This window comes from Yoonia sp. BS5-3 (genome assembly GCF_038069655.2).
Classification (GTDB): domain Bacteria; phylum Pseudomonadota; class Alphaproteobacteria; order Rhodobacterales; family Rhodobacteraceae; genus Yoonia; species Yoonia phaeophyticola.
Map to the genome: position 1 here is coordinate 1,390,001 of NZ_CP150951.2, position 56,892 is coordinate 1,446,892.

Here is a 56,892-nt window from a genome sequence, read left to right on the forward strand (position 1 = left end):
TTTAGGTAGAGCGTCGGACGAATACCCTCGGGGGTAGAGCACTGGATGGGTAATGGGGACTCACCGTCTTACTGATCCTAACCAAACTCCGAATACCGAGGAGTAATATCCGGCAGACACACAGCGGGTGCTAACGTCCGTTGTGGAGAGGGAAACAACCCTGACCTACGACTAAGGCCCCTAATTCATGGCTAAGTGGGAAAGCAGGTGGGACGACCAAAACAACCAGGAGGTTGGCTTAGAAGCAGCCATCCTTTAAAGATAGCGTAACAGCTCACTGGTCTAAATAAGTTGTCCTGCGGCGAAGATGTAACGGGGCTCAAGCCATGAGCCGAAGTCTAGGATGCACATAGTGCATGGTAGCAGAGCGTAGTGTGACATAACTCCATGCGTCCTTAGTGCCCTCGGGCACATTGGACGCGAGGAGTTTTCTGTGAAGCCGGCGTGTGAGCGATCCGGTGGAGAGATCACTAGTGAGAATGATGACATGAGTAGCGACAAAGAGGGTGAGAGACCCTCTCGCCGAAAGTCCAAGGGTTCCTGCTTAAAGCTAATCTGAGCAGGGTAAGCCGACCCCTAAGGCGAGGCCGAAAGGCGTAGTCGATGGGAACCAGGTTAATATTCCTGGGCCATGGAGTGGTGACGGATCTCGAAGGTAGTTCATCCTTATTGGATTGAATGGGCTGCTGAGAGGTTCCTGGAAATAGCCCTCCTATAAGATCGTACCCTAAACCGACACAGGTGGACTGGTAGAGAATACCAAGGCGCTTGAGAGAACCACATTTAAGGAACTCGGCAAAATACCTCCGTAAGTTCGCGAGAAGGAGGCCCGTTCAGTAGGCAACTATTGGGCGGGGGCACAAACCAGGGGGTGGCGACTGTTTACTAAAAACACAGGGCTCTGCGAAGTCGCAAGACGACGTATAGGGTCTGACGCCTGCCCGGTGCCTGAAGGTTAAAAGGAGGAGTGCAAGCTCCGAATTGAAGCCCAGGTAAACGGCGGCCGTAACTATAACGGTCCTAAGGTAGCGAAATTCCTTGTCGGGTAAGTTCCGACCTGCACGAATGGCGTAACGACTTCCCCGCTGTCTCAAATGTGGACTCAGCGAAATTGAATTTCCTGTCAAGATGCAGGATACCCGCGGTTAGACGGAAAGACCCCATGCACCTTTACTATAGCTTCGCATTGGCATCAGGCACAGTATGTGCAGGATAGGTGGTGGGCTTTGAAGCCGGGACGCTAGTCTCGGTGGAGCCTCCCTTGAGATACCACCCTTATTCTGCTTGATGTCTAACCGCGGCCCGTTATCCGGGTCCGGGACCCTGCGTGGTGGGTAGTTTGACTGGGGCGGTCGCCTCCCAAATTGTAACGGAGGCGCGCGAAGGTTGGCTCAGAGCGGTCGGAAATCGCTCGTTGAGTGCAATGGCAGAAGCCAGCCTGACTGCGAGACTGACAAGTCGAGCAGAGTCGAAAGACGGCCATAGTGATCCGGTGGTCCCGAGTGGAAGGGCCATCGCTCAACGGATAAAAGGTACGCTGGGGATAACAGGCTGATGGTGCCCAAGAGTCCATATCGACGGCACCGTTTGGCACCTCGATGTCGGCTCATCTCATCCTGGGGCTGGAGCAGGTCCCAAGGGTACGGCTGTTCGCCGTTTAAAGAGGTACGTGAGCTGGGTTTAGAACGTCGTGAGACAGTTCGGTCCCTATCTTCCGTGGGTGTAGGATACTTGAGAGGAGTTGCCCCTAGTACGAGAGGACCGGGGTGAACGATCCACTGGTGGACCTGTTGTCGTGCCAACGGCAGTGCAGGGTAGCTATGATCGGACAGGATAACCGCTGAAGGCATCTAAGCGGGAAGCCCCCCTCAAAACAAGGTATCCCTGAGAGCCGAGGTAGACCACCTCGTCGATAGGCCAGAGATGTAAGCGTAGTGATACGTTCAGTTGACTGGTACTAATGGCTCGATAGGCTTGATTTGATCCAGTAATAGTAAGACTGGCAGACAAGTGCACACATGTAGATGTGCTGACTTGGAACAGATGTTCTTTTTTTGGTTTGGTGATCATAGCGCGAGCAAAACACCCGATCCCATCCCGAACTCGGCAGTTAAGTGCCGCAGCGCTGATGGTACTGCGTCTTAAGGCGTGGGAGAGTAAGTCATCGCCAAACCTAAAAAGGAACATCTGTGTATCTCTCTTCGATGAACACACATCTCAAAAATTACCAAACATCCCACTTTTGTCGAAGCGGTTTGTCTGCCGTCAGCGCTTACGGATACAATATAGCGATTGACAAACTGGCGGACGACCTTGCCGCCCTAGAAAACAAGCCGTATATGCAGAACGACTTGCCGGTTTCGAAACCGTCGTTGGAGGAACTTCCACTAGTCCTTGTAGTATAGCTTAGACCACGTTTCTCTGCTTCGCGTGCGGTCTGTTCGACAAGGTCAATCGTACTACAGGCAAAGAGAACATTCTCTACGCCTTCATTGATAAGACTCTGGGCTACCATCAACCCCACAACGGACTTACCGGCGCCCGTGTTGAGAATTATCAGATTGTCATTATCCGTTCGCGCCCGATCCCACGCCGCGAGGGCATCCGCTTGCCCCTTCCAAAGATCGTTGGGAGCTCCTCCCGTATTCGGTGTCTTTTTGAATATCTCAATTGGGTCGGTTGGCGCTGACTTCGACTTAGGCCGAGACAGTTTTGAAAAGTCTACCATGATTTAAGTATTCTTTCGGTTGAGTCGTTATGCCCGTGCTGCACTCTAAGGCTGGGTGGAATTCAATCTTTTCCCGATCTTTGTTGCTGACCGTCCGCCCAAAAGGGCGCCCCTCAGTCTGGCGTGAGAAAATCGCGCGAAACAGTGCAAACGATCATTGGGCGCAAGGCACGCCACTTGATCAGAGCCGTCGTTAGCCCCAAAGCGCGGCGAATGTTCGCAATCCGCCCCTCTTGCAGCCGCCATTGATCACGACCACCGCTAAGCGATGGTCGTGATCCCCGCAGCAAAGTGATTTCAGCCCCTTGGTGCGGGGCTGAAATAATGTTCGAGTTAAGTTGGGTTCAGAATGTCAGATCATTCATCGTCATCTTTCTTCTTCTTGAACTTCCAGGGCAAAAGCTCGTCATACCGCGAAAACGGCAGCTTTTTGGCGACCTGTTCATAGAACCATGTGAGATACGCGACGATGTCGATGTTGTTCATCTCGCAAGTCCGGATGATGCTGGCGAAGGCCATCCAGACCTTGGCGCCAAGTTCACTGCCAGCGAACATTGCGTTCTTGCGCAGTAGCGCGATTGAACGCATGGCATTCTCAACGCTGTTGTTGTCGATCTCAAGTTCTCCATCTTCGAGGAAGAGCGTTAGTCCGGGATAGTGTTTGAGAAAATACCGGACAGCCTTTCCTGACATGGATGTCTTCTGCATCTTGACTGACAAATTCTCAGCCCAGGCTTTGAAGTCTTCGAACAATGGCCGGAGCTTTTGCTCGCGCAGTCTGCGCCGTTCTACTGGGGGCAACCCTTCGAACTGCCGTTCAATGCGATAGATCTTTTGGTACCGCTTGAGCGCCTCTTTCATGAAGTCGCATTTGAGGACCTTGTCAGCATCCTTGAACTTTCGCCGTGCGTGCGCATTGCAAAAGACAAGATCGACAGGGCCACCGATGCGATCAGCATCCGTAAGCCTGTTGTAGCCGGGAAAACCATCAACCATCGCCTTACCTGAAAACCCTTGGAGCATTTCTTCAGGGTAAACACCACTTCTTGATGGTGTCGCATCAAACACAATCGCTGCTGGCCCTTCGCTGTCCCAGCGTCGATCGTCGCGCAAGTAAGCCCAAGCCCAATATGTCGCCGTCTGCCCATTGCCAGGAGCGAGAACAGGAACCCGCGTTTCATCGAGGTCAATGGAATTCCCGGACTTAATGAAGTCCAGCATCTTGTCTTGCAGTGCGTACAGTGGTTCAGCATATGCGGTGGCGAGGCGTAACAGAGTGGCACGGTCTATGTCGATCCCGGCGCGGCGCATGCGCCGCGCTTGCCGATAGAACGGGAGGAAGTCGCAAAATTTACTGACGATGACATCAATCGCAAAGCTCTCATCGTACCGCGAGCCAGGGAACAATCGAAGCGGCGTCTTCGCGCTTCGGAAATGACCGCAGCAAAAGCATTTCAGATTGTGATAATGGCTGCGCCGCACGTACCAGGACGCTGGCTTGAAACAAAGAATTTCAGTTGTCCGGGGTTCGCCGATTGCCTTCATCTCGCCATCACACCCTGCCTGATCACATTTACCAGGCTCCGCATGATGATGGGCATTTTCCCGCATCAAGTTAGGCGGCAAGGGCTTTGGCTTTTTCTTGCCGCCTCGTTCCTTCTGTTCTTCCGTTTCGTCTCCCGCTCGGTCATTGTTTTGGTTCTCATCGCCCTCATCGGATTCGGGTTGATCATCCTCGGGCTGCGAGGGTGGATGTGGCTCCGCTGAAGGACCAAATTGCTCTTCGGCCAAACTCCCTGCGCGCTCGCGCGCTTGCTGTTCCTTGGCCTTCCAAAACGCAATCTCAGCCTCCGCTCCGGTCTTAAGATCAGAAACATTACCACCCGAGATATTGGGCGCCATGCTTTGTACTTTATCGAAGAAACTGGATAGCTCAGGCGACATGATCTGCCTCCTGCCCAGTTATTGGAGTAAACCGGCATAATATGATTGTCCGCTCGTCAGAACGGTTCGCGTCGGATAGCCACGCGGTAGTTGATCGGTGCATTGGATTTTCTCATCCCATGTTGGCTGCGGATGCAGCTGTTCTGGTCGCGCCCGACGGATCGGGCGCGTTTTCACTTGATTTTTGTCTGATGTGATGGGATGAGTTGAGGTGAAGTCGCGTACCAAAACGATCTTCCGAGGCTTGCTGGTACGTAATACCAGTAGGCCTCACCCAATCTGATGCCATCAGATTTAAAGCTAATCCAAGTTACTGACCTCGCTAGTTGTGACCGTATCTGGGAATACGTCATGAACCGGGCGGTTTAGCTTTCTAGCTATGGCAGCCTCGATTGTGGGAGATTTATTTCTTCGTTGAGAAACGTATGAGACTGCGGTTGGAGAAACTCCCAGCTCCGCGCTGATGGCTGACAATGACGACCCAGCAATTCTCAGGGCGCACTTCAATTCCTCATGACGTCGCATTTCTGCTCTCATCGCGGGCAAGCCTCTCATCGGTTGTATTTTCAACTACGATGAAAGAAGCATTTTCGAATCGGTCAGTCAAGACGGAGCACTTGCGCTAACTATATGTTTTTAAATGTAAAAATATCACATTTCTCACATTTCACCACCTTTATCCGCTTTGTGGAAAAACGTCCATTTTCTCGAAAATTTACAATAAGTCCCGCGTTGCTGCCGGTCGTACGGGTTCATGCTAGCGGCAGCTCTTAGCGACAGCCGCCATTAGTGCAGACTGCAGCTAATGACCGCAAAGAACCCAAAGTGCTTGATGCTGCACCTTGCATGAATGTCCGGATTGGTGATTTTGCACCCAAATGCGTTCTCGAAATCTGTGTTTCTGACCCCTACAAAGTGGTCCCGTTCGACTAACCGCGTAGCGGCGCACCCAATCGTTCTCGGTATCGCATGGGAGGAACACCCATTGTTTTTCGAAACTCTCTACGAAAAGTCTCTGCGGACCCGAAACCGCAGATTTCCCAAACATCTGTGAGTGGAATTGTCCCATTTTCTAGTAACTCGGCGGCTCGCGATACGCGTTCCATTTTTATCCAATTCAATGGTGTTGTGCCTGTTTCTTCATGAAACCGCCGGGCTAATGTTCGTCCGCTGGTCGCGGCAGCTCTGGCCATACGATCTACCGGCCATTCTTCGTCAATAGACGCGCGAATACGGTCCTGCAAAGCGGCAAGGCTCGACCCAACGCGGGCTTTCGGTTCGGGACGTGGCACGAACTGGCGCTGGCCACCGTCCCTTTGTGCCGGCAGCACCAGACGTCGGGCGACGGATGCAGCGACCTGCGCGCCAAAATCCTGTCGAATGATATGAAGCCCAAGATCGAGGCCGGCTGCTGATCCTGCAGAGGTGAACACGCGGTCCCCTTCGACAAACAAGACATCCGGATCGACGTTTATCTGTGGATACCGCTGCGCAAGTGTATCCGTGTAGCGCCAATGGGTCGTTGCAGTTTGCCCGTCCAAAAGGCCCGCAGCAGCCAGCACAAAAACGCCTGAACAAATGGACGCGACACGCGCGCCGTTGTCATGGGCCGCCCGCAGCGCCGCGCAGAGGTCTTCGGGCACAGGCGTGTCCGCGCCGCGCCAGCCCGGAACAATGATCAAACTGGCGTCTTTGAGCAGATCCAGATCATCTTGCGCATCAACAGTGATCCCACCGACCGCGCGAATGGGCCCTGCTTCGGCTTTGACGGTCGCGAACCTATACCAATTTTCAAATTCCGGTCTCGACAGCGCAAACAATTCAACCGCAATCCCGAATTCGAAGGTGCACAACCCATCATAGGCAAGGGCGCACACAAGGGGGTTCTTTTCAGGCAATGTGGCAAATTTTGTCATCTTGGCGGAATCCGACCGTATGTTGTCAATTTAGCCAGTATCGCGATTTCTGCGCCCATGGCAAGTCTGGGTCATCACATAGAAACGGAGACACACGATGACTTTTCAAACAGACCTTCTGGCGGCAATCGACATCTATTTTGACGCGATCCACGAATGCGATACCGAAAAACTGAACGCGGCCTTTCACCCGCAATCCAGCCTGTTTGATGCAGACAACGGCACCATCTTTGTCGAACCGATCGACAGCTTTAGCCAAGATGTGGCGGGTCGAAAATCCCCCGCCAGTGCCGGTCAGGCGCTGGAGGCTGAGGTCTTGATGATCGATTTTCTCTCCCCTCTCAGCGCGACCGTCAAAATCCGCATTCGGGCGCATCAGGCTGTTTTCCTCGACCATCTTGGGTTTGTGCGCGGCGAAGACGGCTGGAAGATCGTGTCCAAGATTTGGCACCTCGAACAGACCCTCGAAATTTGATTGATAGGCCCGATTTCATGAAAGATGTACTTTGCGCAATCACACTGGGTGTCGTGGCCTCTGCCGGGGCCGCGGAGACGGCGGGTCTTCGGCTTTGGGACGTCGAAATGCCCCATCACGACCGGACGGCTGGCGTGTCGATCTGGTATCCTGACGGGGCCGGGGGAGAGCCGCTTTTGTACGCGGACACCCCGGTTTTCTATGGCGTTGACGCCGCACTGGATGCCCCGGTTCAGGCAGGCACCTATCCGGTCGTTTTGTTCAGCCACGGCATGGGCGGCACCTTGCGTGCGCAGGCGTGGTTAGGGGCTGCGCTGGCCCAGCGGGGCGCGATTGTCGTCTCTGTCACCCACGCGAATTCAACATGGGGGGATTTCGACATGTCCGAAGGGGTCAAACACTGGACACGGGTTGCGGATATGTCCGCTGCACTTGATGCAGTGATCGCTGATCCTGACTTTGCAGACCACGTGGATTTGTCGCGTGTAATGGCCGCAGGGTTTTCATTTGGTGGCTGGACCGCGCTGTCTATGGGTGGGGTGTCTGGCAATCACGCGGGCCTTGTTGAGGCGTGCATGACCCATCCGCAGATGAACGCCTGCGATGTTTTGCTGTCCGACGCTGTACGGCTTCAAAATATTGATCGCGATGTGTGGAATGCGGATTACTCGGACCCGCGCGTGACCCATGTGGCCGCAATCGAACCCGGTCTGATATGGGGGCTTGAGGTCGCAGATGCGGGCGGCCTTGTTCCAGATGTTCTGATGATCGGATTGGGGGATAAGGGCGACCGGATGCAGGCGGCGGACTTTGATGTCAGTGGTTTGGCGGATTTGCTGCCCATTGCGCGGGTCGAACGTTACGCCCCTGCCTTCCACTTCACCGCGATGCCTTTGTGCAAACCGATGGCTGCCCAGATGCTTGCCGAAGAGGGCGACGATGCGATTTGCACCGATCCTGAGGGCACAAACCGTGAAGCCGTCCACGCTGCAATTGTTGATGCGATGGCACGAAGTCTTGGCCTATGAAACTTTCAGCCGTTCGCTACTGGCTAGCGAACGGACGTTCGTATTTTGAGGGTGCTTGACGCATCCATGGCTATTCATGCCAGCTGTCGTAAAAGCTCCCATTCCAGGATCATCTTGGGGAGATAGGGCTTTGGCAGAACTGATCGCGACAGCATCATCCCTTGAACTGAGAAATCTTACATCACCTGAACAACAAGGATTTTGCTGAAGTGCCGATCCATGCGCAAATTGACCAATTTTCGCTTCTTGAAGGGTGAAATCGTTTTGATCTCGACAAAGTCATTACCAAGCCGTCCGTCAGAACCTTGAGCGTTGAACCGATGTAAAGCGATACCATGGGCGACGGCCCCATAAAGCTCGCCAATGTCGCCGTAGATCTGAAGATGACGTTTGGTTTCTACGTTGCATGACGAAGCCGTTTGCAGCAGTCCTTGCAGTCCCGCGATGTAGGTCGGGTTGGCATCAGGGAAGTGGTTCCGGATTTGCACGGCATGCGCCCGATCATTGATGTCACCCCAGCTAAGCCATTGGTTTGAAGTCCAGGCGGGTTGGCTTGTCGGATCTGTCAGTTCTGCTGGCACCAACACATGACGGTTCATGTCAAATATCCATGAGCCATTTATACGACCGCCGGTCGGCGGGTATGCCGCAGGACCACGCGCTGCCAGTCTAGGCCCTCGAAAAGCGCCTCAAACTGGGATCGGTTGATCGTGATGACCCCATCCGTCATCTGTGGCCAGACAAAGCCTGCTCCCTCAATCCGCTTGTACGTCATAACAAGCCCGGTCCCGTCCCAGACAATCAGCTTCAGCCGATCTGCCCGTTTGGAGCGAAAGATGAAGATCGCCCCGCTGAACGGATCGAGATCAAATTCGTTCATGACGATTGCTGCGAGGCCATCCATGCCTTTGCGGAAATCAACCGGCTTTGACGCCATATACAGTTTGAAATTACCCGATGGGGAAATCATGCGCTGCCCTCAACAGCCAGGATAACCTTAATCAGGTCATCGACTGGATACGTATCAGGGAGCGCAACATCGACGCCCTTGGTGTGAATAAGGATCTGTTCGCGATCAGTTTCGGGGCTTGCGGAATGCTCTTGTTCCTCGACGACGATTTCCGAGAAGATGTGTTCTTCACAACGCGCTTTTCCTTTCGTGCCAACGCGTCGAACATCCGACCGCCATTTATAGACGAGCGACTGGGAAACGTTGCAAGTTTTCGACATCGCTGACGGCCAGTTCGCCGCTGTCGAGCCTGTCTTTGACGAACCGTTTGAAGCTGGGTGGCCAGACACGCCGACCGCCTGCGTGCACTTCTATGGTGAAGCCGTAGACTTCGAAAGATTGAGGGAATTTTTCCATATCTGCCGCCTCGTCTGGTTTTGCGGCAGTATGTCATGACCGGCACGACCGTGTCAGAGGCTGATTAGGGGGTCAGATGCAACGCTTACGGACCTTCTTGGCCAATCTGATGCGATACCCGCACGGACTTTTTCCGCGCGTCTAAGTGCAGTTTTCAGTGCCTGTTGCTGAAATTAGGCTTCGTAGATAGGCGTTTCATGTTTGATTTGCTTGGCGATCTCAAGATGAGGTGCGCTGTTTGGCGCTTCAGGGCTCGGTTAAACAAGAGCCGGGACATGCAGTTTGGGCAATCCAGCGAGAAAGTCAAAAACGAAAAGACGAAAGATGATGATGGGGTTGACTCGGTTGGAATACCAACAGACGGGTCCAAGTTGAATTCAGGTGGAGCGAAAGCGCAACCCGAAGCAAACAAACCGAAACCGCGAGGTATGCTTGGTCGTCAGGCTGTTGAAATTCCCGCGCATCTCCCCCGCAACAAGTTTACTATCTCGCCATCAACCGGGTCGGTTTGCGAGTGCGGTTGTGGGATGGCGCTGATCGGCGAACAAACCATTGAACGGCTGACATACAAACCGGCTGAGGTACGTGTCATCGAAGAACGCTACCCCAAATATGTCTGCCGGAATTGCGACCGTCTAGTTCAGGCACCCGTTCCCAATCCGAGGGAGTCTTGTGGGAGACTCTGTGGATAACCCAAAATCTTGTGTGTTCCGTTTCCATTCTGCCTAAGAATATTGCGACAGGAACCTGCTTTGCTGACCGTAAATTGCCGTAAGCCCGCTAAAACATGAGAAAAATCGGGCCTGTCATAAAAAATGCATCTTTTTTAAAAAAAAGGGGTTGCGGGTATCACCCACTAACCGTAGAACCCCCCCTCACCGGCGGCGCTAACGTGCTCCACGGGGCGCCAGACGGGCCAGACAGAAGCGGAAACGCAGACAGACGGTAACGAGGCGGAACGAAAAAATTGAGATACTACAGGCCGGGCGCGCCAAGAAGTTAGGGCGCATCTAGCGTGTTTTTGTCTCTACGCTGTTTGAAATTGATATATCTGAAGAGATATGTGGGCGGTTTGGTTCAGTTCGATGGATCAGACGTCTGTATATCAACGCTCTTAGGTTTCGGCCGATGATGGAGTGTCAGCTTCACTGTTTGGCGGCTTTCGGTTTCTGATGAAACCTAAAGCACAACAAACAGAGAAACGCCACATGATGTCAGTAATGTCATGTGGTGATGTGCAGAGGTTCGAACGTCAAGGATAACCAAGCAATTGGTTTTCAACTTGAGAGTTTGATCCTGGCTCAGAACGAACGCTGGCGGCACGCCTAACACATGCAAGTCGAGCGCACTCTTCGGAGTGAGCGGCGGACGGGTTAGTAACGCGTGGGAACATACCCAACACTACGGAATAGCCTTTGGAAACGAAGAGTAATACCGTATACGCCCTTCGGGGGAAAGATTTATCGGTGATGGATTGGCCCGCGTTAGATTAGATAGTTGGTGGGGTAATGGCCTACCAAGTCTACGATCTATAGCTGGTTTGAGAGGATGATCAGCAACACTGGGACTGAGACACGGCCCAGACTCCTACGGGAGGCAGCAGTGGGGAATCTTAGACAATGGGCGAAAGCCTGATCTAGCGATGCCGCGTGAGTGACGAAGGCCTTAGGGTCGTAAAGCTCTTTCGCCAGGGATGATAATGACAGTACCTGGTAAAGAAACCCCGGCTAACTCCGTGCCAGCAGCCGCGGTAATACGGAGGGGGTTAGCGTTGTTCGGAATTACTGGGCGTAAAGCGCGCGTAGGCGGATTGGAAAGTATGGGGTGAAATCCCGGGGCTCAACCCCGGAACTGCCCTGTAAACTATCAGTCTAGAGTTCGAGAGAGGTGAGTGGAATTCCAAGTGTAGAGGTGAAATTCGTAGATATTTGGAGGAACACCAGTGGCGAAGGCGGCTCACTGGCTCGATACTGACGCTGAGGTGCGAAAGTGTGGGGAGCAAACAGGATTAGATACCCTGGTAGTCCACACCGTAAACGATGAATGCCAGACGTCGGGGGGCTTGCCCTTCGGTGTCACACCTAACGGATTAAGCATTCCGCCTGGGGAGTACGGTCGCAAGATTAAAACTCAAAGGAATTGACGGGGGCCCGCACAAGCGGTGGAGCATGTGGTTTAATTCGAAGCAACGCGCAGAACCTTACCAACCCTTGACATCCTGGGACCGCTAGAGAGATCTAGTTTTCACTTCGGTGACTCAGTGACAGGTGCTGCATGGCTGTCGTCAGCTCGTGTCGTGAGATGTTCGGTTAAGTCCGGCAACGAGCGCAACCCACATCTTTAGTTGCCAGCAGTTCGGCTGGGCACTCTAGAGAAACTGCCCGTGATAAGCGGGAGGAAGGTGTGGATGACGTCAAGTCCTCATGGCCCTTACGGGTTGGGCTACACACGTGCTACAATGGCATCTACAGTGAGTTAATCTCCAAAAGATGTCTCAGTTCGGATTGGGGTCTGCAACTCGACCCCATGAAGTCGGAATCGCTAGTAATCGCGTAACAGCATGACGCGGTGAATACGTTCCCGGGCCTTGTACACACCGCCCGTCACACCATGGGAGTTGGTTCTACCCGACGACGCTGCGCTAACCCTTCGGGGAGGCAGGCGGCCACGGTAGGATCAGCGACTGGGGTGAAGTCGTAACAAGGTAGCCGTAGGGGAACCTGCGGCTGGATCACCTCCTTTCTAAGGATGTTCCTAGTCAAGATTGTTCGCAATCTTCGTGGAACACTTAGCAAGATCGGCATTCAAAGCCGGTCATATTCAGGCACTTCTTCCTTGGAAGTGACCTAGAGCCAGGCCGTCCTCATATCTCTTCAGTTTATGTTCCGCTTTGAGTGGAACGCACCTAAAGGGGCGTTAGCTCAGCTGGGAGAGCACCTGCTTTGCAAGCAGGGGGTCATCGGTTCGATCCCGATACGCTCCACCAGATGGGTCGGTAGCTCAGGTGGTTAGAGCGCACGCCTGATAAGCGTGAGGTCGGAGGTTCAAGTCCTCCTCGACCCACCATCTACGTTCAAGCTATGTTTGAACGCGGCGGCAATTGATTGTGAAGCAATCAATGAGAGCCGTTTACGGTTAGATCGCTAAACAACACTGGTTGTTTAGCCGTCCAACTGGACGCAGGGCCCGCGAGTTTCCTTCGGAAATTCGCTACACCCTGTCGGAGAAGTCTTTGACTTCACCGTAATTGACATCGTTAAGAGAGATACAAACATCAGAATAGATGGTTGTCCAAGTAGGGATAACCAGTTGGTTCGACCAGCAAATCTATTTTGTTCCAAGTCAAGTACACTAACCGGAACAGAAGTAATTCTGTTCGAACAGTGTTTGTTGCGAACCAGCGGCAAGCACTGCAATGTATGCATTTTGATCTTAGAATGGGTTTAATACACAAAAGGGCCCATTCATTGAAAAAGCCTTGCTTTTTCTGGATCAAATCAAGCGCGAAAAGGGCGTTTGGTGGATGCCTTGGCAGTAAGAGGCGATGAAAGACGTGATACTCTGCGATAAGCCATGGGGAGCTGAGAATAAGCTTTGATCCATGGATTTCTGAATGGGGCAACCCACCTGATACTTTGTTATTATTGCCGCTTCGGTGGCAGCTAATAATAAGGTAAAACAGGTATTTATAACCTGAATACATAGGGTTATAAAAGCAAACCCGGGGAACTGAAACATCTAAGTACCCGGAGGAAAGGAAATCAATAGATACTCCCCTAGTAGCGGCGAGCGAACGGGGACCAGCCGAGCTGTGAGTGTGATTAGAATGGTCTGGAATGACCAACCATAGTGGGTGACAGTCCCGTATAGGAAGCATGATCAGACGTATTAAGTAGGGCGGAACACGTGAAATTCTGTCTGAACATCGGAGGACCACCTTCGAAGGCTAAGTACTCCTTACTGACCGATAGCGAACCAGTACCGTGAGGGAAAGGTGAAAAGCACCCCGACGAGGGGAGTGAAACAGTACCTGAAACCGAACGCCTACAATCAGTTGGAGGGCCCTTGAGGCCTGACAGCGTACCTTTTGTATAATGGGTCATCGACTTAGTGTATCTAGCAAGCTTAAGCCGTTAGGTGTAGGCGCAGCGAAAGCGAGTCTTAATAGGGCGACTGAGTTAGATGCATTAGACCCGAAACCGAGTGATCTAGGCATGTCCAGGATGAAGGTTAGGTAACACTAACTGGAGGTCCGAACCCACACCTGTTGAAAAAGGTCGGGATGAGGTGTGCCTAGGGGTGAAAGGCCAATCAAACTCGGAGATAGCTGGTTCTCTGCGAAATCTATTTAGGTAGAGCGTCGGACGAATACCCTCGGGGGTAGAGCACTGGATGGGTAATGGGGACTCACCGTCTTACTGATCCTAACCAAACTCCGAATACCGAGGAGTAATATCCGGCAGACACACAGCGGGTGCTAACGTCCGTTGTGGAGAGGGAAACAACCCTGACCTACGACTAAGGCCCCTAATTCATGGCTAAGTGGGAAAGCAGGTGGGACGACCAAAACAACCAGGAGGTTGGCTTAGAAGCAGCCATCCTTTAAAGATAGCGTAACAGCTCACTGGTCTAAATAAGTTGTCCTGCGGCGAAGATGTAACGGGGCTCAAGCCATGAGCCGAAGTCTAGGATGCACATAGTGCATGGTAGCAGAGCGTAGTGTGACATAACTCCATGCGTCCTTAGTGCCCTCGGGCACATTGGACGCGAGGAGTTTTCTGTGAAGCCGGCGTGTGAGCGATCCGGTGGAGAGATCACTAGTGAGAATGATGACATGAGTAGCGACAAAGAGGGTGAGAGACCCTCTCGCCGAAAGTCCAAGGGTTCCTGCTTAAAGCTAATCTGAGCAGGGTAAGCCGACCCCTAAGGCGAGGCCGAAAGGCGTAGTCGATGGGAACCAGGTTAATATTCCTGGGCCATGGAGTGGTGACGGATCTCGAAGGTAGTTCATCCTTATTGGATTGAATGGGCTGCTGAGAGGTTCCTGGAAATAGCCCTCCTATAAGATCGTACCCTAAACCGACACAGGTGGACTGGTAGAGAATACCAAGGCGCTTGAGAGAACCACATTTAAGGAACTCGGCAAAATACCTCCGTAAGTTCGCGAGAAGGAGGCCCGTTCAGTAGGCAACTATTGGGCGGGGGCACAAACCAGGGGGTGGCGACTGTTTACTAAAAACACAGGGCTCTGCGAAGTCGCAAGACGACGTATAGGGTCTGACGCCTGCCCGGTGCCTGAAGGTTAAAAGGAGGAGTGCAAGCTCCGAATTGAAGCCCAGGTAAACGGCGGCCGTAACTATAACGGTCCTAAGGTAGCGAAATTCCTTGTCGGGTAAGTTCCGACCTGCACGAATGGCGTAACGACTTCCCCGCTGTCTCAAATGTGGACTCAGCGAAATTGAATTTCCTGTCAAGATGCAGGATACCCGCGGTTAGACGGAAAGACCCCATGCACCTTTACTATAGCTTCGCATTGGCATCAGGCACAGTATGTGCAGGATAGGTGGTGGGCTTTGAAGCCGGGACGCTAGTCTCGGTGGAGCCTCCCTTGAGATACCACCCTTATTCTGCTTGATGTCTAACCGCGGCCCGTTATCCGGGTCCGGGACCCTGCGTGGTGGGTAGTTTGACTGGGGCGGTCGCCTCCCAAATTGTAACGGAGGCGCGCGAAGGTTGGCTCAGAGCGGTCGGAAATCGCTCGTTGAGTGCAATGGCAGAAGCCAGCCTGACTGCGAGACTGACAAGTCGAGCAGAGTCGAAAGACGGCCATAGTGATCCGGTGGTCCCGAGTGGAAGGGCCATCGCTCAACGGATAAAAGGTACGCTGGGGATAACAGGCTGATGGTGCCCAAGAGTCCATATCGACGGCACCGTTTGGCACCTCGATGTCGGCTCATCTCATCCTGGGGCTGGAGCAGGTCCCAAGGGTACGGCTGTTCGCCGTTTAAAGAGGTACGTGAGCTGGGTTTAGAACGTCGTGAGACAGTTCGGTCCCTATCTTCCGTGGGTGTAGGATACTTGAGAGGAGTTGCCCCTAGTACGAGAGGACCGGGGTGAACGATCCACTGGTGGACCTGTTGTCGTGCCAACGGCAGTGCAGGGTAGCTATGATCGGACAGGATAACCGCTGAAGGCATCTAAGCGGGAAGCCCCCCTCAAAACAAGGTATCCCTGAGAGCCGAGGTAGACCACCTCGTCGATAGGCCAGAGATGTAAGCGTAGTGATACGTTCAGTTGACTGGTACTAATGGCTCGATAGGCTTGATTTGATCCAGTAATAGTAAGACTGGCAGACAAGTGCACACATGTAGATGTGCTGACTTGGAACAGATGTTCTTTTTTTGGTTTGGTGATCATAGCGCGAGCAAAACACCCGATCCCATCCCGAACTCGGCAGTTAAGTGCCGCAGCGCTGATGGTACTGCGTCTTAAGGCGTGGGAGAGTAAGTCATCGCCAAACCTAAAAAGGAACATCTGTGTATCTCTCTTCGATGAACACACATCTCAAAAATTACCAAACATCCCACTTTTGTCGAAGCGGTTTGTCTGCCGTCAGCGCTTACGGATACAATATAGCGATTGACAAACTGGCGGACGACCTTGCCGTACCACAAGATCGCTTCGATCAGGCTGAAAGTCGATATCAGGATTTTGGCGAATTCCTACACCGCGCTGACTCTAAAGTACGCGACTTCGATCCTGAAGTTTACGTCCAAGGTTCCTTTGCTTTGCCCCGCTGCCGGTGGTGTCTTTGACCGTATCCTGCAGATTCCGACACTTCCCTGGATGCATGGTACGCTGACACTGATCATGTTGGATGCATTCGATGATTTGATTGGTGATGTGCACCAATTTGATGCGCTTGGGCCAATTGATCACACGGTCATGCTGCCTTCGATGAATAACCGTTTGTTAAACGAAGGTGACCTAAAGCGCCACTACTACACTGTGCTTCGCGCATGTGCGGCTTTGGGCATGATCTCGGGGCGTGGCGTTCCTTATCGCGACCGCAATGGACCGATGACGATCAGATAATCTCGTCTTCATAAAACAGCGGATCATCCGAAAGTTGGCTAGCATGTTCGTCCATCTTGCTTTCGGCCTCTTTCAGCGATCCAACGCGGGCCAGGTGGAAAACCGCATCACCTTCATTGACGACAGGCATGACCGCCCGCCCGACGATGATGCCGCCAAAAGGGGCCTTGATGTCGCGTTCTTCTTCACCAAACGGATCAGCCACCGACCCCAGCACGTCGTTTTCCCGCACAAGATCACCGTCTGTTCGAAAGCTGCGAAACAAGCCGCCCATTGGCGCGCGCAACCATTTGCTGGACGGGCAGAATTGCGGCGGGGCTTTCGCAGGGCCAACACCCTTGCCCGGTATCATATCGCGCGATTTCAGCACCCGTAATATGCCAACCAGCCCGGCCCGCACCGATGTTTCGTCAAACCGCAGACCTTCGCCAGCCTCAAACAACAGCACCTTCGTTCCCAGATCATCAGCGGCCTTGCGTAGCGATCCATCCCGCAATGGCGATTTCATGATGATCGGGGCGCCGAACACCTCGGCCAGTTTGCGCATATCGCGATCCCCGGGTGTCACGCGAATTTGCGGATAGTTTGTCCGGTGAATAGCGGCCGAGTGCAGGTCGATACCCAGGTCCGCTTTCGCGACAATCTCGCTTAGGAACAGATGTGCCAGACGCGCCGCAAGCGACCCACCTTCGCTGCCCGGAAAGCAGCGGTTCAGGTCCCGCCTGTCGGGCAGATATCTGGATTTGTTGATAAACCCGAAAGAGTTAACGATAGGCACAACGATCAGTGTGCCCCGCAACCCCCGCAGCTTCGGCGAACCGAGCAGCCTGCGCACGATCTCGATGCCAATCACCTCATCCCCGTGGATGCCTGCACTGACAAAGACGGTCTGACCGGCCTCTTTGCCATGAATGACATGGGCTGACATCGTCACCGGCGTGTGGTCGGACAACACACTGACGGGCATATCGACCGTCAAACGTTTTCCGGCAGGAACAACCGTGTCGCCGATGGTGAAACCTTGTCTTTTTGTCACTAGCCTTTGCCCTTGGTCTTTGTCGCCCCGGGTTTGGCGTTCTTTTCGATGAACTCGATAATCTTGCCCGCGATATCGATGCCCGATGCCTTTTCCACGCCCTCCAGACCGGGTGAGGAATTGACCTCCATCACCACCGCTCCGTGATTGGCGCGCAGCATATCAACCCCGCACACATTCAAGCCCATCGATTTGGCGGCACGCACCGCCGTTGACCGTTCCTCAGGTGACAGTTTGATGATCTTGGCCGACCCGCCCCGATGCAGGTTTGAGCGGAATTCGCCCTCAGCACCGGTGCGCTGCATGGCGGCCACGACCTTGCCACCAACCACAAGCGCGCGGATATCGGTGCCGCCCGCTTCCTTGATGAACTCTTGCACCAGGATGTTGGTTTTGGTGGCGCGAAATGCCTCAATCACCGATTTTGCGGACCGGTCCGTATCGGCCAAAACGACGCCCAAACCCTGTGTTCCTTCAAGCAGCTTGATGACCAAAGGCGCGCCACCGGCCAGTTGCAAAACCTCTTCTGTCTGCTTTGGATCATGCGCGAATGTTGTCACGGGCAAACCGATCCCATCGCGGGCCAAAAGCTGCATCGACCGCAGCTTATCGCGCGACCGGCCAATCGCCACGCTTTCGTTCACAGGATAAACACCCATCATCTCAAACTGGCGCAACACGGCCATACCGTAGAACGTGATCGAGGCGCCGATCCGTGGAATGATCGCATCATAGCCTTCCAGCTTGTCCCCATTATAATAAATCTCGGGGCGTCGTGAGGCGATATTCATGTAACAGCGCAAGGTGTTGATGATGTCGAGCTGATGCCCGCGCGCTTCTGCGGCCTCGACCAATCGCTTGTGGGAATAAAGCTCTGGATTGCGGGCGAGCATACCGATTTTCATGACGTCTCCTTTGACCGCTTGGGTCTGGTGGGGGTCGTTAGGTTTCGTTTGCAGGGATCAACAAGGATCGGATGCCGCCGCAAGGCTGTGCGTCCGACGATCATACGAAACTTCATTTCCGAGCGTTCCGTCAGCGAGAGGTCGATCTTCCAAAGGTGCGTGGCGATGCGAAATTTGGTTCGGATCACAACCCGGGTTTCCGGCACACCGCTTGTGTTCGTAATCTGCCGACGATCATGGATCGGGCATTCGACGTCCGTGTCATGGGCATCATCATCAAAACGGGTATGAAACCGCACCCACTGCGCATCATCCCGTTCAAATTCAACGATATCCGTCGCGTGCAGCGCGGATGTCCGCGCGCCCGTGTCAATCTTGGCTTTCAGATTAGTAAGGCCGAGCAAGGGCAAATCCACCCGTTCCTGCCAACCGATAACGAGCATGTCGCGAATCCCTATGATGCTTTCCAATGATTATGAAACCTTCGGCAGCCAAACACCATCGGCAAGCTGCCCCATGGGCTGAGTGCACGTCATTCCAGTGCCCTGCGCGCGCGTTTAGTGTTTGGATTTGACTTCGTTTTGACCATAGGTTGACCGGATGGACATGCAAACTATCACGCCAATAGCGGCTTTCGATGTAGAAAAAGGCAAGGCGACAGCGATCAGCGGCCCCTTGGATCTGAACACCGGCCAGGGCTACCGTTGGATACACGTGGCCTCGCAAGACGAAGCGCTGCGCCCATGGGCGAAAGACCATCTGCCAGACATCGCCGCGCGTGCGCTTTGGCAAAGCGAAACACGCCCGCGTTGCGAGCGATTGGACAATGGGCTGATCCTGAACTTGCGCGGCGTCAATCTGAACCCGGAATCTGACCCCGAAGACATGGTGTCACTGCGCATGTGGGTCACCGACCGCGCGATTGTCTCGGCGCGCGTCCGTAAGGTTTGGGCTTTAGATGCAATCCGGCAATCCGCCGAAGCCGGGCTGGCCCCCGAAACCGTCGGCAAGTTCCTGGCCGAACTCACATACGGGCTGACAAACCGCATTGAGACCGTTTCGCTTGGACTGGAAGAAGAAACAGATGCGCTGGAAGAAGCGGCTGCAGAGGGCGAGCGTTTGCCTGCTGGCAAGCTCGGCGATATCCGCCAAGCTGTCATCAAGATGCGCCGGTTCATCAATCCACAACGTGAAGCGATATCCATGCTAGCCGCATTGGAAAACTGGATCATTGCACCGGACGAATTGGCGCTCTTGCGTGAGACGGCGAACCGCACCCGGCGCATCGTCGAGGAACTGGACGCCACCCGCGACCGGCTGTCCGCATTGCAGGACCATATCGATGCGGACCGCGCCTACGCTCTCAGCCGCAACAGCTACGTGTTGTCGGTCGTGGCCGCGATCTTTCTGCCGCTTGGGTTTCTGACCGGACTCTTTGGGGTCAATGTGGCCGGGATGCCAGGGACGACGGCCCCATACGCGTTTTGGGCGCTGACCGGGGTGTCGGCCATAAGTGGATTGGCGCTGTTTCTGATATTCAAATTTGCAAAGTGGCTTTGAGGGGTTAGTGTTCATGGCACGCAGCTTACTTCCGCTTTCGGCGCTTCTTCTCGGTTCGGCCTTCTTGCTGTTTGCCGGTGGGGTCAACGGGCTCATCCTGCCGATCAGAGGGGAAGCAGAAGGCTTTACGGCGGCGTCCTTGGGTCTACTCGGTACGGGCTGGGCGATTGGCTATGTCGCCGGATGTATGCGAACGCCCGGCTTGGTCGCCCGCGTCGGACATATTCGTGCATTTGGTGTCATGTGTGCGATCGCGGCAATTGCCGTCTTGCTATCGCTGGTTCTGATCACGCCATGGGTCTGGATCCCCGTGCGCGCCTTGTCTGGGTTTTGTTTTGCCCGGGGCCGCGATGATCGTCGAAAGTTGGTTGAATGAACGCGATGATGCATCTTCACGATGGTCAATCTGGCAGCGACGACTGCAGGACAGATGGTGCTAACGCTGGGAGATTCAAACGGGTATTTCTTCTTCGTGCTTGTCGCGATGGTCTATTGTTTGGCGCTGTTACCGACCGCGATCAGTGCCACCACAACACCGCGTCCACTGACACAGGTTTCCTTGGACCTGCGTGGCCTATGGAAGAATTCACCCATAGCTGTCTTTGCGGTGCTGATGGTCGGCATATCAAATGCCTCATTCGGGACACTCGCGGCTGTCTTCGCGGCCCGGATCCAGATGGATCTGAACGACATCGCGCTTTTTGCCAGTATTCCAATCCTCGCTGGGGCGGCGATGCAGATCCCGGTTGGCATTGCCTCGGAAAAGTTCGACCGTCGCAAGGTTCTGATTGCGATCACTGTCTTTGCCTTGCTCGCGGATGCCATGTTTCTGTTCACTGGCGCAACGCAGCCGCTCGTCGTACTCGCGTTGTCGGCACTCTTCGGGGCGACGGTGTTTTCGATGTATCCCGTGATTGTGGCCCATGCGAATGACCATGCAGCGCCGGGTACGTTCATTCAGGTCAGTGGGGGGCTTCTGCTGGTGTTTGGGATTGGATCGATTGTCGGGCCAACCGTTGCGGGTTTTGCAATGACATCATTCGGCGCAGCCAGCCTGTTTGCCATTACCGGGTTAGCGCATATCTTGCTTTTACTATTTGCCCTGCTGCGCCTGAAAATCGCGCCCGCCGTCACCGCCGAAAACAAGGTCTTGTTTCAGGCCAAGCCACTTGCGCGTGGGTCAACACCCGAAACGGCAGCTCTTGCGGCGGATCAAGCGGAACTGGACGCAGAACAACCATCTGAAAAGCCAACAAGCACGCCTATTGAAGAGAAGGACCCAAAAGAATGAGCGCCACACTCCTTGTCATTCTTGGCCTCACAGGCCTCGTGGTCGGGGGCGAAATGCTGGTGCGTGGCGCTGTCTCCAGCGCAAAATCCTTCGGCATTTCTCCGATGGTGATTGGACTGACATTGGTTGGCTTCGGCACCTCGACGCCAGAGCTTGTCACAAGCTTGCAAGCGGCACTTTCCGGCTCGTCCGGCATCGCGATAGGCAATGTGGTCGGCAGCAACATCAGCAACGTGCTGCTGATCCTCGGGATTGCTACCTGCCTGGCACCAATTGCGGTCGACCCAAGGGCATTCCGCCGCGATGGAACAGTCATGGTCATTGCCACACTCTTGTGCTTGGCCACGGTGCTTTGGGGAGACATCAGTCGTTTGGTCGGTTTTGGGTTCATCGCAACCCTAACCGCTTATTTGACTTTTACACTATGGACCGAGAAGCGGAGTGGCGACACCCCAGCAACCACCGTTTATGAGGGCGAAGCCGAAGCCGTGCCCGGCCCTGACTATGCACTTGGCGCTTCAGTTGGCATTGCTTTGGTCGGACTGGTTGTCACGATCTTCGGGGCGAAGTTCTTGGTGTCAGGTGCAGTCTCAATCGCGCAAGCTGCAGGGCTGTCAGAAGCGGTGATTGGGCTGACTATCGTGGCAATTGGCACCTCAATGCCCGAACTGGTGACCTCGATCATTGCTGTGCGCAAAGGACAAGGCGACGTCGCACTTGGCAATGTGCTGGGCAGCAACATCTTCAACATTCTCGGAATTCTGGGTGTCACGGCCATTGTGCAGCCAATGAGCATACCAGCAGAAATCATCCGGTTAGATATCTGGGTAATGTGCGGCGCGACAGTCCTGCTGCTGCTCTTTGCGAGAACCGGATGGACACTCAGTCGGCGCGAGGGCGGGCTTTTTGCGGTAGCTTACTCGCTTTACCTTGGATTTCTGCTTCTGCTGTAGCTGCATCTCTTTTGCATTGAAGGTTCTCAAACCGGACATTGGTGCAGCCGCAGCGAAAGCTCAGTTTGCCCGCTCTGCCGTCATTTTGTTCGCGGACATCGAACGGCCGATATGCAGTCTCTGTGCTTAGATATGAGTTTGCTCAATTACTACGGTATCATCACACAAAATCGCCGGGTGCGATCGCCTGCAGACGTTTGAGGACGTCCGTCTTCCTCCCATCCTGCAGACACTGCCAGTGGGTGTTGTCGCGTCCATCAGGAAAAATCTCGCAAAGGATGCGGTAGGCGGTAGCACCATTGTCGCCAAGGACTGTGAGCGCTTCGTCCAAACCGTCGATGATCGTGTCATCTGAAACGACCTGCCATCGCGGATACTTGGTTTCGCCGGTTGGGCCTGTGATCCCGAGCATCTTATGTGCCAGCCGCAGTTCATCGACCTGTTGCGCTGAAAGACTGAGCAAAACCGCGATCTTTTCGGCGACCCACATGTCTTCGCGTGACAACAATTCCGCAAATCTTTTCACGCCGCGTGCGCGTGCTGCCGCGAGCGGGTCCTGGGAGCGGTCCATCTTTGCCACGTGTCTGCTGAACGCCACCGTTATCAGGTTCTTGGCGTACTCTTCCACAGACAGCCCGGTTTCTTCGGCGTCTTGGTTTAACGCGACAATGATAGAACCGGGGATCTCCGTGATGACGACATCTGCGTGGTTCGCCTTCCAAGTGGACGCGGTGCATCACTTTCATCTTCTGTCGAAATGCCTGTCAATCAAAGATCTGCGGTTCGCCTGACATCTCTCCCGCGATGGGCGCGTCTTGCATTGAGCCTGCGTCCGACGCCGCGACAGCCTCGCCTATCAGTTGCTGCGCATAGAGTTCGACCGACAGTGCGGCCTCGATGGAAAGCCTGTGTATCGCGGCAAGAACTGAAGCCGGAATGTCGATGATCATTGGATCTTGCACAGCGGGGACTCCATGGTTGTTGTCTCATTCAAGTCAGTTTTGAGCTATCTGCCACACGTCGGGGTCATGGCAGATCTCCATCAACTGACTATACGACCGCTGGCCTGCAGGTGTGCCGCAGCACAACGCGTTGCCAGTCCAAGCCCTCAAACAGAGCTTCGAATTGGGATCGATTGATGGTGATGACCTCATCCGTCATCTGCGGCCAGACAAAGCCAGCGCCCTCGATGCGCTTGTAAGCCATGACGAGCCCGGTCCCGTCCCAGACGATCAACTTCAACCGATCCGCCCACTTTGAGCGGAAGATGAAGATGGCCCCGCTGAACGGATCCAGATCAAACTCGTTCATGACGATGGCGGCCAGCCCATCCATGCCTTTGCGGAAGTCGACCGGCTTTGACGCCAGATAGAGTTTGAAATTGCCGATGGCGAAATCATGCGCGTGCCTCAACCGCCAGAATGATCTTCACCAAATCATCAACCGGATAGGCAGCAGGAAGCGCAAGATCGACATCCCTGAAGTGAACGTAAATCTGATCAGCATCAGTATCGGCTCCGACACCCCCAGGATGTTCTTGGTCCTCTACAACCACTTCTGAGAACACGCGCTCATCTCGTCGTGACGTCCGCCTGGTTCCCGCACGCCGGACATCAGAGCGCCATTTGTAGACGAGGGATTGGGATGCGTTGCGGGTTTGTATGACATAGCTGACCGCCAGTTCGCCGCTGTCGAACTTGTCTTTTACGAACCGTTTGAAGCTGGGTGGCCAGACCCGCCGGCCGCCGGCGTGGACTTCTATCGTGAAGCCGTAGACTTCGAAAGATTGTGGGAATTTCCCCATGACTGCCGCCTCGTCTTGTTTTGCGGCAGTATGTAATGTCGAAGACGACCATGTCAGAGGCTGATTAGGGGGTCAGATGCACCGCTTACGCGTAATCGCGGGTTTCGGTTTCTCCAAACTCTTCCACCGTTTCGAGTCAGATCGGCTTGTAGTACCCATTAGTGCAGACTGCAGCTAATCACCGCAAAGGGTCCAACCCTCCTAATGCTGCAGGACACATGAACGGCCGCTTTTAGTTCGCAAAGTGGGACCGAACGCTCGGAAAATTCTCATTCAATGGCGGCATTGATGAATTCTGAGACGAGCTTCAATCGCGCGCGGTCCTTGGTGGCGATAAGGGACGTGTTCCGGGTTTCTGGCATTTCTTCGATGTCAATTTCGCAAAGATTATCTTTGATGAGGCTGCTGTTTTGCAAAAACAACGCGACGCCAATGCCCTGCAACACCGCTTCGCACATCAAGGGGAAGGTCGTCATTGTGGCCACGCGATGAAGCGATATGTCGTAGCGATCGCAAGCGCGGTCAAGTAAGCGGCGCGTGAGCGACCCCTTCTCTGGCACAATGACCGTCTCTTGTGCAAGCTCGGCCAGCGAAATCTTGGCGCGTTTGGCGAAAGGGTGATCGCGGCGGCAATAGATCATGTAACGCGCGCTTTCGATATGGATTTTTTCCCAATGCTCATGATCGGGCGCATCCGTGATCAGGCCGACATCCGCAAGGCGGTTGCTGATCATCGATTTGGCGGTCGTCCAATCGTAAAGTCCGAAATCGACTCGGATATCGGGAAACCTACGCTGAAACCGCGCGATGATCTTCAGCGCGGGTTGTGGTGCATTTCCGATGATCTTGAGACGCCCTTCTTTCATGGCATTGAACCCTTCGAGCCGCTCGGCGACTTCTGCGCTGAGGGCAATCATGCGGTCCGCGAGGTCGTAAAAATCCTGTCCGGTCGGGGTAAGTTCCACGCCATCTCGGCCGCGCAGTAACAGAAGCGTACCGACGCCTTTCTCAAGGTTCGCAATATGTTGCGTAATCGTGGATTGGGTGACACCCAACCGCGCAGCCGCGGCGGAAAAGCTGCCCTCGCGGACGACATAGGCAAACGCTTCGAACTGGTGGTGGTTGGGACGCATGATCTTTCCTTTTGCCCCTCAGATAGAACCCATCGGTTTCACTAATATGACGACACAAAACGGTTGTGCTCACCGCCTATCCCTTTGGCTGCACCAAAGGGGAATCACATGTCAGATTTGCAGATTGCATCTGTCACCAAGCACTTCGGAGAGACCTCCGTTTTGAAAGGGGTGACCTTGGACGTGAAGGATGGAGAGTTCATTTCGTTGGTGGGCCCTTCTGGCTGCGGAAAATCGACCCTGTTGCGGATCATCGCTGGGCTTGAGGCACCGACGAGCGGCAACATCGCAATCGGAGGGAAGGATGTGACGCAGCTCCGCGCGGCGGATCGCAATCTGTCGATGGTGTTTCAATCCTACGCGCTTTATCCGCATTTGACCGTGGCCGAGAATATCGCTGTGCCTTTGCAGATGCGCCAAATGACCGCGCTGCAGCGGTTGCCGGTGCTGGGTGGTATCCTGCCCGGTGCGCGGGTGCAGAAAGACGATATTGCCCAGGCGGTCCGGCATGCGGCTGAGATGCTGGAAATCGCGGCGCTTCTTGATCGCAAGCCCGGCCAATTGTCGGGCGGGCAGCGACAGCGTGTTGCCTTGGGCCGCGCTTTAGTGCGCGATCCCGCGGCGTTCTTGTTGGATGAACCGCTGTCAAACCTTGATGCGAAGCTGCGCGTTCAGACCCGCGCCGAGATCGCCGAGTTGCACCGCCGCCTGAAGGCGACGTTTATCTACGTCACCCATGATCAAGTCGAAGCCATGACAATGTCCGACCGGATCGCGGTGATGATGGGCGGTGAAATCCTGCAATGTGCTGCCCCCGATGTGATCTATGAAGACCCTGACGACATTCGCGTGGCTGAATTTATCGGCTCGCCCAAGATCAATATCTTGCCGGTGGAGCGCAACGGCACCGCGCTAACGGTGTTTGATCAGGTTCTGAATGCGCGTCTCTCCATTGACAGCCCGAAGGTGATGCAGATGGGCCTGCGTCCCGAGGCCCTGCAGTTGACCCAATCCGCGCCACGTTTGATCGGACGGGTGGCGCACTTAGAAAATCTCGGGTCAGAAGTCTTTGCCCAAGTTGCCTTGGACACCGATGGATCGCGGGTGACCCTGCGGGCCATGCCGGCGCAGCGGCACAGTTTGGGTCTGGGTGCGCAGGTTGGTCTGAGCTTTGATTTGAGCGCGGCGATGATATTCGACGCGGGCGGCGCGCGGTTGCGCCGCGTCGAACTTGCCGCCAGCCGCGCAGCTGAGGTGGCCTGACATGGTGGCCGTGGACCCCAGCGTCGCAGCAGACGTCACCAAGCCCAAAGCCGACAACAGACAAGCGCGCATAGGCTGGGGGTTGGCAGCGCCTGCGTTGATTCTGATGGTTTTGATCTTGCTGGTGCCGATTATCGTGGCCGGTGTCCTGTCTTTCACCGACTATTCGTTGGGCAACCCCGGTTTTGATTGGGTCGGGTTGCAAAACTACGAGCGCCTGTTCACCCGTTCCACCTACGAAAAGATGTTTGTCGCGACCTTTACATATGTGGTCACCGTGGTGCCAATTTCCGTGGGTCTTGGCCTTGGGGCGGCCTTACTGGTTCATTCGCTGGGCCGGATCGGGGACATCTACAAGACGATCTATTTCCTGCCGGTGATGGCCACGCTTCTGGCGATGGCGATTGCTTGGGAGTTCATGCTGCACCCGACCATTGGCATGGTAAACCGCACGTTGGAGATGAGCTGCGGGACGTGGTTCGAGGTCATCCCCTTCTTTGCAGGCGGCTGCGCCGAGGGCTTCCCTTTGTGGCTGGGGGATCGTGACTACGCGATCTGGGTGGTTTGTTTCATTGGCATCTGGCAGGGCTTCGGCTTCAACATGGTGTTGTTTTTGGCCGGTTTAACGTCGGTGCATCGCGAGCTGTACCACGCCGCCGAAATGGATGGTGCCCGCTCTGGGTGGGAGCGGTTCCGACTGGTCACTTGGCCCGCCCTCGGACCCACCACCGTCTTTGTCGTGACCATTTCCTGCATCCGCGCCTTTCAAGTCTTTGACACGATCGAGGCCTTCTGGCCCCAGGGCGGCGGGCCGAACAAATCTGCCTACGTGATGATGTTCGCGATCTTCGAGAAGGGCATCCAGCAGAACCTGATCGGAATCGGCTCGGCCATCACCATGTTGTTCCTGCTGTTCGTCATGTTTCTGACCCTGATCCAGCGCTGGTTGGTCGAACGCAAGGTGCACTACTGATGACACGCGATTGGTGGAAACATATGGTGCTGATCCTTGGCACGATTATCGTATTGGCGCCGTTCTACATGATGGTCAGCTATTCGTTCAAAAGCCCCGGCGAAATCGACCGCGGCGAAGGCGGCTTTTTCGGCCGTCAAGAGATGATGATCGACCCGCGCTGCGTCGCCCTGCGCCAGCCGGACCGCGCCGATATCGAAGCTGCCCGCGCGCGGTTTGCGGGGCAAGACGACGCCAGCGTGCAGGCCTCTCTTTTGGCCGAGACTGAGGCTGCCTGTTCCATGCGGCCCGTTGTTTTCAACTATTCCAAAGCCTTCACCGAGGCGCCGCTTGTCCGCTATCTGCTGAATGGCGTTATCGTCACGGTATCGATCTTCCTCATCCAGATTGTTGTGGCCCTGCCTGCCGCCTATGCGCTGGCAAAGCTGAAGTTTTGGGGGCGCGATGCGGTCTTCGGGCTGGTCCTGTTCTGCTTGTTGATCCCTGTCCACGCCATTGCATTGCCGCTTTATATCGGGCTGGCGAAGTTGGGGCTGACCAACACCTATGCAGCCCTTGTCGTGCCGTGGACGATCTCGGTTTTCGGGATCTTCCTGATGCGTCAGTTCTTTATGACGGTGCCTGACGATTTGATTGACGCAGCACGGATGGACGGGATGTCCGAGCTGGCTATCGTCTGGCGGGTCATGTTGCCTACTGCGATCCCTGCGCTTTTGGCCTTCGCGATCTTTTCTGTGGTGGCTCATTGGAATGATTATTTCTGGCCGCGCATCGTCGTGACCGGAAACCGTGACCTGTTCACCCCGCCGCTGGGTCTGCGCGAGTTCAAGGGCGATGGGGACGGGTCGTTCTTTGGCCCGATGATGGCCACGGCCACTGTTATCGTCACGCCTTTGATCGTCGCATTTTTGCTGGCCCAACGCCGGTTTATCGAGGGGATCACGCTGTCTGGAATGAAGTAGGGCGCGCCTTGGCCCGCCCTACACATAGCCCCGCATGGGGATAATCACCTCCCCGAACGGGGAACATCATTGGGGTCTACCAATCGCCAAACCGGACGTCCCCGACAACTGGAGTAGAGATAATGAAAAATACCGTAACTGCAATGGCTTTGGCGCTTTCCGCCACCGCCGTTTTCGCCGAGGAAAAGGTGACGATCGAGTTCGCCTATCCCTATAGCCACCTGTTTGATGTGACGTATGAAGCCATGATGCCGGCCTTCAACGCAGCCCATCCGAACATCGAGGTCGTTTTCCGCGCCACCTACGAATCCTACGAGGACGCCACAAACACCGTTCTGCGCGAAGCCGTTGCTGGCAATCTACCCGATGTGACCATGCAGGGTCTGAACCGTCAGGCACCATTGGTCGACAAGGGCATCGCCCAGTCTCTGGCACCATTCATTGCCGCCGAGGCCGATTTTGAAACAAATGGCTACCACGAAGCCATGCTGGCCCTGTCCACATTTGACGATGAAGTCTACGGCCTGCCGTTCTCGATCTCTTTGCCGGTTGGCTACTACAACATGGATATCCTAAACGAAGGTGGCATTACCGAGCTTCCAACAACTTGGGATGAGGTCATTGCCGCTTGTCAGACCATGAAAGCCAATGGCATCGAGAACCCGATTTTCTGGGGCTGGAACATCACCGGTAACTGGTTCGTACAGGCCCTGTTATGGAGCCAGGACAAAGCGATCGTCGAAGGTGGCCACGTGACTATGGACAGCCCAGAGGCACTCGTCGCGTTGGAGCAGATGCAAGAGATTTTCGAGGGCTGTGAAATGCAAAACCTCGATTGGCAGGCCGCACTTGCGTCCTTCTCTGCAGGCGATATCGGCATGATGTTCTGGTCCACTTCGGCCTTGGGCGCAGTTGAACGCAGCCAGGGCGAGTTCGAGCTGGTAACCGGCCCGTTCCCGGGCCTAGGGGGCACACCGATGGGTCTGCCTGCAGGCGGCAACGCGGCGATGCTAACCTCGACCTCGGATGACCCAGCGGTGCGTGAAGCGGCTTGGACATGGCTGAAGTTCATTACCTCCGGTGAGGGCGCAGCTCAGGTCGCCATGACGACCGGCTACATGCCCCCAAACAGGGCCGCCAACGAGATCATTCTGGCCGATTTCTACGAGCAGAACCCCAACAAACAGACCGCTGTGGACCAGCTTCCGCTACTGCGCGACTGGCTGGCCTATCCCGGTGACAACGGCTTGGCGATCACGCAGGTGATCTATGACGGGATCGAACGCATCGTCACCGGCGACGCCACCGACATGCAAGAACTGCAAGAAGAGCTGGTCGAGGAAATCGCCGACCTTCTGCCAAACGGCTAAACCAAATTCTGGTCGCCCTTTCGGGGGCGGCCAGATCTCTTTCCAAGAAAGGCTAAGGTCCATGAAGCTTGTGCATATTTCCGACATTCATTTGACAGCTCCCGGCGAACGCATGGGTGGATTGAACCCCCATAGACGTTTTGCCCAAGCGCTGGACGATGTGCGGGCGCACCACAGCGATGCCGCGCGAATCATCATTACAGGCGATTTGACCCATTGGGGCGAACCTGCGGCCTATGCGACCCTTGTGGATGCCCTGAAAGATCTGCCTTGTCCCGTGCGTCTGTTGATCGGCAACCACGATGACCGTGCGGCCTTTCTTGCGGCCTTCCCGGACCATCCCCAAGACGCGGCGGGTTTCATCAACTACGCAGAAACGGTGGACGACACGCGTCTGATCTACCTCGACACGACCGAGCCACGCACCCACGCAGGCCATTTTTGCAGCCGCCGCCGCGATTGGTTAGACGCCGAACTGTCAAACTGCACCCATGCGCGCCTGTTCATGCATCACAATGCCATGGCCCTTGGCCTGCCTGCCGAAGACAAGATCGCCCTCGTGCCGGAAGACCGCGGACCACTGGCCGCGCTTTTGACAAAGTACCGCGACCGCATCGATTACATCCATTTTGGCCATGTCCATGCGCCGGTGCACGGGACCTGGTGCGGGATTCCTTTTGCTGCCGTCCGCTCAACAGGGAACCAATCCCTGCCAAATCTGAATGAGCAGGAGCTGCTGGATGGTGCTCCGATGGCCCCGTCTTACGGGGTGATCCTGGCACAAGATACGGGCACCACCATTCATGAAATCCCTTTCACTTGGGACGGACCGATTTTTAGTTCCGGGACCAAGTGGGACGATTGGGCCAAACCAGTGGCTGCAGAATGAAATTTATCCATCTCACTGACACCCATGTCATCGGTGAGGGGACGCTTTATGGCGAGGACCCCGTCATACGATTGCGGGCCGCTGTCGAGTCTATCAATCGGGAACACAGCGATGCGGAGTTTGTTGTCCTGACGGGTGACATGACCCATTGGGGTGACGCTGCGGCCTATGCGCGGTTTTCGCGCGAAATCAGAGATATCAACATGCCCATACACTTTATGGTGGGCAATCACGACGATACCGCTGCTTTTGGTGCGGCTTTCCCAGAGGTACCCGAGGCTCGGACTTACCTTCAGGAGGCGTGCGACGTTACCTCGCGCACCTTCGCACGCGGCGAGTAGCGTCTGTATCAGTTTGTAGCTCCAGAACTTCGACAGCTTCTGGATCGCACGCATCGGCCACCTGAAGTTTCAACACTCACTAGATGCTTGGCGACGCTGTCAGCCTGCAAGTTGCCCGAGAAAAACACCCCTACGATCACCTGTTGCTGCAGCTTTTGCCGGACCACATGATGATAGGCGCATGGGATGGCGGCGGCGTTGTGCAGTTCTGGATCTGTCCAGAGGATTTGCTCCCCCAGAATTGGGGCGCTGCCTAAAATGAAGGCTTGTTGTCCTTTTTGTGTGGGTCAACGGGCGAGGTCCGGCATTGAGCACTGTCTTGCTAGAATTTTATTGACCGTTTGATTAACTTTCTCAACAGTTCGAGCGATCAAACAATAGGAGAACTCGACATGTCCAATGTACTTCGCCCCAGTCGCCGTCACTTCATGGTTACAAGTGCAGTATCCGCGCTGCTGGCGAGCACGACTCGTACTCTCGCGGCAGATCCAATCAAGACCGCCGGGATTTACACAGTACCTGTCGAGCAACAATGGGTCAGCCGCATTCACATCGCGGCCGTCGCGGCCCAAGATCGCGGTGATATCACCTACAGCTACTCTGAAAACGTAAGCAATACTGACTATGCACGTGTCATTCGCGAATATGCGGAAGCGGGTAACAAGCTGATTATCGGCGAGGTTTTCGGTGCCGAACAAGAGGCCCGTGAAGTCGCCGCAGATTACCCTGATGTCGCCTTCCTCATGGGTTCTAGCTTCAAAGAAGACCCCGCGTTGCCGAATTTTGCGGTTTTTGACAACTACATTCAAGATGCCGCCTACCTCTCGGGCATCATTGCTGGGTCCATGAGCACATCGAACAATATTGGTATGGTTGGTGGTTTCCCGATCCCGGAAGTGAACCGGTTGATGCATGCCTTCATGGCTGGCGCGCAGGAAATGAACCCAGGAATCGCCTTCCAGGTCAGCTTTATCGGCAGTTGGTTTGATCCGCCCAAGGCCAAGGAAACCGCCCTTGCGATGATCGAAAACGGTGCCGATGTTCTGTATGCCGAACGGTTCGGGGTCTCGGACGCAGCAAAAGAACAGGGCGTTCTGGCGATTGGGAACGTCATCAATACGCAGGCCGAATACCCTGATACTGTCGTGGCATCCGCCATCTGGCACTTTGAACCGACGTTGGACAAAGCTATCGCTGAGGTTCAGGCAGGCACATTCGCTGCGGCTGACTACGGGATCTATTCTTTCATGAACGCGGGCGGTACTTCGCTTGCACCGCTTGGTACTTTTGAGGGCAAGGTTCCGGCGGAGGCATTGGCATTGGTTGAACAGCGCAAGGCCGAGATTATGTCGGGTGCGTATGTCGTAACCATCAACGATGACGAGCCGACCTCGTCGTGAACGAAACCGCTGTCGAGGCGCTTCGTCTAGAAGACATCACGAAACGATTTGGCGCGCTGACCGCAAATGATGCGGTCAGCCTGTCGTTGAATCAAGGTGAAGTCGTCGCTCTTTTGGGTGAAAATGGTGCTGGTAAAACCACGCTAATGAACATCATTTTCGGCCAATATGCGGCGGATAGTGGTTTCGTGCGCGTCTTTGGTAAGGACTTGCCATCGGGTAATTCACGTGCAGCCTTGGATGCAGGCGTGGGTATGGTGCATCAGCATTTTACGCTTGCCGACAATTTAACCGTGTTAGAGAACATCACCCTTGGGACCGAGCCGTTATTGCGCATCCGGGCCGATTGGCAGGGCGCGCGCGCACGGATTTCAGAACTATCCGCGAAGTATAACTTGGCGGTGGCCTGTGATGCGCGCGTTGGTGCGCTGACAGTGGGTGAACGGCAACGGGTTGAGATTCTCAAAGCTCTTTACCGCGATGTACGTATCTTGATCTTGGATGAACCAACCGCAGTGTTGACGCCGCAAGAAGCAGACGACCTCTCTGCCACGCTACGGCTGGCCGTCGCGGACGGACTGTCGATTATTTTCATCTCTCATAAACTGCATGAGGTGATGGCTATCGCCGACCGTGTCGTTGTATTGCGCCACAGTAAGGTGATTGGTGAAGCCCGGACAAAAGACACGAACAAGGCCGCGCTCGCGGCGATGATGATGGGCACCCAAGCGGATACCCCCAAAGTGGTGACGGCGGCCCCCGGCAAGACGCTGCTGGCCCTTACGAATGTCACAACGCCCAACCAAGGCACCGCACCAGGACTGAAATCTGTTTCGTTTGCGCTGAAAGCGGGGCAGATCATTGGGTTGGCCGGTGTCTCGGGTAACGGGCAAGCTGCCCTTGCGGGTCTGGTCGGTGGAACCATGAAGCCTTCTTCGGGTAGGCTGATTTTGAATGGGAAGGATCAACAAAATTGGTCCCCACGTATCGCCATACAAAGTGGCATTGCCCGAATCCCAGAGGACCGACACAAGACAGGTACGATTGCCGATTTCGACTTGACCGAAAACGCGATCCTTGAACGGTATATGACCGAAGGTTTCAGCAAATCTGGTTGGTTAAACTGGCGCTCCGCACGCGAATTTACGAATGCAATTATCGCCAAATATGACGTCCGCTGCCCCGGTCCAGATACACCGATCCGATTACTGTCTGGGGGCAATATGCAAAAATTGATCTTAGGGCGCACGTTAGAGACTAATCCGCAAGTGATCCTCGCCAATCAACCCGTACGGGGGTTGGATATCGGCGCTGTTCACTACGTTCATAGTCAGCTTTTGGCAGCACGCGACCGTGGGGCGGCTGTTTTGCTGATCTCAGAAGACTTGGACGAGATCATGGCCCTGTCCGACGTCATTCATGTCATCGCAGATGGCCGTCTTTCGCCCGGCTTTGATCGGGGGCAGATGACACCCGCGCAATTGGGGTTATGGATGGCCGGCCAAGGATTTGAAAACGAGACAAAACATGCGTCTTGAACCAATCACTGACCCAAGTTTAGCACGCAAGCTGGGTTTTCCATTTGTCGCACTCTGCGCCACATTCATTAGCGCGTCGCTGCTTGCGATGATCGCAGGGGCGAACCCGTTTTCGGTCCTTTACCTTATCCTAAAGGGGGCGTTTGGATCGTCGTTTGCGATCCTTGAGACATTGAATCGGGCGACGCCTTTGATCTTCACAGGGCTTGCGGTAGCGGTGGCCTTTCGGGCCAAATTTTGGAACATCGGCGCTGAAGCCCAACTTTATGTAGGCGCATTAATGACGGTGTTGTTGGGGACCGGCGTTTTGCCGTGGCCATCAGCGGTGTTGCTGCCGGTATTGGCATTGACGGCTATTCTGGCGGGGGCAGTGTTATTGTTGATACCTGCGCTTTTGAAAACCCGGTTTGGTGTGGATGAGGTCGTCACCACCTTATTGTTTAACTTCATTTTCTTGCTATTCATTTCCATGCTGCTTGAAGGCCCCTTGAAAGACCCAATGGGCATGGGATGGCCCAAATCTGCCCGGCTCATCGACGAAGCACGGCTGCCCCGCATTTTCGACGGTTTACGCCTTCATTGGGGTTTTGGTTTGGCGATCATTTCGGCCGTCCTCATTTGGCTGATCCAGACCCGAAGCACCTTAGGATACGAGATGCGTGCGGTAGGCCTGAACCGGCAAGCGGCGGCGTTTGCGGGCATTCCGGTCAATCGCGTGTTGCTGCAAACGGCGTTGTTGTCGGGCGGGCTTGCGGCGCTCGCCGGGTTTTCGGAGGTGGCAGGCGTAAAGGCGAGCCTGACGCTCGATCTTTCACCCGGCTATGGCTACACCGGAATTATTGTCGCGATGTTGGCGTTGTTGAACCCTTTAGGCGTGGTGGTCGCGGCACTGTTTGTCGCGGGTATTTTTGTGGGTGCTGATAGCATGAGCCGTGCGGCGGATGTGCCCACTTATCTTGCGGATATGATGCTGGCGATCGCGCTTTTGTTGATGGTGTTGGCAATCATGCTGACACGGTTCCGGATCGTGAGGGACTGACGCCATGGAAATTGTCGAAATCCTATTTACTGCCAGTTTTTGGGCCGCTGCGATCCGCATCGCAAGCCCACTCATCTTTGCCACTTTGGGCGAGGTCATTTGCGAACGGGCTGGCGTTCTGAATCTCGGGATCGAAGGGATCATGGTCGCGGGGGCCTTTGCCGGCTGGATGGCGGTCTATTCAGGCACTGGGCTTTGGGTCGGGGTTGGCGTTGCGATGTTTGTTGGAATGTGTTTCGGTTTGCTGCATAGCACGCTCACCGTGCCGTTTGGCCTGTCACAACATGTGGTCGGATTGGGGGTGACGTTGCTGGCAACCTCATCAACCTATTACGCCTACCGATTGGCGCTGCCAGAGGTCACAAGCCCACCAAAGATCGAAGCCTTTCAACCCTTTGAAATCCCGCTTTTGCATAAGATCCCGTTGATCGGCGAAGCCCTGTTTTCACAGACGCCGCTGACATATCTTGCCTTCGCTCTGGTCGTGATTGTGAGTTTCGTGTTGTATCGGACGCCCCTTGGTCTGGCAGTACGTGCAGCAGGTGAAAATCCAAATGCGGTTGCCGCGCAAGGGCTGTCTGTCACGGCAATCCGCATGAGCGCTGTGATCGTTGGTAGCGGCCTGATGGCTGTAGGCGGTGCATTTTTGACAATGTCGGCCTTTGACAGTTTCTTTTTTGAGATGGTGAACGGACGCGGCTGGATTTGCATCGCCTTGGTGGTCTTTGGATCGTGGCGACCGGGCAAGGCGTTGCTTGGGGCGGTGCTGTTCGCGGCATTTGATGCGCTACAGATTCGGGTGCAACAAACAAGCTTTGGTGCGGTTGTACCTTACCAGATATTCCTGATGATGCCTTATATCCTGTCCATTCTCGCACTTGTCATCATATCGCGCCGCGCAGCTGTACCTGCAGCGTTGATGGTGCCATTCAATAAAGGAGAACGCTGATGTTTGATCTGATGATTAAAGGCGGGACCATGCCGGATGGCGAAATCGCTGATATTGGAATTGTCGGCAACAAGATTACGGCAATGGGCGCACTTGAGGGTGCGCAGGCCGGTAAAGTGATTGACGCGACCGGTGATCTGGTCAGCCCGCCTTTTGTCGACCCGCACTTTCATATGGACGCGACCTTGTCCTATGGCGAACCACGTATCAACGCGTCGGGCACATTGCTGGAAGGGATCGGGTTGTGGGGTGAGCTTAAACAGGTGATGACACAAGACGAAGTTGTCGCCCGTGCCCTCACCTTTTGCGATTGGGCGGCCAGCATGGGCCTTCTCGCGATCCGAAGCCATGTGGATGTGTGCGATGACCGTCTGTTGGGTGTCGAGGCGCTGCTTGATGTGCGCGATCAGGTGAAGGATTACATCGACCTTCAGCTTGTCGCTTTTCCGCAGGACGGATTTTACCGCGACCTGACGGCAAGAGAAAACACCATCCGTGCGCTGGATATGGGCGTTGATGTGGTTGGCGGAATCCCACATTTCGAACGGACCATGGCCGATGGGGCTGCATCAGTTCGCGAGCTTTGTGAACTCGCCGCTACACGCGGTTTGATGGTTGATATGCATTGCGATGAAACCGATGATCCAATGTCGCGCCATATCGAGTCTTTGGCCTATGAAACCCAGAGGCTCGGGTTGCAAGGGCGCGTGGCGGGATCACACCTGACATCGATGCATTCGATGGATAATTACTATGTTTCCAAGCTTTTGCCGTTGATGGCCGAAGCCCAGATCAATGCAATCCCGAACCCATTGATCAATATCGTCCTGCAGGGGCGACATGACACATATCCCAAACGCCGAGGACTCACCCGTGTGAAAGAAATGCAGGCTCATGGGATCAATGTCGGTTGGGGACAGGATTGCGTTTTGGATCCTTGGTACTCGCTCGGCACCGCGGATATGCTTGACGTGGCATTCATGGGATTACACGTGGCTCAGATGACCAGCCCGGAAGAGATGCGGACCTGTTTTGAAATGGTCACCACCCATAACGCGAAGACTATGACCCTTGCTGATTACGGATTACATGTTGGTGCCAAGGCGTCGTTGGTGGTCCTGGACGCCAGCGATCCGATCGAGGCGCTGCGCTTGCGTGCCGCGCGATTACACGTCGTCGCAAATGGGAAAGTCATCAGCCAAGGCGAACGGGCAGATGCAAAAATGTCGCTACCCGGCCGACCGCCCGTTTCACGTCGGCGTCATCACGTCAATTGAGCGATTGGAAGCGGTGTAAATACATAACTCGGACGGCGACAGCCTGCCCAGCCCGACAACACCCTCCACTGGGCGATCTGGCTCAACTATGCGGTATGCATATTGTTGATCTCTGACAGGGAATCGCGCGATAGCAGGCGGAGTGGGTGTCACCCCGCCATACCAAAGCAGTTGTCTGTCCCTCGTACGGCGTTGGATCATTCTGAGCCCACCTGCCAATTGAATTCCTCACATCGAAGAGAATCACGCATTCAATGAAATGGAGCGTTAACCCCGTTTTCTGAAAGCAGCCGCTTTGGCGCGATTGCCGCAAACATCCATGCTGCACCAGCGTCGTTTGTGGTTCTTGCTGACATCCAGGAAAAACAAAGTGCAGCTCGCTCCTTCACAGCGGCGAACATACCTTAGATCAGCTTCGGCAATAAATGCGGCGCAAACGGCTGCAATGCGAGGCAATAGGTCTTCGGGTTTTTCTATGGCATAGGTGATGCTCAGCCCAAATCCTTGGCCGCCGGACCTGTCTGGAGCGAGCGATAGCGATTGTGTGCCCTGTCCCATCAAACGATTGAGTTCGTTTATCATTTGGTGACCCGCCGGAACGTCGTTGGTTTCAGCAATAGTATTTACCAAATCTCGAAATTCTTCACGGAATGCGCGAATATTTTCTGACGCCAGGTCCAATGATTTTCGATGTTGGGCGCGCATCAATTTCGTTTTTTCATCGTCGGTTAGAAGGCCAGCCTGGAAAAGCCATTCCAGCACATCCTGACCGGATGAAAGCCATTCGTACGCAGTCGCGCGTGGCGTGGCGATAGAATTAACAAAATCCAGCGCTGTGTTGTCAGCAATGAAAAAGGGTGCGGGGCGAATATCTTGCATCGCGATTGAGACTCCTTGCGTATTTGCAATGATCAAAAGCCCCTAAAAATAACCTTCTAAAATCATCATTGCAAGTTACTTGTGATCGTTATGGAACAAATAAACGTGACTTGTCAAAGCTACTTTACGAGCGTCATTGGTAACTGGCTAAAATGACTATTAACAGTTACTAAGGATAAGCCACATGACTAACCTTCTTCCTATCGCAAGCTCTTTGCTTCTCTTGTCATCCCTTCTGCCAGCCTGGGCGGGCGAAGACAGCGGTCACCAAACCACATACAATACTGTCGAGATCGGCGACGTGAACCTGTTCTACCGAGAGGCGGGACCCAAATCAGCGCCAACCATCCTTCTTTTGCATGGTCTCCCATCCTCTTCGCACATGTATCGAGATTTGATCCCCACACTGGCCGAAAACTATCACGTTGTCGCGCCAGACTATCCGGGTTTTGGTCAATCCTCGGCACCTGACGCTGCAGATTACGATTATGACTTTGCAACACTTGCGGCGACTATTTCGTCGTTCACAGAACAGCTCGACATCTCGAACTACACGCTCTTCATGCAGGACTTCGGCGGACCTGTTGGGTTTCGGATGGCACAAGCCAATCCAGAGAAAGTTGATGGGATCATTATCCAGAACGCAACTATACATGCGCAGGGGTGGAACCCCGACATCGTGAACCAGTTTGCGCCGTTTTGGAGCAATCGGACAGCCGAGACAGAAGCGCCATTGCGCAGCTTCTTTGCGCCAGAAACAACCCAGTGGCAGTACACGCAAGGCGCCAACCTGACAGCACGCATCAACCCTGATGCTTGGATTAACGACCAAGCCGGGCTGGACCGCCCAGGTAATCACGACATCCAGCTGGAATATCTTTGGAACTATCAGGACAACGTCGCCAAATATCCGGAATGGCATACGTATCTGTCCGAATATCAGCCGGACACCCTAATCGTCTGGGGACGCAATGATCCGTTCTTCGTGATCGACGGTGTGACGGCCATTGAGGAACTCGTACCGGACGCAGATGTGCATCTGTTCGATGCCGGTCACTTTGCATTGGAAACACACAGCAACGAGATCAGCGCCGCCGTGCATGATTTCATGTCTCGTTAATTCTCGCCCTGACCCTTTTGAACTCATACAAGAGCACAAACACATGACCAAAAAAATTCTTCATATTGTCGCTTCTCCTCGTGGTGAAGCATCCCAATCCACGAAGCTGGCCAATGCATATTTGGACGCAGCAACGCAGGCTGATCCGTCCGCCATGGTGGACACGTTGGAACTTTGGCACGAAGACCTGCCAGAATTTGATGGCGACAAAGCCGCGGCAAAAATGACGTTCTTTGGCGTCGGAGAGATGCAATCGGCAGAACGGACAGCTTGGGATCACGTTGTCGAAATCACCACGCGGTTCACCGATGCCGACGTTTATGTCTTTTCCGTTCCCATGTGGAACGGCGGGATCCCATACAAGCTAAAGCACTACATCGACATCATCACGCAGCCCGGTTTGTTGTTCGGGTTTGATACACAAGACGGTTACTTTGGGCTGCTCGAGGGCAAGAAAGCCATTGTTTTTTATACCTCCGGTGTTTGGAGCCCAGGCGCAGATGCAAAGTATGGAAGCGATTTCCATTCAGAGTATCTTGGTTGGTGGTTGGATTTTGTCGGCATCAAGGACGTAGGTATCGGACGCTTCCAACCGTCTCTTTTGACTGGGGATCCTGAAGGCGATCAGAAAGCGGCGATCGAAAATGCAATCGCGCTTTCAAGCGAACTTGTCTAGCCCCCCTTAAACAAACAGCCGCCGTTTGAATCACGGCGGCTGACCACCAATGAACTATACGGAAGAAACTATACGAAACTTAAAGAAAACACATGATGGATGGTCCCTGATTACGGGGGCATCATCTGGTATTGGCAAGGGAATCGTCTGTGAACTTGCGGCCCAAAAATTTGATCTGATCTTTGTTGCCCGAAGCGAAGACGCATTGGAGGGGCCGTCACATAAAGGTATGTCGCGCCACGGAATTCGGACGAGAGTGGTTGCGATGGATCTGGTGCGAAACAAAGCTCCGCGAGAGTTGCATTCGCGGGTATGACAGGCGTAATCATAGGAGCAGGGCCATGTGCCACGCGCAAAGCGCGAACGTTCGGGTTTCAGAAAACAAAAGTCCTCATTGACCTGCGCGTTATGGTTGCTTCGGGCTGGGTAGTTTGGCGCGGTCGGTTTGAAGATCGCGCGACTCAGATGACAGAGGTATGGGCCGAGGCAGTTTGCTCGGCCCAATGTTGTTATTGATCTTGCGTCAGCAACCGCCCGCCGTGTGGATTATCGATGACCATTTTCCAGCTGCCGTCTGGCTGACGGCGCAAGACCGCGATCGAGAGGCCGGATTGTGCCAGCTCTTGGCCATCCGGTGTTTTGCCCGTCATTGACCACGGCGCGATGTGCACCGCAACATCGCCGTTCACGATGACTTCATGGCCTGCATAATCGAAAACCGGACTGACCGCCGCCATACCAGCGAACATTTGCTCCATGAGTGCGGCGTCCGAAACCGGTGCCCCCGGTTCAAAAAGAACGGTCGCTTCGGATTCATAGCTGGCCATGACACCAGCGATATCATTGCCTTGGAAATTGCTGGTCATGGTTTGGACTGCGTTCAATACATCTTGTTGATCTTGGGTCATAGTTTGGCTTTCTGCTGTTGAGGTTTGAGGAATGGCCAAGGCAAGCGCCATCAGCCATGCAAATGCATGTTTCATAGTTGGTTCCTTTTTTAGGTTTCAGGGTGGTTGGGTGAATCTAGCTGGGAGCCTCAATTAGTCTGAGCACTTGTGCAGCATAGTCTTTGGGCGAACGGAGTGGGCCCGTCGCACATTGCAGTTTCGCGGCTGTAAGATCGGATTGGGTTTGTGATGCCAACGCCTGAATCTCAGAAAAACGAGGTGCATCCTGTAGATCGGGGGACGGGCCATTGCCAATTCGCCCGATCGCCATCGCAGCCGGTAAGCGTTTTGTGCAGGAACAGGGGGCATTGGGCGCGGCCAAGCCGCAGGTTTTTGCCGTGAAGTCCTGCACGCGGGCGCGCGCCCGGGATAACCGTTTTCGGTAGGTGCCAGGGGTAATGTCCAAGACATCCGCCGCCGGCCCGTGTTCGAATTCCAGCACGTCACCCAAAACATAGGCTGCGCGGTGCTCTCGATCTAGGCAAAGCAACATCGCCATCGTGCATCTTAGCCGCAGCTCATTGAGCATGACGTGGTCTTCAGGCGCCGCATTTTGTTCATCGGCAATTCCGTCCAGTAGGTCATCCGCAAACATCTGAAACGAAAGCCCGGGATCATTTGCGATGATCTTACGGGCAGTCAAAAGGTAGTTCGTCGCAACGCGGTAGGTCCAAGTTTTGAAACTGCTATCGCCCCGAAAAGTCGATAGCTTTGTAACGATACGAATGAGGATTTCTTGTGTCGCATCTTGTGCGGCGTTCGGATCAGCCAGCATGCGCAGGGCCAGTTTGTATACTTGGTCCTGAACCCCACGCACGATGTTTTCCAACGCTTTAGCATCCCCGTCCTGGGCCAATTCTATGTCTGTCTTGCTTATGGAGGTCATCGTGTTTTCGTCCCTTTCGAAGGCATCATATTCTATTAGACGGTTCATAGAGGCGAAGTGTGACCGGAAAAGTGAGGCGCCGGTGAAAATAGTCTAGGGCAGTGAAAGAGCCGGTGTTCAGACGTGTTTCAAAGTCTGAAGTCTGGCGACGCCTTTCCCTGCCGGATCAAGGTTGCGGGGAAAGTGCGACTTTCACTGCAAATTCTGTTTCAGAAAGTCGATCATCACGCGGGTTTTCTGCGGCAGGTAGGTTCGACTTGGGAAAAGTATATAGGCACCGGTATTGAACGAGGTTGCCGTGCAGTCCCATTCCGGCAGCAGATCGATCAGGGTGCCGTCGGCGATGCCCCTGTCCACTAGCCAATCTGCCAGCAGGGCAACTCCCATTCCGGCGGACGCCATATCGCGAAGGGCGAGCGCATTAGAGATGAGCGTTTTGCCCGAAATCTCAACTTCTTGCGCGGGGTCATTTTGACCACGCCGGAACAGCCATCGGCTTCGGAAGTCTGGTAAGGCGAAACGTAAACAGGTCCGCGTGCTAAGGTCTTCGGGGGCATTGAGCGGCCCATTGGCATTCAGATAGGAAGGGGATGCGACAACACGGTAGCGGGTTCGCATAAGGCGCGTTGAAATCAAATCACCCTTGGGGGCCGAGGCCAATCTTACTGCAAGATCAAGCCCTTGGTCCAAAATGTCGAGGTTCGCATCAGAGGAGAGCAGTTCAACCGTAATCTCAGGGTAGGTTGCGTGAAATTTTGGCAGCAGCGGCACGATCTTTTCGATCGCAAATGCCACCGATGCCGTCATGCGCAAATGGCCCTGGGGTTCAACAGTTGCGTTATGTGCCTCTTCGCGTGCGGCTTCGAGTTCATCCAGAATATCGGCGATGCGGGCAAGGTAGCGTTCACCAGCTTCGGTAATGCGCAGCCGTCTTGTCGTGCGATCAAATAGACGAAAACCGATATCATCTTCGAGCCCGGCGACGATCCGGGAAACGTTTGAGGCGTCCATATTCATCGCCTCTGCGCCAGCCGCGATGCTACCCGCCCGCAGGACTGCGAGGGCCGTTCTAAGAGCGGTTATATTCATCGCGCACCCATTCATGCAAATTTTGCACGATTATCATTCCAAACGCACCATATCGCAAGTTTTTTGCAGGACGTAGAAAAGGCTCAACCCAATGGAGCTTCTTATGCCCAATCTTCTTCGCATTGATACATCTGCCCGCATGTTCGGGTCTCATACCAGCGGCATCGCGGATGCAGCCCAAGACGCCTGGCTTGTCGCCAATCCATCCGGACGCGTTGTCACCCGGCATATCGGCGAAACGCCAGTTCCCGCCCTAACCGAAGACACCGTCGCCGGTTTCTTTACCGATCCGTCACTCCGCAACACAGAACAGACCGAGGCAATTGCCCTGTCGGATGCGCTGATCGCTGAACTCTTTGCGGCAGACATGCTTTTGCTAACCGCCCCGATCTATAACTTTTCGGTGCCAGGAACGCTGAAGTGTTGGATCGATCAAGTCACGCGTGTTGGTGAAACCTTTGGCATGGATGCGAATGGGTTCCACGGTCTGCTGAAAAATAAGCGGGCGGTCGTGATCTGCGCCTATGGGGCCGACGGTTATTTGCCAAGCGGCCCCTATGCTGCTGCGAATTTTCTTGAGCCTTATCTGCAGTTCATTCTGCGCTTTATCGGGATTGATGATGTGCAGGTTGTTTCCGTCCAAGGCACATCAGGCCCGGATACGTCCGCTAACGTGTCTGCCGCGATTGATACGGCACGAGGTGTGATGCAGACTATGGGCCAAACCGATGCGGCCTGAGCTTTATTGGATTTCAGGCAGCGCCCCTTCATGGCGCGTTATGCTTGCCTTCACACTCAAGGGCGTTCCATTCACATCCAAACGGTTGGATCACGGCGCGGGTGAAAACAAGACGGCCTCCTACCTGTCACTTAACCCCAAAGGGCAAGTTCCAACCGTAGTGTTTGGCGGTACCGTGATCCGCGAAAGCATCGCCATCCTTGCGTGGATGGACCGTGCATTTCCTGAATGCCCTATTTTCGGGGACACGGCCGATCATTCGGCCGCGATTTGGCAGGATATCATGATTATGGAGGGCGATCTGCGCGCGCCTGTCGCGGCTACAGCGCAGGGTCTCTTACGAGGGCGCGTCATCGAACCAGCAACGGTTGAGCAGCTGTCCCGCTTGATGGACGGCTACGAAGAAAGGCTCACAGAGCTGACTTTCTTGGGCGGTGAAACAGCCATGGCGGCTGATATCTGGCTCTATCCCGCGCTCCATTGGATTGCTCGTGGCGTGACCCTGTCAGATCGCCCGCCTCCCAAGATTGCCAGCCTCGTTCAGGACCGCCCCGCAATCGAAGGATGGATGATCCGCATGCGCGAGCTGCCCGGCGTCGACCAAACCTATCCACCTCACTGGCGGGACTAAAACCCGCTTTTCAACAGCCAACCGAAAGGGAACCAAATTATGAAAACGTTTCTTACAACCCTGTCTGCTGCCGCCATGCTCGCTGTGCCGGTCATCGCTGAACCTGTCGAATGGACACTTGATTTGGGCCACGCCTATTTGGGCTGGGAAATCGACCACATGAACATGGCCAACACGGTCGGGCGTTTCAACGATTTCGACGGGACCTTCATTATTGACGAGGCAGACCCAGCCAATTCGCAGATCACCTTCACCGTGCAAACAGTTTCCATCGACAGCAATCACGAGGCGCGCGATGGTCACTTGCGCAATGCCGATTACTTCAATGTCGAAGCTTTCCCTGAAATGACCTTTACGTCAAACGAAGTGCAGATGTTGACGCCGACGTCAGGAAAGTTGCTGGGTGAATTGGAACTGTTGGGCGTCACCGCGCCATTGACGTTGGACTTTACCATGGTCAACGACCGCAACTACCCTGATTTCATTCCGGATTATGACGAAGTCCGCGTGGTCGGTTTCCATGCCACTGGTGAAGTTGCACGTCTGGATCACGGGATGGACTTCATCGCCTTCATCGGCAGCCCGACCGGATTTACTGTGTCTGTCGACGCCCGTTTTGATCTGGTGCAATGCGCAGGCATGCCCGAGACAAACATACCGTGTAACTGGGGCCGCGTCGAAGGCTTCGGCGAAGCTGACGAAGGCTAAGCACGATGCAATGGCACCCTGTCCTCAAGTCTTTGCACTGGCTGATGGCGGTGCTGTTGCTGGCCATGCTGGCTATGGGCTTCACGATGTCGCGGCTGGCCCATGCGGCCGCCACCACTGGCGATTACAGCGTGACCCTGTTGGGATTGAGTATCTTTGATGCGTTCCAACTTCACAAATCCATCGGCGTCTTGCTGTTTGCTCTGTTGGTGGCGCGCGGGGTGATCCGCTTTGCCACAAAGGCCCCACATCACGCCCATCTGAAACCGATTGAACGGCGCGCTGCGGCTCTCGTCCATCTTGGGCTCTATTGCCTTATGCTGACGATGCCCATCACAGGTTGGTTGCTTGCATCGTCGTCACCGCTGGGCATCCCGACGATTGTGTTTGGGCTGTTTTCACTACCTCATCCAATTCACCCCAGCACGGGGGCTGAGATGTTGTTCGGCTGGCTGCATTTCCTGGGCGGCTGTGCCTTGGGCGCTCTGGCCGCCATGCACATCGCCGCTGCGCTCAAACATCATTTTGTTGATCGTGACGACGTGCTGACGTCGATGCTTCCGGCATTGCTGCGTTTGCGCGAAAGGAGAAAACCATGAAACTGATCACGCATATCGGGGCCTTTTGGCTTTTGGCGTCTTCGGCTGCGGCTCAAACCACGTGGGCCGTTGATCATGATAGCAGCGCGCTATCCTTTGGCATCGAGATCGGTGGGGCCGAAGCATTTGGTCGTTTCGACGGCTGGAGCGCCGAGATCATTTATGACGAACAGGCACCGCAAGATGCGCAAGTTGCTGTCACCATCGACATGACGACGGCGCGGATCGACAATGCTCAGGCGGCACAGGCTTTGCTTAGTCCGACATGGTTAGATGTTAGCGGCTTTCCAGAGGCGCGTTTTGACGGCTCTGGGTTCGCGTCCATACAGGATGGCGATTTGAAGATGGATGGCGATTTGGCCCTGAAAGGGGTCACCATGCTTGTTCCGTTGGTCGGGCAGATCACCATTGATGGCACCACCGCATCAGCCCGATTTGAGGCCACATTAACCCGCTCTGAATTCGGCGTCGGCGACGCCAATCCAGCCATTGCCCCAACCGTGAACATTGTTGCGACGGTCAATGCACTGAAAATCGATTACTGAAGGAGGCCTGAAATATGAAAAACCTAGAAAACCAAACAGCCATCATTACGGGCGCAAGCCGCGGGATCGGTGAGGCCGCAGCACGCCACCTTGCGTCGTTGGGTGCGACCGTCGTTCTTGCGGCCCGTACAGAAAATCAGATCGACGCCATTGCCGCCGAGATCACACAAGCCGGCGGCACAGCATCGTCTTTTGTGTGTGACGTGAGCGATCACACGGCCGTCAGGGCATTGATTAACCATGCCGATAGCACCTTCGGTCGTGTCGATGTATTGTTGAACAACGCCGGCCTGATCGACCCGATCAGCAGTATCGCGGACAGCGACCCGGAGGCCTGGGGTGACATCATCGATGTGAACGTCAAGGGCGTCTACCACGGTCTGCGCTATGCGATCCCCGTGATGCAGGCGCAGGGCTGGGGAACGATTATTAACATCTCATCTGGCGCCGCAAATTCCTTCCTCGAAGGCTGGAGCCATTATTGCGCCTCCAAGGCTGCAGTCCTGCGTTTGACCGGTGTTGCGCACAAAGAAGCGGCGGAACAAGGCGTGCGCGTTATCGGATTGTCGCCAGGGACCGTGGCGACCAAGATGCAAGAACAGATACGCGACAGCGGCATTAATCCGGTTAGCCAAATTCCGTGGGAAAACCACATCTCGCCGGAATGGGTCGCCCGCGCGATCGTCTTCCTGACCACACCGGATGCCGATCCCTGGCTTGGGACAGATTTTTCGCTCAAGACCGAAGACGGCAGAGCCGCGATAGGGATGCGCGCGTAACACAACGCGCCATCGTTTGGTTGAAATACGATTGGTTTTGGCGCCGCCAGGTCTTGCAGGGGACGTGCTGTTGCAGCGCCGTGAAGCCTATCTGAGAAGATCAGCCAACACTTTTGGACTGACCTGTCATGCGGTTGGTCGGTACGTGATCGAAGTGAAATTACACCAGTCAGTGACACCCCTAACAAACACCAGGTTTGACGTGGGGTTGCACGGTGAATTGGGTGCGATGATGGAAGTGGTAGGTCAAAACGACCGACGCCCAGCAGGGTTAACTGCTGGGCGTTCGTTGTCAGTGGTTGCGGGAGTTCGCACACACCGAAAGAGAACTCTGTTTGTCTTAAATCTATAGGCAATCACATTGTTGCCAAGTTGTGGTGTTGATAGTCAGTAATTCACCGCAGTTTATTGAGACCCATTGATATGCAGATCGAAATCACATTGCTGGCAAAAGAAGGGGCAGACTATTCCGCACGTGATCTCGGCTTTCTGCTGCATAAGCACCCAGATCACGTGCACACCAAGAAGACATCTGCGGGTGATGCGACGATTTTCTATCCCGAGGTATCAGACGAACGCACGACAGCGGTATTGCATCTCGAAGTTGATCCAATTGGTTTGGTTCGCGGTAAGAACCAGCAGTCAGATGGGCTTTTGGCTCAGTACGTGAACGACCGACCCTATGTGGCGAACTCGTTCTTGTCGGTTGCAATGGGCCGGTCGTTTGCACAGACGATGGCGGGCAAATCCAAGGACCGTCAGGAATTGGCCGATCAGCCGTTGGATTTCGAAATCCGTATTTTGCCTGTTGCACTGGCTGGGGATCGAGAACTGCTGACTTCGCTTTTCGAACCTCTGGGATACACGATTCTATCGCCTGACACAGTTGATGATCAGACGGTAATCGACCTACGTCTGATGGCTTGCCTAAGGCTGGCTGACATACTGAACCACCTGCATGTGTTGATCCCAGTCATGGACAACTTCAAGCATTACTTCGTGGCGCAGGAAGAGATCGACAAGCTGTTGGCAAAGGGAGAGGGCTGGTTGGCTGATCACCCTGCCAAGGAACTGATCACCCGTCGGGCGTTGAAGCATCGTCGCTCATTGGCGAACTTGGCTTTGGCTCGGTTGGAGGAGTCCTCGGTCGCAGATAACGAGGAAGAGACCCCAAAACTGAAGCCTGAAGAGCAACTGGAAAAGCCACTGCGCTTACATGCCATTAGATTGGATACGGTTGCCGATGTCCTTCGACAGAGGAACGTGAAATCGGTTCTCGACCTTGGCTGTGGCGAAGGGAAGCTGATCGCACGACTGATCAAAGAACGGGGTATTGATCGGATCGTTGGTGTTGATCCATCTGTCCGGACCTTGGAAGCTGCTCATCGGAAGCTGCGCCTCCATCAAGCTGGTGATGCCATGTCCGAACGTGTGGCATTGCAGATGGGTAGCCTGACCTATGGTGATCGTCGGTGGAAAAGCTTCGATGCAGCTACGCTTGTAGAGGTCATCGAACATATTGAACCACACAGGTTATCAGCTTTGGTGATGTCACTCTTCGCAGACGCTCGACCCAATATGGTCGTGATGACGACACCGAACCGCGAATACAACGTCCTGTTTGAGACGATGAAGGAAAACCAACTGCGGCACCCGGACCATCGTTTTGAGTGGACACGGGCCGAGTTCGAGGGCTGGGCCAATGAGGTTGCCGCACAACATGGGTATACCACTGAGTTCGCGCCTCTTGGTCCTGTTGACGAGGTGCATGGCGGCCCCTCGCAGATGGCGACCTTCACATTGGGGGAGCCATCATGACGCTTCCAGCCTTTGTGCCAAGCATCTCGTCAGAGATCGAATGTGTGATCCAATCTAAGCTGACCGCGTTGGAGGCCGAACACGACGTACGGGTCCTGTTTGCCATCGAAAGTGGTAGCCGTGCATGGGGCTTTCCGTCGCCCGATAGCGACTATGATGTGCGTTTCATCTATGCGCACAAACCCGATTGGTACCTGAGCATTGAGCCGGGGCGCGATGTCATCGAATTGCCAATCGAGGGCGACTGGGACATCAACGGCTGGGATATTCGCAAGGCGCTTGGCCTGTTGATCAAACCCAACCCTGTGATGTTGGAATGGCTTTCAAGCCCCATCCGATACAGGTGGAACGATGATCTCTGCGAACGGCTGATCCGGTTTGCCGATAAGACGACGTTTGGCGAATCCTGCCTGCATCACTACCGCAATCTGGCGGTCAAACAGTGGGACAAGCATGTTGGTGACAACTCAGATGTGCCGTTGAAGAAGTATTTCTACATTTTGCGGCCCGTTCTGGCGATTTCGTGGATTAAACAAAATCCAACGGTGCAGCCACCGATGAACCTACAGGCTCTGGTTGAGGGGCAATCTCTTTCGGAGGAGCTTGTCGGTCAGATCGAGAAACTTCTGGTGCTCAAATCAGCCGCGAAAGAAATTGGTCGCGGAGAACGCATTCCGATGATCGATGCGTTTATCCATGAACAGATCGCATGGGCTGAAGTAGTGGCAAGACAAGATGAACGGCCAGACTTGATGGCTGAAGGTGACGCCTTGTTGCGTGCAATTGTGAACCCATCGAGCCGACTAAGGGCCAGATCAGAACATGCAAACCTTCTTTGCCAGGTTGTGAATCGTCCGGGAATGTACTTCGGACCGAATAGTCTGTCTGAAGCAATCGGTTTCATATCAGGATTGGGAGTAGGTGCACCAAAAAGTGCGATGAGTGACTTTCAAGATTGGTTCACATCGCGATTTTTTGACGAGCCTATGGCACAGCATTGGAGTTATCTGATTCGAACAATACCGGACTGTTCGACTGACGATGACGGCAAAAACGTAGCGGCGTTTCTAGCGATAGTAAGACTGTATTTGGAAGAGTTTAAACAGTGACCAAGATTTCCATTCCCGACTTCGCCCTTGTTGTCTTGATCGGGTCCACTGGCTCAGGCAAATCCAGTTTTGCAGCTAAGCATTTCTTAGGGACCGAGATCATCTCCTCGGATCATTGCCGTGCTTTGGTGTCGGATGACGAAACCGATCTGGCAGCCACTGGCGATGCGTTTGATTTGTTGAACTATACCGCCGCCATTCGTCTGAAACGGCGGCTGTTGACGGTTATCGATGCGACCTCGGTCAAGCGCGAAGATCGGTCCAAGCTTGTGCAGCTTGCGCGTAAGTACCACGCTTTGCCGGTTGCACTGGTGTTGGATATCGACCCCAAGATTTGCCATGAACGCAATCAACAGCGGCCAAACCGTGATTTTGGTGAGCATGTCACACGCAACCACGCCAAGGCCCTGCGTCGGGGATTGCGTGGCTTGCAGAAGGAAGGCTTTCGCAACGTTCATATCATGAAGTCCCCCGAAGATGTCGACGCCCTTCAGATCGAACGTCAACCGCTATGGACAGACAACCGCCAAGATCATGGCCCGTTCGATATCATTGGTGACATCCACGGGTGTTTCGACGAGTTGACCGAACTGTTGGGCAATCTCGGCTATCAGATCGATCCGTATGAAGATGGATCAGAAGACCTGATCCGCGCCCGACATCCCGAAGGACGCATCGCCTTCTTTGTCGGCGACATCACGGATCGCGGCCCTAAAAACCTCAATGCGCTGCGGTTGGTGATGGGGATGTGTGACGAAGGCTCCGGCAGATGCGTTGTCGGCAACCATGACTTCAAGCTGAACAAATGGCTCAAGGGTAAGTCAGTTACGCAAACACATGGACTCGATCTAACGGTCGCGGAGCTTGAGCAGACCTCTGATGCATTCCGCAAACAGGCCAGTGACTTCATATGGGACTTGCGGTCCCACGCATGGCTTGCCGATGGTAAACTGGTCATCGCCCATGCTGGATTGAAGGAAGAGATGCATGGACGCGGGTCAGGTCATGTCCGCAACTTCGCTATGTTCGGAGAAACCACAGGCGAGGTTGATGAGTTCGGCCTTCCGGTGCGCCTTGAATGGGCCAAAGACTACCGTGGTAAGGCCGATGTTGTCTTCGGTCACACGCCCATGGCTGATGCTGAATGGTTGAACCACACGATGTGTATCGATACTGGCTGCGTCTTTGGCGGTAAGCTGACTGCGCTACGTTGGCCTGAACGGGAAACTGTGTCTGTCCCTGCAAAGCAGCAATACGCAATCCCCGCCAAACCTCTGGATGCAGGGCAGTCGTTGACCGCGCAGCAGGACCACGACAAGCTTCTATACTTCGACGACTACGCGACGAAGATGCGGATCGAGACGCGGTTCAAGTCCACGATCCAAATCCCGGAAGAGAACAGCCTCGCTGCTCTGGAAGTCATGAGCCGCTTTGCGGTTGATCCCCGTTGGTTGATCTATTTGCCACCAACAATGGCAGCATGTCCTACGGCTTCAGAAGGGCCGTTCCTTGAGCGGCCAGAGCAGGCCATGGATCACTATGCTGGACGTGGCGTGACCGATCTTGTCGTCGAAGAAAAACACATGGGATCACGGGCGCTACTGGTTGTCGCCAAAAATGCAGAGGCTGCTCAGGTGCGATTTGGCGTCGAAGATGGCAAAGCTGGTGTCATCTTCACGCGAACAGGGCGACCGTTCTTCAAGGACGAAACATCAGAGGCGGCTGTGGTTGGGCGTGTGGCGGCATCTATGCAGTCATCGGGTCTTTGGGATGAGTTGGGAACTGACTGGGTGCTGCTGGATGCGGAATTGATGCCGTGGTCGGCCAAGGCACAGGACCTGCTGAAGCGTCAATACTATCCGACAGTGGCTGCTGCTGAACAATCCGCCGCCGCATTGATCGAAGCATTGATCCGTAAAGGTGATGCAGATGACTTGTCCGATCTGAAGGCCAAAGCTGAGATCAGGCTGTCGAATGCACGACTGATGGGCAAGACCATTGATGGGTATTGCTGGCAGGCTGGCAGCATCGATGATTATCGGATTGCACCGTTCCATATTCTGGCGAGTGAAGGCCATGTTCACTCGGATAGACCGCACACTTGGCATATGGAAACAATCTCAGAACTGGCTGAAGGTGACCCGATCATTCAAGCAACGGGTTGGAAGCGGATCAATCTCGATGATCCCGCAGAACGGAAAGCGGTTGTTGAATGGTGGCTCGACCACACATCTAAGGGCGGTGAAGGGCTGGTGTTCAAGCCAACCGACTTCTTGGTGCGCGGTGAAAAAGGCATGATCCAACCTGCGATGAAGGTACGTGGACGTGACTACCTCCGCATCATCTACGGTCCTGACTATGACTTACCCGAGAACATCGAACGACTGCGACAACGCGGCCTGGGAAGAAAATTCTCACTGGCGGAACGTGAGTTCAAACTGGGCTTTGAGGGATTGCACCGTTTCGTGGAAGGTTTACCGCTGTCGAAAGTACATGAATGCGCATTGGCCGTGTTGGCGTTGGAGAGCGAACCTGTCGATCCAAGGCTCTAAACGACAACGTATTCAGCACAGTCTTTGCTGAGCCTATCAGTGCGCATCCACAACAGGTCACGAGGGTGGAGAACTCAGACCAATACTGTGGGTCTGATCATGGAATCCCAATTTTTCTCTGCGGATCAAAACCGCTCCAAACCTGTTATCCCTTCACAATCCGAGGGAGTGTCCGAAATTCTTTTTCAGCTTAGCCGTCTGTTTGGCCGACAAGCTGCACTGGACTTCGTGCGCAACCCTGACATGCTTCTCGAAGGAGAGGTAGAATGACTCGGTGCGTGATATACTGTCGGTACTCAACCGACATGCAGAAAGAATCCTCCCTGATTGATCAGGAGCGTGAAGCACGTGAGTATGCCACAAAGAATGGATGGGAAGTTGTACGTGTCTATGCTGACGCGGCACTGAGCGGGGGCAGTGCCTATCAGCCTGAATTTGAGCAACTCATGAGCGATGCAGAAAACGGTGACTTCGAGATTGTTCTCGCCGAGTCTCTGGATCGATTGTCACGAAACCTGACGGATATTTCGAAGCTACACGATGAGCTAAGCTTCATTGGAGTTCGACTCTTCACAATTCAATACGGTGAGATGAGCAAAATGCTCGTCGGTTTCCTTGGTACCATTGCGGACAATTTTGTCGCTGACCTGCGGGCCAAGGTGAAACGGGGCCAGCGGGGTCGGATCATTGACGGCAAAACCGCTGGAGGTGTCGGGTACGGCTATGCTGTGGGTGAACCTGGCGTCCGCACCATTGACCCCGAGCAAGCTGTGATCGTGAACCGCATATTCTCAATGTACGCCGATGGGGTCAGCCCTCGCATGATTGCCAAGGTTCTCAACGATGAAGGTGTGGCGGGTCCGAAAGGGGCGGTTTGGAAGGACACCACCATTCGCGGCCAACGCGACCGTGGTACAGGCTTTCTGAACAACGAAGCCTACATCGGTAGAATAGTCTATGGGCGGACTGAGTACAGAAAGAACCCCAAGACCGGAAAGCGTGTATCAAGAACTCAGCCAGAAGAGAACTGGACGGTCACAGAAGTCCCCGAACTCAGGATCATTGATGATAAATTATGGCAACGGGTCAAAGTCCAGCAGGAGAACAACACTCTTGTCATGCCCAGGGACGGCGAAAACCACGCATTGAACCGTAAGCATCGCAAGGTACATCCGTTGTCTGGCGTACTGACATGTGGTGTATGTGGTGGCCCATTGGCGATCACAGCCAAAGATCGGTACGGTTGTTCGGCTTATCGTGCATCTAAGACCTGCAACAACCAGAAGAACATCCTACGCTCCGAGGTAGAGGAACGAGTCTTCGAGGGTCTTCGGACTGGTCTGTTGAACTCGGAATACTTGGACCAGTTCACGGCCGAGTTTCAGAAAGAGGTCGAGAGGCTCCGAAAAACAACCGCATCAGAACTGAGCCTGAAGAAGAAACGATTAACCGATGTGACTCGCCAGATTGACCGTATCGTCGATCACATCGTCAATGGCACCGATACCAAGAGCATCACGAGTAAGCTTGTTGATCTCGAAGCCGAAAAGGAATCGTTGGAAGTCGCGCTCTCTGAGCATGAGGAAGAGAGCAGTGTTGTCCCTATCCACAACATTGGTCAGGTGTATCGTGCCAAGATCAGACAGCTAACTGACGGGTTGAGCGATCCGGCCATCCGCCTTCGCGCTATTGAAGCGATCCAGAGCCTTATTGACCACATCAAGGTAACCCCAACAAACACTGGGTTTGACGTGGAACTCCACGGTGAATTGGGCGCGATCATGGAAGTGGTGGACACAAAACACGAACGCCCAGCAGTTAACTCTGCTGGGCGTTCGTTGTCGGTGGTTGCGGGAGTAGGATTTGAACCTACGACCTTCAGGTTATGAGCCTGACGAGCTACCGGGCTGCTCCATCCCGCGCCAAGTTCGGGTGGGATAAGCCTCTTTTTCGCTGACTACAATGCCAAAAAGCCCGATGTGATCAAAAAATTTACATTTCGATCACACCGGGCCCGCAGAGCGCCTTAGTTCTGCGGGGGAGGATTATGTTCGTTCTCCAAAGCGTAGAACGTCACCTGGTCAAAGTCCCGTTCGGGCCAGGTGGAGGTGTCATTTTGCGAATAGGCGCCTGCCTTGAAATACATGAAGTCATTGGCGTGTGAGTATCCACTATTCACCATATCCAACGTTGGCGCTGCGATCACCGTGCCATCAGCCCGTGTGATCGTCACATCCAGCATCGGATGGATTACCCCGTCGATTTCTTGACCAGTCACTGCGATTTCATACGAAAACTGCTCGCCCAAGAGAATCCCATCAGGGTTGTTTTCCAGCCGGTCGCCGCGTCCGCCGATAATGTCCACATAGACATCATCGCCATCTGGCACCTCATGCGCATAGTAGATCGACCCATGCGTGTTGAAGGGCAGTTTGCGGTAATACAGCCGGATCGGCTCGTCATCTTTGGCGTGGATTTGCCCGATGATCACCCGGCCGACCTTACCTTGCTCACCGATGCGCGTGACTTGATCGACGGATACGGTTGCACGGAGCACACCATCAACACCGCCCGCAAGAGCCTGGGCTTCTAAAGGTGCCGACGAGAAAACCCAGTTATTCTTGTTGGGCGTGCCATCGTTGATCCGGGTACGGATGCTGTCATCACCGGCACGCAGCATCTCGCGCAACTCTGACCGTGGATAGTTGGAGTTTGGCGTGGTGCTGCCCAAGGTTGAGCGGAAGACCATCGCGCCCGAAACCGGGTCGGTGTAGAAATAGTCTGTATCCGACCAACCGCCTGCCAGGTCAGCTTCGCCGATTTCATCGGCGCGGCCGTCACCATCCAAATCGGGCGGAATGGTGATCTTCCAATCGCTAAGATCGAAGTTCCCTGATGGTGCAACCGCCAGATCGAAACCAAGCGGGCTGATCCCCGAAACAGTAGCCGATTCTGTGCCATCACCGGTCGATTCGATTTCGTTCAGACCACATCCAAATACCTGGGCTTCGACGACGCTGTTCCAGGCGTTTGACGTATTGCCCAGCCCCGTGATCCGGACAAACCGGGCGACGGTGTCATCCATGTCGTAACGCTCAATCGCGGTGGTGCTACCGCCGCTTGGGCTGCGTGGGATGACGGATGTGTATTCAGTGCCATCAGTTGAAACTGCGACCTCGAAAAAAGACTGACGTTCGTTGCCCTTATACCAGGCCAGCCCGATTTCCTTGACTGTGTGTGGCAGTCCCAGATCTAAAAGCAGCTCTTTGCCTTCATTTTCAGAGGACCAGCGGGAATCCGGGTTGAAATCGTGATCAACCGCCATTTCTGGTGGGTGGATGTCTTCGGATGTGCCGTTATCGCTGGCAAGTTTGATGGCCAATTGCGACATCCGATCACAGCCGCCCTCAATGGTGGTGTAAACACGCGGACCGGCCGCGCGGGCCTCGGCTGCGGCAAGTGCAGGACCGCTTTTTGCAACAAGATCAAAATCATCAAACCGGCCTTCGCCGCCATTGGCCGCGCCGAAGATCATCATCGGGCCGCCATCGCTGGTTGAGAACGGGATACTGACGGGGATCCACTCTTCGCCATTGCCTTCTGAGCTGACGGTCAGGGTTTCGCCATCAACCTCAATACCAACGGTGCCGGGTCCTTTGATATGGGCGATCAGTTCATATTCCGACCCGGGCTCAGCCAGCACGATTTGTTCGAACCGGCCAGGGGCCTGTTCGATCTTTGCCGATTTTTCACCACTCAGAAAATGACCCGAAATAGATGTGGCGTCTTTGTTGGGGTCAACATCGGTCCAACCGGACCACCCCATTTCGAAACCTGGGTTAACAAGTTCCTGCGACGTGGCGACGCTCGCCCCGCATGCAAGAAGAACAGACAGTGAGACGCTTGAGATGCGCATTGTATTCCTCCCAAAATATCAATGCGATGAATACTAGTAGACTAGCATACAACGAGTCCAGCAAAACCACACAACTTTGGGAAGAGAATTGTCTTGCATTCGCATTTGCAGGCCTCGCAGGGTGCCCAAGGGCGCCGCCCAAATTGATTCTGAAAACGATCCCGTCACCGAAGGAGACACATTCATGCCTACCCCAAAGCCTATTGCCGGATCGGTCCTTGCACCGATGTCATTTCCAAAGCTCGGCGGCGGTACGGTCACCGTCGGCGGCCCCAAAGAGAACTGGACACTGTTTGTCGTCTATCGTGGTAAGCACTGCCCGCGTTGTAAAAAATATCTCAATATTCTCGATGGAATGACATCGGACTGGGCCGATGCGGGCTTCGACATTGCGGTTGTATCTGCTGACACGCAGGAAAAAGCGGAAGCCGATCAGGCCGAATTCGGCTGGGGTTTTGATCTGGCCTACGGGTTGACCGAAGGCCAGATGGAAACATTGGGCCTCTACGTGACCGAGCCGCTATCGACTGCCGAAACAGATCGCCGGTTTGCCGAACCGGGTACCTTTGTCATTCGCCCGGATGGAAGTATTCTGCTGATCGCTATCTCGAACGGTCCATCGGCGCGTCCCGAACTGACCGAACTGTTGGACGGTATGATCTTC

Annotated in this window: 53 protein-coding genes, 3 tRNA genes and 5 rRNA genes (2 of these 61 only partly in view); 40 read left to right on the top strand and 21 right to left on the bottom strand. The window is 54.5% G+C overall.

Features of this window, described 5'->3' with window-relative positions; genetic code table 11:
* A 23S ribosomal RNA gene (locus tag AABB29_RS07070) occupies positions 1-1,982 on the top strand (it extends 852 nt beyond the left edge of the window).
* 76 nt (positions 1,983-2,058) lie between these two features.
* Positions 2,059-2,173: ribosomal RNA gene (gene rrf / locus AABB29_RS07075) — 5S ribosomal RNA — on the top strand.
* A gap of 99 nt (positions 2,174-2,272) precedes the next feature.
* On the opposite strand, the gene AABB29_RS07080 is transcribed toward rrf (AABB29_RS07075), so the two are convergent.
* The 4 genes from AABB29_RS07080 to ftrA form a co-directional block, all read right to left on the bottom strand.
* On the bottom strand, positions 2,273-2,728 hold the full coding sequence (locus AABB29_RS07080; RefSeq protein WP_373636844.1) for a DEAD/DEAH box helicase family protein: 456 nt from the start codon (positions 2,726-2,728) through the stop codon (positions 2,273-2,275).
* A gap of 357 nt (positions 2,729-3,085) precedes the next feature.
* Positions 3,086-4,672 carry an IS66 family transposase gene (locus tag AABB29_RS07085; protein ID WP_341367602.1) on the bottom strand — a complete coding sequence of 529 codons (1,587 nt, stop codon included), beginning with the start codon at positions 4,670-4,672 and terminating at the stop codon, positions 3,086-3,088.
* A gap of 300 nt (positions 4,673-4,972) precedes the next feature.
* On the bottom strand, positions 4,973-5,227 hold the full coding sequence (locus AABB29_RS07090; RefSeq protein ID WP_373636845.1) for a transcriptional regulator: 255 nt from the start codon (positions 5,225-5,227) through the stop codon (positions 4,973-4,975).
* Between the two features lie 374 nt (positions 5,228-5,601).
* Entirely contained in the window at positions 5,602-6,588 is a 987-nt protein-coding gene (gene ftrA / locus AABB29_RS07095) for a transcriptional regulator FtrA (protein ID WP_341367601.1), read from the bottom strand.
* Between the two features lie 97 nt (positions 6,589-6,685).
* Between ftrA and AABB29_RS07100 the strand changes: the two genes are divergently transcribed.
* Together AABB29_RS07100 and AABB29_RS07105 are read left to right on the top strand one after the other, a co-directional pair.
* On the top strand, positions 6,686-7,063 hold the full coding sequence (locus AABB29_RS07100; protein ID WP_341367600.1) for a nuclear transport factor 2 family protein: 378 nt from the start codon (positions 6,686-6,688) through the stop codon (positions 7,061-7,063).
* A gap of 17 nt (positions 7,064-7,080) precedes the next feature.
* The gene (locus AABB29_RS07105) at positions 7,081-8,091 is read left to right on the top strand and encodes a hypothetical protein (RefSeq protein WP_341367599.1); all 1,011 of its coding nucleotides are present in this window, start codon (positions 7,081-7,083) and stop codon (positions 8,089-8,091) included.
* A gap of 176 nt (positions 8,092-8,267) precedes the next feature.
* On the opposite strand, the gene AABB29_RS07110 is transcribed toward AABB29_RS07105, so the two are convergent.
* The 3 genes from AABB29_RS07110 to AABB29_RS07120 form a co-directional block, all read right to left on the bottom strand.
* A complete protein-coding gene (locus AABB29_RS07110) occupies positions 8,268-8,690 on the bottom strand; it encodes a hypothetical protein (protein WP_341367598.1) in 423 nt (140 codons plus the stop codon).
* Positions 8,691-8,710: 20 nt separating this feature from the next.
* Positions 8,711-9,061: an IS66 family insertion sequence element accessory protein TnpB gene (gene tnpB / locus AABB29_RS07115; protein WP_341367597.1), complete on the bottom strand. Its 351-nt coding sequence runs from the start codon at positions 9,059-9,061 to the stop codon at positions 8,711-8,713.
* Between the two features lie 219 nt (positions 9,062-9,280).
* Positions 9,281-9,457: a hypothetical protein gene (locus AABB29_RS07120; RefSeq protein ID WP_373636846.1), complete on the bottom strand. Its 177-nt coding sequence runs from the start codon at positions 9,455-9,457 to the stop codon at positions 9,281-9,283.
* A 197-nt stretch (positions 9,458-9,654) separates the two neighbouring features.
* Between AABB29_RS07120 and AABB29_RS07125 the strand changes: the two genes are divergently transcribed.
* The 7 genes from AABB29_RS07125 to AABB29_RS07155 all read left to right on the top strand — a co-directional run bounded on the left by AABB29_RS07125 (position 9,655) and on the right by AABB29_RS07155 (position 16,552).
* A complete protein-coding gene (locus AABB29_RS07125) occupies positions 9,655-10,149 on the top strand; it encodes an IS66 family transposase zinc-finger binding domain-containing protein (protein ID WP_341367595.1) in 495 nt (164 codons plus the stop codon).
* Between the two features lie 586 nt (positions 10,150-10,735).
* A 16S ribosomal RNA gene (locus tag AABB29_RS07130) occupies positions 10,736-12,199 on the top strand.
* 168 nt (positions 12,200-12,367) lie between these two features.
* Positions 12,368-12,443, top strand: a tRNA-Ala gene (locus AABB29_RS07135).
* A gap of 3 nt (positions 12,444-12,446) precedes the next feature.
* Positions 12,447-12,523: transfer RNA gene (locus AABB29_RS07140), tRNA-Ile, on the top strand.
* A 429-nt stretch (positions 12,524-12,952) separates the two neighbouring features.
* Positions 12,953-15,786 (top strand): 23S ribosomal RNA (locus AABB29_RS07145).
* Between the two features lie 76 nt (positions 15,787-15,862).
* A 5S ribosomal RNA gene (gene rrf, locus AABB29_RS07150) occupies positions 15,863-15,977 on the top strand.
* Together the 16S, 23S and 5S rRNA genes with 2 tRNA genes alongside form the textbook arrangement of a ribosomal RNA operon.
* A gap of 119 nt (positions 15,978-16,096) precedes the next feature.
* Positions 16,097-16,552, top strand: a complete 456-nt coding sequence (locus AABB29_RS07155; RefSeq protein ID WP_341367594.1) for a hypothetical protein — start codon at positions 16,097-16,099, stop codon at positions 16,550-16,552.
* Here the strand turns inward: AABB29_RS07155 and AABB29_RS07160 are convergent.
* Genes AABB29_RS07160 through AABB29_RS07170 form a run of 3 tightly spaced genes read right to left on the bottom strand, consistent with a single transcriptional unit; the run spans position 16,545 to position 18,936 of the window.
* A complete protein-coding gene (locus tag AABB29_RS07160) occupies positions 16,545-17,588 on the bottom strand; it encodes a succinylglutamate desuccinylase/aspartoacylase family protein (protein WP_341367593.1) in 1,044 nt (347 codons plus the stop codon). The two genes, AABB29_RS07155 and AABB29_RS07160, sit on opposite strands and share 8 nt — an antisense overlap.
* A complete protein-coding gene (rimK, locus tag AABB29_RS07165) occupies positions 17,588-18,493 on the bottom strand; it encodes a 30S ribosomal protein S6--L-glutamate ligase (protein WP_341367592.1) in 906 nt (301 codons plus the stop codon). Before rimK ends, AABB29_RS07160 begins: the two co-directional genes overlap by 1 nt.
* A complete protein-coding gene (locus AABB29_RS07170) occupies positions 18,490-18,936 on the bottom strand; it encodes a RimK/LysX family protein (protein ID WP_341367591.1) in 447 nt (148 codons plus the stop codon). The genes rimK and AABB29_RS07170 overlap by 4 nt, the downstream gene beginning before the upstream one ends.
* Before the next feature lie 157 nt (positions 18,937-19,093).
* Here AABB29_RS07170 and AABB29_RS07175 point away from each other — a divergent pair, with 157 nt between their 5' ends.
* The 4 genes from AABB29_RS07175 to AABB29_RS07190 are packed head-to-tail and all read left to right on the top strand — an operon-like array spanning position 19,094 to position 22,297.
* A complete protein-coding gene (locus AABB29_RS07175) occupies positions 19,094-20,053 on the top strand; it encodes a zinc transporter ZntB (protein ID WP_341367590.1) in 960 nt (319 codons plus the stop codon).
* Positions 20,054-20,066: 13 nt separating this feature from the next.
* Positions 20,067-20,429: a hypothetical protein gene (locus AABB29_RS07180; RefSeq protein WP_341367589.1), complete on the top strand. Its 363-nt coding sequence runs from the start codon at positions 20,067-20,069 to the stop codon at positions 20,427-20,429.
* 21 nt (positions 20,430-20,450) lie between these two features.
* Complete coding sequence (locus tag AABB29_RS07185) at positions 20,451-21,344, top strand: MFS transporter (protein WP_341367588.1); 894 nt, start codon at positions 20,451-20,453, stop codon at positions 21,342-21,344.
* Positions 21,341-22,297: a calcium/sodium antiporter gene (locus tag AABB29_RS07190; protein WP_341367587.1), complete on the top strand. Its 957-nt coding sequence runs from the start codon at positions 21,341-21,343 to the stop codon at positions 22,295-22,297. The genes AABB29_RS07185 and AABB29_RS07190 overlap by 4 nt, the downstream gene beginning before the upstream one ends.
* Before the next feature lie 160 nt (positions 22,298-22,457).
* Here the strand turns inward: AABB29_RS07190 and AABB29_RS07195 are convergent, their stop codons facing one another.
* The 5 genes from AABB29_RS07195 to AABB29_RS07215 form a co-directional block, all read right to left on the bottom strand.
* A complete protein-coding gene (locus tag AABB29_RS07195) occupies positions 22,458-22,925 on the bottom strand; it encodes a hypothetical protein (protein WP_341367586.1) in 468 nt (155 codons plus the stop codon).
* A gap of 136 nt (positions 22,926-23,061) precedes the next feature.
* Positions 23,062-23,259, bottom strand: coding sequence for a hypothetical protein (locus AABB29_RS07200; RefSeq protein ID WP_373636847.1), 198 nt, complete (start codon positions 23,257-23,259; stop codon positions 23,062-23,064).
* 88 nt (positions 23,260-23,347) lie between these two features.
* Complete coding sequence (tnpB, locus tag AABB29_RS07205) at positions 23,348-23,710, bottom strand: IS66 family insertion sequence element accessory protein TnpB (protein WP_341367585.1); 363 nt, start codon at positions 23,708-23,710, stop codon at positions 23,348-23,350.
* On the bottom strand, positions 23,694-24,101 hold the full coding sequence (locus AABB29_RS07210; RefSeq protein ID WP_341367584.1) for a hypothetical protein: 408 nt from the start codon (positions 24,099-24,101) through the stop codon (positions 23,694-23,696). The genes tnpB (AABB29_RS07205) and AABB29_RS07210 overlap by 17 nt, the downstream gene beginning before the upstream one ends.
* Positions 24,102-24,370: 269 nt before the next feature.
* A complete protein-coding gene (locus tag AABB29_RS07215; RefSeq protein WP_341367583.1) occupies positions 24,371-25,234 on the bottom strand; it encodes a LysR substrate-binding domain-containing protein in 864 nt (287 codons plus the stop codon).
* A 108-nt stretch (positions 25,235-25,342) separates the two neighbouring features.
* On the opposite strand from AABB29_RS07215, the gene AABB29_RS07220 reads away from it, so the two are divergent.
* The 11 genes from AABB29_RS07220 (at position 25,343) to AABB29_RS07270 (ending at position 37,235) form a co-directional block, all read left to right on the top strand.
* The gene (locus tag AABB29_RS07220; protein ID WP_341367582.1) at positions 25,343-26,497 is read left to right on the top strand and encodes an ABC transporter ATP-binding protein; all 1,155 of its coding nucleotides are present in this window, start codon (positions 25,343-25,345) and stop codon (positions 26,495-26,497) included.
* 1 nt (position 26,498) lies between these two features.
* Positions 26,499-27,470, top strand: a complete 972-nt coding sequence (locus AABB29_RS07225; RefSeq protein WP_341367581.1) for a sugar ABC transporter permease — start codon at positions 26,499-26,501, stop codon at positions 27,468-27,470.
* Positions 27,470-28,432 carry a carbohydrate ABC transporter permease gene (locus tag AABB29_RS07230; RefSeq protein WP_341367580.1) on the top strand — a complete coding sequence of 321 codons (963 nt, stop codon included), beginning with the start codon at positions 27,470-27,472 and terminating at the stop codon, positions 28,430-28,432. Before AABB29_RS07225 ends, AABB29_RS07230 begins: the two co-directional genes overlap by 1 nt.
* A gap of 122 nt (positions 28,433-28,554) precedes the next feature.
* Positions 28,555-29,802, top strand: a complete 1,248-nt coding sequence (locus tag AABB29_RS07235; RefSeq protein ID WP_341367579.1) for an ABC transporter substrate-binding protein — start codon at positions 28,555-28,557, stop codon at positions 29,800-29,802.
* Positions 29,803-29,863: 61 nt separating this feature from the next.
* Positions 29,864-30,691: a phosphodiesterase gene (locus AABB29_RS07240; protein WP_341367578.1), complete on the top strand. Its 828-nt coding sequence runs from the start codon at positions 29,864-29,866 to the stop codon at positions 30,689-30,691.
* Positions 30,688-31,032: a metallophosphoesterase gene (locus AABB29_RS07245; protein WP_373636848.1), complete on the top strand. Its 345-nt coding sequence runs from the start codon at positions 30,688-30,690 to the stop codon at positions 31,030-31,032. The genes AABB29_RS07240 and AABB29_RS07245 overlap by 4 nt, the downstream gene beginning before the upstream one ends.
* A gap of 392 nt (positions 31,033-31,424) precedes the next feature.
* Positions 31,425-32,432 (top strand): BMP family protein, encoded by a 1,008-nt coding sequence (locus AABB29_RS07250; protein ID WP_341367576.1) that lies wholly within the window; start codon positions 31,425-31,427, stop codon positions 32,430-32,432.
* Positions 32,429-33,970 carry an ABC transporter ATP-binding protein gene (locus AABB29_RS07255; protein WP_341367575.1) on the top strand — a complete coding sequence of 514 codons (1,542 nt, stop codon included), beginning with the start codon at positions 32,429-32,431 and terminating at the stop codon, positions 33,968-33,970. Before AABB29_RS07250 ends, AABB29_RS07255 begins: the two co-directional genes overlap by 4 nt.
* Positions 33,960-35,009 carry an ABC transporter permease gene (locus AABB29_RS07260; protein WP_341367574.1) on the top strand — a complete coding sequence of 350 codons (1,050 nt, stop codon included), beginning with the start codon at positions 33,960-33,962 and terminating at the stop codon, positions 35,007-35,009. Before AABB29_RS07255 ends, AABB29_RS07260 begins: the two co-directional genes overlap by 11 nt.
* A 4-nt stretch (positions 35,010-35,013) precedes the next feature.
* Positions 35,014-35,958, top strand: coding sequence for an ABC transporter permease (locus AABB29_RS07265; RefSeq protein WP_341367573.1), 945 nt, complete (start codon positions 35,014-35,016; stop codon positions 35,956-35,958).
* On the top strand, positions 35,958-37,235 hold the full coding sequence (locus tag AABB29_RS07270) for an amidohydrolase family protein (protein ID WP_341367572.1): 1,278 nt from the start codon (positions 35,958-35,960) through the stop codon (positions 37,233-37,235). The genes AABB29_RS07265 and AABB29_RS07270 overlap by 1 nt, the downstream gene beginning before the upstream one ends.
* A gap of 267 nt (positions 37,236-37,502) precedes the next feature.
* On the opposite strand, the gene AABB29_RS07275 is transcribed toward AABB29_RS07270, so the two are convergent.
* Positions 37,503-38,114, bottom strand: a complete 612-nt coding sequence (locus AABB29_RS07275; RefSeq protein WP_341367571.1) for a CGNR zinc finger domain-containing protein — start codon at positions 38,112-38,114, stop codon at positions 37,503-37,505.
* 184 nt (positions 38,115-38,298) lie between these two features.
* On the opposite strand from AABB29_RS07275, the gene AABB29_RS07280 reads away from it, so the two are divergent.
* From AABB29_RS07280 to AABB29_RS07290, 3 genes are read left to right on the top strand one after another with little or no spacing between them, the layout of a single operon-like run.
* Positions 38,299-39,234: an alpha/beta hydrolase gene (locus AABB29_RS07280; RefSeq protein ID WP_341367570.1), complete on the top strand. Its 936-nt coding sequence runs from the start codon at positions 38,299-38,301 to the stop codon at positions 39,232-39,234.
* Between the two features lie 43 nt (positions 39,235-39,277).
* Positions 39,278-39,910: an NAD(P)H-dependent oxidoreductase gene (locus AABB29_RS07285; protein WP_341367569.1), complete on the top strand. Its 633-nt coding sequence runs from the start codon at positions 39,278-39,280 to the stop codon at positions 39,908-39,910.
* A 49-nt stretch (positions 39,911-39,959) separates the two neighbouring features.
* Positions 39,960-40,226, top strand: a complete 267-nt coding sequence (locus AABB29_RS07290) for an SDR family NAD(P)-dependent oxidoreductase (RefSeq protein WP_373636849.1) — start codon at positions 39,960-39,962, stop codon at positions 40,224-40,226.
* Positions 40,227-40,419: 193 nt separating this feature from the next.
* On the opposite strand, the gene AABB29_RS07295 is transcribed toward AABB29_RS07290, so the two are convergent.
* The 3 genes from AABB29_RS07295 to AABB29_RS07305 all read right to left on the bottom strand — a co-directional run bounded on the left by AABB29_RS07295 (position 40,420) and on the right by AABB29_RS07305 (position 42,832).
* Positions 40,420-40,893, bottom strand: a complete 474-nt coding sequence (locus AABB29_RS07295) for a DUF4440 domain-containing protein (protein WP_341367568.1) — start codon at positions 40,891-40,893, stop codon at positions 40,420-40,422.
* 40 nt (positions 40,894-40,933) lie between these two features.
* Positions 40,934-41,743, bottom strand: coding sequence for an RNA polymerase sigma factor (locus tag AABB29_RS07300; RefSeq protein WP_341367567.1), 810 nt, complete (start codon positions 41,741-41,743; stop codon positions 40,934-40,936).
* A gap of 192 nt (positions 41,744-41,935) precedes the next feature.
* Positions 41,936-42,832, bottom strand: a complete 897-nt coding sequence (locus tag AABB29_RS07305; RefSeq protein ID WP_341367566.1) for a LysR family transcriptional regulator — start codon at positions 42,830-42,832, stop codon at positions 41,936-41,938.
* Between the two features lie 103 nt (positions 42,833-42,935).
* On the opposite strand from AABB29_RS07305, the gene AABB29_RS07310 reads away from it, so the two are divergent.
* From AABB29_RS07310 to AABB29_RS07355, 10 genes are all read left to right on the top strand, one after another.
* Entirely contained in the window at positions 42,936-43,571 is a 636-nt protein-coding gene (locus AABB29_RS07310) for an FMN-dependent NADH-azoreductase (protein ID WP_373636850.1), read from the top strand.
* Positions 43,561-44,202, top strand: coding sequence for a glutathione S-transferase family protein (locus tag AABB29_RS07315; RefSeq protein WP_341367563.1), 642 nt, complete (start codon positions 43,561-43,563; stop codon positions 44,200-44,202). Before AABB29_RS07310 ends, AABB29_RS07315 begins: the two co-directional genes overlap by 11 nt.
* 39 nt (positions 44,203-44,241) lie before the next feature.
* A complete protein-coding gene (locus AABB29_RS07320) occupies positions 44,242-44,910 on the top strand; it encodes a YceI family protein (protein WP_341367562.1) in 669 nt (222 codons plus the stop codon).
* Positions 44,911-44,915: 5 nt separating this feature from the next.
* On the top strand, positions 44,916-45,509 hold the full coding sequence (locus AABB29_RS07325) for a cytochrome b/b6 domain-containing protein (protein WP_341367561.1): 594 nt from the start codon (positions 44,916-44,918) through the stop codon (positions 45,507-45,509).
* On the top strand, positions 45,506-46,054 hold the full coding sequence (locus tag AABB29_RS07330; RefSeq protein WP_341367560.1) for a YceI family protein: 549 nt from the start codon (positions 45,506-45,508) through the stop codon (positions 46,052-46,054). The genes AABB29_RS07325 and AABB29_RS07330 overlap by 4 nt, the downstream gene beginning before the upstream one ends.
* Positions 46,055-46,068: 14 nt before the next feature.
* Positions 46,069-46,833: an SDR family oxidoreductase gene (locus AABB29_RS07335; RefSeq protein ID WP_341367559.1), complete on the top strand. Its 765-nt coding sequence runs from the start codon at positions 46,069-46,071 to the stop codon at positions 46,831-46,833.
* A gap of 423 nt (positions 46,834-47,256) precedes the next feature.
* Positions 47,257-48,651, top strand: a complete 1,395-nt coding sequence (locus tag AABB29_RS07340; protein WP_341367558.1) for a 3' terminal RNA ribose 2'-O-methyltransferase Hen1 — start codon at positions 47,257-47,259, stop codon at positions 48,649-48,651.
* Entirely contained in the window at positions 48,648-49,760 is a 1,113-nt protein-coding gene (locus tag AABB29_RS07345) for a nucleotidyltransferase domain-containing protein (RefSeq protein ID WP_341367557.1), read from the top strand. Before AABB29_RS07340 ends, AABB29_RS07345 begins: the two co-directional genes overlap by 4 nt.
* Positions 49,757-52,312, top strand: coding sequence for a polynucleotide kinase-phosphatase (locus tag AABB29_RS07350; protein WP_341367556.1), 2,556 nt, complete (start codon positions 49,757-49,759; stop codon positions 52,310-52,312). Before AABB29_RS07345 ends, AABB29_RS07350 begins: the two co-directional genes overlap by 4 nt.
* A gap of 305 nt (positions 52,313-52,617) precedes the next feature.
* Positions 52,618-54,201, top strand: coding sequence for a recombinase family protein (locus AABB29_RS07355; protein ID WP_373636906.1), 1,584 nt, complete (start codon positions 52,618-52,620; stop codon positions 54,199-54,201).
* Here AABB29_RS07355 and AABB29_RS07360 read toward each other — a convergent pair.
* Together AABB29_RS07360 and AABB29_RS07365 are read right to left on the bottom strand one after the other, a co-directional pair.
* A tRNA-Met gene (locus AABB29_RS07360) sits at positions 54,158-54,234 on the bottom strand. The genes AABB29_RS07355 and AABB29_RS07360 overlap by 44 nt on opposite strands.
* Before the next feature lie 104 nt (positions 54,235-54,338).
* Positions 54,339-56,228, bottom strand: a complete 1,890-nt coding sequence (locus AABB29_RS07365) for a polysaccharide lyase family 7 protein (protein WP_341367554.1) — start codon at positions 56,226-56,228, stop codon at positions 54,339-54,341.
* Between the two features lie 184 nt (positions 56,229-56,412).
* Here AABB29_RS07365 and AABB29_RS07370 point away from each other — a divergent pair, with 184 nt between their 5' ends.
* Positions 56,413-56,892 carry the 5' portion of a redoxin domain-containing protein gene (locus AABB29_RS07370; protein WP_341367553.1) on the top strand. Its footprint extends 39 nt past the window's final position, so the window shows 480 of its 519 coding nt (coding positions 1-480); its start codon is at positions 56,413-56,415; its stop codon lies off the right edge, out of view.

What these genes read in the sequence shown, in the direction of transcription:
- tnpB (WP_341367597.1), bottom strand. Translation starts at nt 9,061, where the DNA reads ATGATTTCCCCATCGGGTAATTTCAAACTGTATATGGCGTCAAAGCCG.
- AABB29_RS07285 (WP_341367569.1), top strand. Translation starts at nt 39,278, where the DNA reads ATGACCAAAAAAATTCTTCATATTGTCGCTTCTCCTCGTGGTGAAGCA.
- AABB29_RS07170 (WP_341367591.1), bottom strand. Translation starts at nt 18,936, where the DNA reads ATGCTCGTTATCGGTTGGCAGGAACGGGTGGATTTGCCCTTGCTCGGC.
- AABB29_RS07300 (WP_341367567.1), bottom strand. Translation starts at nt 41,743, where the DNA reads ATGACCTCCATAAGCAAGACAGACATAGAATTGGCCCAGGACGGGGAT.
- AABB29_RS07210 (WP_341367584.1), bottom strand. Translation starts at nt 24,101, where the DNA reads ATGGGGAAATTCCCACAATCTTTCGAAGTCTACGGCTTCACGATAGAA.
- AABB29_RS07190 (WP_341367587.1), top strand. Translation starts at nt 21,341, where the DNA reads ATGAGCGCCACACTCCTTGTCATTCTTGGCCTCACAGGCCTCGTGGTC.
- AABB29_RS07335 (WP_341367559.1), top strand. Translation starts at nt 46,069, where the DNA reads ATGAAAAACCTAGAAAACCAAACAGCCATCATTACGGGCGCAAGCCGC.
- AABB29_RS07230 (WP_341367580.1), top strand. Translation starts at nt 27,470, where the DNA reads ATGACACGCGATTGGTGGAAACATATGGTGCTGATCCTTGGCACGATT.
- AABB29_RS07110 (WP_341367598.1), bottom strand. Translation starts at nt 8,690, where the DNA reads ATGAACCGTCATGTGTTGGTGCCAGCAGAACTGACAGATCCGACAAGC.
- AABB29_RS07235 (WP_341367579.1), top strand. Translation starts at nt 28,555, where the DNA reads ATGAAAAATACCGTAACTGCAATGGCTTTGGCGCTTTCCGCCACCGCC.
- AABB29_RS07290 (WP_373636849.1), top strand. Translation starts at nt 39,960, where the DNA reads ATGAACTATACGGAAGAAACTATACGAAACTTAAAGAAAACACATGAT.
- AABB29_RS07365 (WP_341367554.1), bottom strand. Translation starts at nt 56,228, where the DNA reads ATGCGCATCTCAAGCGTCTCACTGTCTGTTCTTCTTGCATGCGGGGCG.
- AABB29_RS07340 (WP_341367558.1), top strand. Translation starts at nt 47,257, where the DNA reads ATGCAGATCGAAATCACATTGCTGGCAAAAGAAGGGGCAGACTATTCC.
- AABB29_RS07125 (WP_341367595.1), top strand. Translation starts at nt 9,655, where the DNA reads ATGTTTGATTTGCTTGGCGATCTCAAGATGAGGTGCGCTGTTTGGCGC.
- AABB29_RS07260 (WP_341367574.1), top strand. Translation starts at nt 33,960, where the DNA reads ATGCGTCTTGAACCAATCACTGACCCAAGTTTAGCACGCAAGCTGGGT.
- AABB29_RS07325 (WP_341367561.1), top strand. Translation starts at nt 44,916, where the DNA reads ATGCAATGGCACCCTGTCCTCAAGTCTTTGCACTGGCTGATGGCGGTG.
- AABB29_RS07280 (WP_341367570.1), top strand. Translation starts at nt 38,299, where the DNA reads ATGACTAACCTTCTTCCTATCGCAAGCTCTTTGCTTCTCTTGTCATCC.
- AABB29_RS07245 (WP_373636848.1), top strand. Translation starts at nt 30,688, where the DNA reads ATGAAATTTATCCATCTCACTGACACCCATGTCATCGGTGAGGGGACG.
- AABB29_RS07265 (WP_341367573.1), top strand. Translation starts at nt 35,014, where the DNA reads ATGGAAATTGTCGAAATCCTATTTACTGCCAGTTTTTGGGCCGCTGCG.
- AABB29_RS07180 (WP_341367589.1), top strand. Translation starts at nt 20,067, where the DNA reads ATGGCACGCAGCTTACTTCCGCTTTCGGCGCTTCTTCTCGGTTCGGCC.
- AABB29_RS07105 (WP_341367599.1), top strand. Translation starts at nt 7,081, where the DNA reads ATGAAAGATGTACTTTGCGCAATCACACTGGGTGTCGTGGCCTCTGCC.
- AABB29_RS07310 (WP_373636850.1), top strand. Translation starts at nt 42,936, where the DNA reads ATGCCCAATCTTCTTCGCATTGATACATCTGCCCGCATGTTCGGGTCT.
- AABB29_RS07275 (WP_341367571.1), bottom strand. Translation starts at nt 38,114, where the DNA reads ATGCAAGATATTCGCCCCGCACCCTTTTTCATTGCTGACAACACAGCG.
- AABB29_RS07080 (WP_373636844.1), bottom strand. Translation starts at nt 2,728, where the DNA reads ATGGTAGACTTTTCAAAACTGTCTCGGCCTAAGTCGAAGTCAGCGCCA.
- AABB29_RS07085 (WP_341367602.1), bottom strand. Translation starts at nt 4,672, where the DNA reads ATGTCGCCTGAGCTATCCAGTTTCTTCGATAAAGTACAAAGCATGGCG.
- AABB29_RS07175 (WP_341367590.1), top strand. Translation starts at nt 19,094, where the DNA reads ATGGACATGCAAACTATCACGCCAATAGCGGCTTTCGATGTAGAAAAA.
- AABB29_RS07225 (WP_341367581.1), top strand. Translation starts at nt 26,499, where the DNA reads ATGGTGGCCGTGGACCCCAGCGTCGCAGCAGACGTCACCAAGCCCAAA.
- AABB29_RS07240 (WP_341367578.1), top strand. Translation starts at nt 29,864, where the DNA reads ATGAAGCTTGTGCATATTTCCGACATTCATTTGACAGCTCCCGGCGAA.
- AABB29_RS07330 (WP_341367560.1), top strand. Translation starts at nt 45,506, where the DNA reads ATGAAACTGATCACGCATATCGGGGCCTTTTGGCTTTTGGCGTCTTCG.
- AABB29_RS07090 (WP_373636845.1), bottom strand. Translation starts at nt 5,227, where the DNA reads ATGAGAGGCTTGCCCGCGATGAGAGCAGAAATGCGACGTCATGAGGAA.
- AABB29_RS07185 (WP_341367588.1), top strand. Translation starts at nt 20,451, where the DNA reads ATGGTCAATCTGGCAGCGACGACTGCAGGACAGATGGTGCTAACGCTG.
- ftrA (WP_341367601.1), bottom strand. Translation starts at nt 6,588, where the DNA reads ATGACAAAATTTGCCACATTGCCTGAAAAGAACCCCCTTGTGTGCGCC.
- AABB29_RS07295 (WP_341367568.1), bottom strand. Translation starts at nt 40,893, where the DNA reads ATGAAACATGCATTTGCATGGCTGATGGCGCTTGCCTTGGCCATTCCT.
- AABB29_RS07215 (WP_341367583.1), bottom strand. Translation starts at nt 25,234, where the DNA reads ATGCGTCCCAACCACCACCAGTTCGAAGCGTTTGCCTATGTCGTCCGC.
- AABB29_RS07220 (WP_341367582.1), top strand. Translation starts at nt 25,343, where the DNA reads ATGTCAGATTTGCAGATTGCATCTGTCACCAAGCACTTCGGAGAGACC.
- AABB29_RS07355 (WP_373636906.1), top strand. Translation starts at nt 52,618, where the DNA reads ATGCAGAAAGAATCCTCCCTGATTGATCAGGAGCGTGAAGCACGTGAG.
- AABB29_RS07320 (WP_341367562.1), top strand. Translation starts at nt 44,242, where the DNA reads ATGAAAACGTTTCTTACAACCCTGTCTGCTGCCGCCATGCTCGCTGTG.
- AABB29_RS07305 (WP_341367566.1), bottom strand. Translation starts at nt 42,832, where the DNA reads ATGAATATAACCGCTCTTAGAACGGCCCTCGCAGTCCTGCGGGCGGGT.
- AABB29_RS07120 (WP_373636846.1), bottom strand. Translation starts at nt 9,457, where the DNA reads ATGGAAAAATTCCCTCAATCTTTCGAAGTCTACGGCTTCACCATAGAA.
- AABB29_RS07250 (WP_341367576.1), top strand. Translation starts at nt 31,425, where the DNA reads ATGTCCAATGTACTTCGCCCCAGTCGCCGTCACTTCATGGTTACAAGT.
- AABB29_RS07315 (WP_341367563.1), top strand. Translation starts at nt 43,561, where the DNA reads ATGCGGCCTGAGCTTTATTGGATTTCAGGCAGCGCCCCTTCATGGCGC.
- AABB29_RS07345 (WP_341367557.1), top strand. Translation starts at nt 48,648, where the DNA reads ATGACGCTTCCAGCCTTTGTGCCAAGCATCTCGTCAGAGATCGAATGT.
- AABB29_RS07270 (WP_341367572.1), top strand. Translation starts at nt 35,958, where the DNA reads ATGTTTGATCTGATGATTAAAGGCGGGACCATGCCGGATGGCGAAATC.
- AABB29_RS07100 (WP_341367600.1), top strand. Translation starts at nt 6,686, where the DNA reads ATGACTTTTCAAACAGACCTTCTGGCGGCAATCGACATCTATTTTGAC.
- rimK (WP_341367592.1), bottom strand. Translation starts at nt 18,493, where the DNA reads ATGAAAATCGGTATGCTCGCCCGCAATCCAGAGCTTTATTCCCACAAG.